At 70.3% G+C, this 56,887-nt stretch carries 50 protein-coding genes, 1 tRNA gene and 1 riboswitch (1 of these 52 cut by a window edge); of the genes, 29 read left to right on the forward strand and 22 right to left on the reverse strand.

Features of this window, described 5'->3' with window-relative positions; translation table 11 throughout:
- Positions 1 to 279 precede the first annotated feature (279 nt).
- A complete protein-coding gene (mfd, locus tag ACZ5CR_RS28105; protein ID WP_468862290.1) occupies positions 280 to 3,810 on the forward strand; it encodes a transcription-repair coupling factor in 3,531 nt (1,176 codons plus the stop codon).
- 70 nt (positions 3,811 to 3,880) lie between these two features.
- Here the strand turns inward: mfd and ACZ5CR_RS28110 are convergent, their stop codons facing one another.
- Both ACZ5CR_RS28110 and ACZ5CR_RS28115 read right to left on the reverse strand, forming a co-directional pair.
- Positions 3,881 to 4,309: an SgcJ/EcaC family oxidoreductase gene (locus ACZ5CR_RS28110; RefSeq protein ID WP_468862293.1), complete on the reverse strand. Its 429-nt coding sequence runs from the start codon at positions 4,307 to 4,309 to the stop codon at positions 3,881 to 3,883.
- A 33-nt stretch (positions 4,310 to 4,342) separates the two neighbouring features.
- Complete coding sequence (locus tag ACZ5CR_RS28115; RefSeq protein ID WP_468862295.1) at positions 4,343 to 4,798, reverse strand: nuclear transport factor 2 family protein; 456 nt, start codon at positions 4,796 to 4,798, stop codon at positions 4,343 to 4,345.
- 156 nt (positions 4,799 to 4,954) lie between these two features.
- On the opposite strand from ACZ5CR_RS28115, the gene ACZ5CR_RS28120 reads away from it, so the two are divergent.
- The 17 genes from ACZ5CR_RS28120 to ACZ5CR_RS28200 all read left to right on the forward strand — a co-directional run bounded on the left by ACZ5CR_RS28120 (position 4,955) and on the right by ACZ5CR_RS28200 (position 23,272).
- A complete protein-coding gene (locus ACZ5CR_RS28120; protein WP_468862297.1) occupies positions 4,955 to 5,644 on the forward strand; it encodes an MOSC domain-containing protein in 690 nt (229 codons plus the stop codon).
- Positions 5,641 to 6,369, forward strand: coding sequence for an HNH endonuclease family protein (locus ACZ5CR_RS28125; RefSeq protein ID WP_468862299.1), 729 nt, complete (start codon positions 5,641 to 5,643; stop codon positions 6,367 to 6,369). Before ACZ5CR_RS28120 ends, ACZ5CR_RS28125 begins: the two co-directional genes overlap by 4 nt.
- A gap of 118 nt (positions 6,370 to 6,487) precedes the next feature.
- Positions 6,488 to 7,231: an N-acetyltransferase gene (locus tag ACZ5CR_RS28130; protein WP_468862301.1), complete on the forward strand. Its 744-nt coding sequence runs from the start codon at positions 6,488 to 6,490 to the stop codon at positions 7,229 to 7,231.
- A gap of 371 nt (positions 7,232 to 7,602) precedes the next feature.
- Entirely contained in the window at positions 7,603 to 8,223 is a 621-nt protein-coding gene (locus ACZ5CR_RS28135) for a hypothetical protein (RefSeq protein WP_468862303.1), read from the forward strand.
- 2 nt (positions 8,224 to 8,225) lie between these two features.
- Positions 8,226 to 9,788 (forward strand): protein kinase domain-containing protein, encoded by a 1,563-nt coding sequence (locus ACZ5CR_RS28140; protein ID WP_468862306.1) that lies wholly within the window; start codon positions 8,226 to 8,228, stop codon positions 9,786 to 9,788.
- Positions 9,789 to 9,926: 138 nt separating this feature from the next.
- Positions 9,927 to 10,592 (forward strand): SurA N-terminal domain-containing protein, encoded by a 666-nt coding sequence (locus ACZ5CR_RS28145; RefSeq protein ID WP_468862307.1) that lies wholly within the window; start codon positions 9,927 to 9,929, stop codon positions 10,590 to 10,592.
- A gap of 69 nt (positions 10,593 to 10,661) precedes the next feature.
- Positions 10,662 to 11,648, forward strand: coding sequence for a nucleoside triphosphate pyrophosphohydrolase (locus ACZ5CR_RS28150; protein ID WP_468862309.1), 987 nt, complete (start codon positions 10,662 to 10,664; stop codon positions 11,646 to 11,648).
- Between the two features lie 109 nt (positions 11,649 to 11,757).
- Complete coding sequence (locus ACZ5CR_RS28155) at positions 11,758 to 13,098, forward strand: cytochrome P450 family protein (RefSeq protein WP_468862312.1); 1,341 nt, start codon at positions 11,758 to 11,760, stop codon at positions 13,096 to 13,098.
- A 136-nt stretch (positions 13,099 to 13,234) separates the two neighbouring features.
- Positions 13,235 to 14,269 carry a transglycosylase family protein gene (locus ACZ5CR_RS28160; protein ID WP_468862314.1) on the forward strand — a complete coding sequence of 345 codons (1,035 nt, stop codon included), beginning with the start codon at positions 13,235 to 13,237 and terminating at the stop codon, positions 14,267 to 14,269.
- A gap of 181 nt (positions 14,270 to 14,450) precedes the next feature.
- Positions 14,451 to 14,643: riboswitch (cyclic di-AMP (ydaO/yuaA leader) on the forward strand.
- Positions 14,644 to 14,646: 3 nt separating this feature from the next.
- Positions 14,647 to 15,366, forward strand: a complete 720-nt coding sequence (locus tag ACZ5CR_RS28165; protein WP_468862316.1) for a transglycosylase family protein — start codon at positions 14,647 to 14,649, stop codon at positions 15,364 to 15,366.
- A gap of 292 nt (positions 15,367 to 15,658) precedes the next feature.
- Entirely contained in the window at positions 15,659 to 16,939 is a 1,281-nt protein-coding gene (eno, locus tag ACZ5CR_RS28170; protein ID WP_468862317.1) for a phosphopyruvate hydratase, read from the forward strand.
- Between the two features lie 202 nt (positions 16,940 to 17,141).
- A complete protein-coding gene (locus tag ACZ5CR_RS28175) occupies positions 17,142 to 17,621 on the forward strand; it encodes an FtsB family cell division protein (RefSeq protein WP_468862319.1) in 480 nt (159 codons plus the stop codon).
- Positions 17,622 to 17,700: 79 nt separating this feature from the next.
- On the forward strand, positions 17,701 to 18,252 hold the full coding sequence (locus tag ACZ5CR_RS28180) for a DUF501 domain-containing protein (protein WP_468862321.1): 552 nt from the start codon (positions 17,701 to 17,703) through the stop codon (positions 18,250 to 18,252).
- Entirely contained in the window at positions 18,249 to 19,205 is a 957-nt protein-coding gene (locus ACZ5CR_RS28185; protein WP_468862323.1) for a Ppx/GppA phosphatase family protein, read from the forward strand. The genes ACZ5CR_RS28180 and ACZ5CR_RS28185 overlap by 4 nt, the downstream gene beginning before the upstream one ends.
- Positions 19,206 to 19,291: 86 nt before the next feature.
- The gene (locus ACZ5CR_RS28190) at positions 19,292 to 19,783 is read left to right on the forward strand and encodes a hypothetical protein (RefSeq protein ID WP_468862326.1); all 492 of its coding nucleotides are present in this window, start codon (positions 19,292 to 19,294) and stop codon (positions 19,781 to 19,783) included.
- 590 nt (positions 19,784 to 20,373) lie between these two features.
- Positions 20,374 to 21,774, forward strand: a complete 1,401-nt coding sequence (locus tag ACZ5CR_RS28195) for an NAD(P)/FAD-dependent oxidoreductase (RefSeq protein ID WP_468862328.1) — start codon at positions 20,374 to 20,376, stop codon at positions 21,772 to 21,774.
- A gap of 202 nt (positions 21,775 to 21,976) precedes the next feature.
- Complete coding sequence (locus ACZ5CR_RS28200) at positions 21,977 to 23,272, forward strand: class I SAM-dependent methyltransferase (protein WP_468862330.1); 1,296 nt, start codon at positions 21,977 to 21,979, stop codon at positions 23,270 to 23,272.
- An 82-nt stretch (positions 23,273 to 23,354) separates the two neighbouring features.
- On the opposite strand, the gene ACZ5CR_RS28205 is transcribed toward ACZ5CR_RS28200, so the two are convergent.
- Positions 23,355 to 25,886, reverse strand: coding sequence for an ABC transporter permease (locus tag ACZ5CR_RS28205; RefSeq protein ID WP_468862332.1), 2,532 nt, complete (start codon positions 25,884 to 25,886; stop codon positions 23,355 to 23,357).
- A gap of 112 nt (positions 25,887 to 25,998) precedes the next feature.
- On the reverse strand, positions 25,999 to 26,769 hold the full coding sequence (locus ACZ5CR_RS28210) for an ABC transporter ATP-binding protein (protein WP_468862334.1): 771 nt from the start codon (positions 26,767 to 26,769) through the stop codon (positions 25,999 to 26,001).
- 388 nt (positions 26,770 to 27,157) lie between these two features.
- On the opposite strand from ACZ5CR_RS28210, the gene ACZ5CR_RS28215 reads away from it, so the two are divergent.
- Positions 27,158 to 27,240: transfer RNA gene (locus tag ACZ5CR_RS28215), tRNA-Leu, on the forward strand.
- Between the two features lie 159 nt (positions 27,241 to 27,399).
- On the opposite strand, the gene ACZ5CR_RS28220 is transcribed toward ACZ5CR_RS28215, so the two are convergent.
- On the reverse strand, positions 27,400 to 29,052 hold the full coding sequence (locus ACZ5CR_RS28220; RefSeq protein ID WP_468862336.1) for an IclR family transcriptional regulator domain-containing protein: 1,653 nt from the start codon (positions 29,050 to 29,052) through the stop codon (positions 27,400 to 27,402).
- 174 nt (positions 29,053 to 29,226) lie between these two features.
- Here ACZ5CR_RS28220 and ACZ5CR_RS28225 point away from each other — a divergent pair, with 174 nt between their 5' ends.
- From ACZ5CR_RS28225 to ACZ5CR_RS28235, 3 genes are all read left to right on the forward strand, one after another.
- The gene (locus tag ACZ5CR_RS28225; protein WP_468862338.1) at positions 29,227 to 30,405 is read left to right on the forward strand and encodes a 4-hydroxybenzoate 3-monooxygenase; all 1,179 of its coding nucleotides are present in this window, start codon (positions 29,227 to 29,229) and stop codon (positions 30,403 to 30,405) included.
- 60 nt (positions 30,406 to 30,465) lie between these two features.
- Positions 30,466 to 31,863, forward strand: a complete 1,398-nt coding sequence (locus ACZ5CR_RS28230) for an MFS transporter (protein WP_468862339.1) — start codon at positions 30,466 to 30,468, stop codon at positions 31,861 to 31,863.
- A gap of 67 nt (positions 31,864 to 31,930) precedes the next feature.
- Positions 31,931 to 32,848 (forward strand): Bax inhibitor-1/YccA family protein, encoded by a 918-nt coding sequence (locus ACZ5CR_RS28235; RefSeq protein ID WP_468862342.1) that lies wholly within the window; start codon positions 31,931 to 31,933, stop codon positions 32,846 to 32,848.
- 86 nt (positions 32,849 to 32,934) lie between these two features.
- Here the strand turns inward: ACZ5CR_RS28235 and ACZ5CR_RS28240 are convergent, their stop codons facing one another.
- Positions 32,935 to 33,165, reverse strand: coding sequence for a DUF4287 domain-containing protein (locus tag ACZ5CR_RS28240; RefSeq protein ID WP_468862343.1), 231 nt, complete (start codon positions 33,163 to 33,165; stop codon positions 32,935 to 32,937).
- 102 nt (positions 33,166 to 33,267) lie between these two features.
- On the opposite strand from ACZ5CR_RS28240, the gene ACZ5CR_RS28245 reads away from it, so the two are divergent.
- On the forward strand, positions 33,268 to 33,579 hold the full coding sequence (locus tag ACZ5CR_RS28245) for a hypothetical protein (protein WP_468862346.1): 312 nt from the start codon (positions 33,268 to 33,270) through the stop codon (positions 33,577 to 33,579).
- Positions 33,580 to 33,643: 64 nt separating this feature from the next.
- Here ACZ5CR_RS28245 and ACZ5CR_RS28250 read toward each other — a convergent pair whose 3' ends face one another.
- The 3 genes from ACZ5CR_RS28250 to ACZ5CR_RS28260 all read right to left on the reverse strand — a co-directional run bounded on the left by ACZ5CR_RS28250 (position 33,644) and on the right by ACZ5CR_RS28260 (position 37,235).
- Positions 33,644 to 34,489: a hypothetical protein gene (locus tag ACZ5CR_RS28250; RefSeq protein ID WP_468862349.1), complete on the reverse strand. Its 846-nt coding sequence runs from the start codon at positions 34,487 to 34,489 to the stop codon at positions 33,644 to 33,646.
- Between the two features lie 242 nt (positions 34,490 to 34,731).
- Positions 34,732 to 35,952 (reverse strand): acetyl-CoA C-acetyltransferase, encoded by a 1,221-nt coding sequence (locus ACZ5CR_RS28255; protein WP_468862351.1) that lies wholly within the window; start codon positions 35,950 to 35,952, stop codon positions 34,732 to 34,734.
- A 275-nt stretch (positions 35,953 to 36,227) separates the two neighbouring features.
- Positions 36,228 to 37,235 (reverse strand): SGNH/GDSL hydrolase family protein, encoded by a 1,008-nt coding sequence (locus ACZ5CR_RS28260; protein ID WP_468862530.1) that lies wholly within the window; start codon positions 37,233 to 37,235, stop codon positions 36,228 to 36,230.
- Positions 37,236 to 37,405: 170 nt separating this feature from the next.
- On the opposite strand from ACZ5CR_RS28260, the gene ACZ5CR_RS28265 reads away from it, so the two are divergent.
- Complete coding sequence (locus ACZ5CR_RS28265) at positions 37,406 to 38,797, forward strand: cystathionine beta-synthase (RefSeq protein ID WP_468862353.1); 1,392 nt, start codon at positions 37,406 to 37,408, stop codon at positions 38,795 to 38,797.
- Positions 38,798 to 39,112: 315 nt separating this feature from the next.
- Here ACZ5CR_RS28265 and ACZ5CR_RS28270 read toward each other — a convergent pair whose 3' ends face one another.
- From ACZ5CR_RS28270 to ACZ5CR_RS28300, 7 genes are all read right to left on the reverse strand, one after another.
- On the reverse strand, positions 39,113 to 39,898 hold the full coding sequence (locus ACZ5CR_RS28270; protein WP_468862356.1) for a phosphodiesterase: 786 nt from the start codon (positions 39,896 to 39,898) through the stop codon (positions 39,113 to 39,115).
- 36 nt (positions 39,899 to 39,934) lie between these two features.
- Positions 39,935 to 40,357, reverse strand: coding sequence for a hypothetical protein (locus ACZ5CR_RS28275; protein ID WP_468862358.1), 423 nt, complete (start codon positions 40,355 to 40,357; stop codon positions 39,935 to 39,937).
- A gap of 56 nt (positions 40,358 to 40,413) precedes the next feature.
- A complete protein-coding gene (locus ACZ5CR_RS28280) occupies positions 40,414 to 41,850 on the reverse strand; it encodes a purine-cytosine permease family protein (RefSeq protein WP_468862360.1) in 1,437 nt (478 codons plus the stop codon).
- A gap of 88 nt (positions 41,851 to 41,938) precedes the next feature.
- Entirely contained in the window at positions 41,939 to 42,874 is a 936-nt protein-coding gene (locus ACZ5CR_RS28285) for an ABC transporter substrate-binding protein (RefSeq protein ID WP_468862363.1), read from the reverse strand.
- Positions 42,875 to 42,894: 20 nt separating this feature from the next.
- On the reverse strand, positions 42,895 to 43,566 hold the full coding sequence (locus tag ACZ5CR_RS28290) for an ABC transporter permease (protein WP_468862366.1): 672 nt from the start codon (positions 43,564 to 43,566) through the stop codon (positions 42,895 to 42,897).
- A 1-nt stretch (position 43,567) separates the two neighbouring features.
- The gene (locus tag ACZ5CR_RS28295; RefSeq protein WP_468862368.1) at positions 43,568 to 44,215 is read right to left on the reverse strand and encodes an ABC transporter permease; all 648 of its coding nucleotides are present in this window, start codon (positions 44,213 to 44,215) and stop codon (positions 43,568 to 43,570) included.
- Positions 44,212 to 45,309 (reverse strand): ABC transporter ATP-binding protein, encoded by a 1,098-nt coding sequence (locus tag ACZ5CR_RS28300; protein ID WP_468862371.1) that lies wholly within the window; start codon positions 45,307 to 45,309, stop codon positions 44,212 to 44,214. Before ACZ5CR_RS28300 ends, ACZ5CR_RS28295 begins: the two co-directional genes overlap by 4 nt.
- 151 nt (positions 45,310 to 45,460) lie before the next feature.
- Here ACZ5CR_RS28300 and ACZ5CR_RS28305 point away from each other — a divergent pair, with 151 nt between their 5' ends.
- Both ACZ5CR_RS28305 and ACZ5CR_RS28310 read left to right on the forward strand, forming a co-directional pair.
- Positions 45,461 to 47,032 (forward strand): aromatic amino acid ammonia-lyase, encoded by a 1,572-nt coding sequence (locus ACZ5CR_RS28305; RefSeq protein ID WP_468862374.1) that lies wholly within the window; start codon positions 45,461 to 45,463, stop codon positions 47,030 to 47,032.
- Positions 47,029 to 47,862 (forward strand): MurR/RpiR family transcriptional regulator, encoded by an 834-nt coding sequence (locus tag ACZ5CR_RS28310; RefSeq protein ID WP_468862376.1) that lies wholly within the window; start codon positions 47,029 to 47,031, stop codon positions 47,860 to 47,862. Before ACZ5CR_RS28305 ends, ACZ5CR_RS28310 begins: the two co-directional genes overlap by 4 nt.
- A 118-nt stretch (positions 47,863 to 47,980) precedes the next feature.
- Here ACZ5CR_RS28310 and ACZ5CR_RS28315 read toward each other — a convergent pair whose 3' ends face one another.
- From ACZ5CR_RS28315 to ACZ5CR_RS28340, 6 genes are all read right to left on the reverse strand, one after another.
- A complete protein-coding gene (locus tag ACZ5CR_RS28315; RefSeq protein ID WP_389904613.1) occupies positions 47,981 to 48,355 on the reverse strand; it encodes a hypothetical protein in 375 nt (124 codons plus the stop codon).
- A gap of 75 nt (positions 48,356 to 48,430) precedes the next feature.
- Complete coding sequence (locus tag ACZ5CR_RS28320; protein ID WP_468862378.1) at positions 48,431 to 48,823, reverse strand: roadblock/LC7 domain-containing protein; 393 nt, start codon at positions 48,821 to 48,823, stop codon at positions 48,431 to 48,433.
- Positions 48,824 to 48,908: 85 nt separating this feature from the next.
- Positions 48,909 to 49,679 carry a transcriptional regulator gene (locus ACZ5CR_RS28325; protein ID WP_468862532.1) on the reverse strand — a complete coding sequence of 257 codons (771 nt, stop codon included), beginning with the start codon at positions 49,677 to 49,679 and terminating at the stop codon, positions 48,909 to 48,911.
- Positions 49,680 to 49,684: 5 nt separating this feature from the next.
- On the reverse strand, positions 49,685 to 50,098 hold the full coding sequence (locus tag ACZ5CR_RS28330) for a hypothetical protein (RefSeq protein WP_468862380.1): 414 nt from the start codon (positions 50,096 to 50,098) through the stop codon (positions 49,685 to 49,687).
- Positions 50,099 to 50,411: 313 nt separating this feature from the next.
- Positions 50,412 to 51,779 carry an APC family permease gene (locus ACZ5CR_RS28335; protein ID WP_468862383.1) on the reverse strand — a complete coding sequence of 456 codons (1,368 nt, stop codon included), beginning with the start codon at positions 51,777 to 51,779 and terminating at the stop codon, positions 50,412 to 50,414.
- Positions 51,780 to 52,128: 349 nt separating this feature from the next.
- A complete protein-coding gene (locus ACZ5CR_RS28340; RefSeq protein ID WP_468862386.1) occupies positions 52,129 to 53,682 on the reverse strand; it encodes a type III PLP-dependent enzyme domain-containing protein in 1,554 nt (517 codons plus the stop codon).
- 146 nt (positions 53,683 to 53,828) lie between these two features.
- Between ACZ5CR_RS28340 and hutU the strand changes: the two genes are divergently transcribed.
- The 3 genes in view from hutU to ACZ5CR_RS28355 are tightly spaced (at most 17 nt apart) and all read left to right on the forward strand, a layout consistent with a single transcriptional unit that may run on beyond the window.
- Entirely contained in the window at positions 53,829 to 55,496 is a 1,668-nt protein-coding gene (gene hutU, locus ACZ5CR_RS28345; protein WP_468862388.1) for a urocanate hydratase, read from the forward strand.
- A gap of 17 nt (positions 55,497 to 55,513) precedes the next feature.
- Entirely contained in the window at positions 55,514 to 56,716 is a 1,203-nt protein-coding gene (locus ACZ5CR_RS28350) for an allantoate amidohydrolase (protein WP_468862535.1), read from the forward strand.
- Positions 56,713 to 56,887, forward strand: the beginning of a protein-coding gene (locus ACZ5CR_RS28355) for a formimidoylglutamate deiminase (RefSeq protein ID WP_468862389.1). Its footprint extends 1,193 nt past the window's final position; the window shows 175 of its 1,368 coding nt (coding positions 1–175); its start codon is at positions 56,713 to 56,715; its stop codon lies off the right edge, out of view. The genes ACZ5CR_RS28350 and ACZ5CR_RS28355 overlap by 4 nt, the downstream gene beginning before the upstream one ends.

Consider the following 56,887-nt stretch of genomic DNA (forward strand, 5'->3'; position numbering starts at 1 on the left):
CCCCCCCCCCCCCCCCCCCCCTCCCCCCCCCCCCCCCCCCCCCCCCCCCCCCCCCCCCCCCCCCCCCCCCCCCCCCCCCCGGGCCCGACCGGCATTTCAAGCCGTCCGGCGCCTGAGGACCGGGGTCCGGGGCGCGGCCCCAGGGGCGCCGCCGGAGGCGACGGCCAGCATCTGTCAGCGGGGAGTCGTACGCTGGAGACCCCCCGGCCCGTTCACGTTGCCGGGCGGTTCGCGTTGCCCCCGCGCGCCCTCGAACCTGGACGGAAAGCGAAAGCCCACATGAGCCTGCACGGTCTGCTCGACGCTGTCGTCAAGGACTCCGCACTCGCCGAAGCGGTCAAGGCCGCCACCGACGGCAACCGCACCCACGTGGACCTGGTCGGCCCGCCCGCCGCCCGTCCCTTCGCCATCGCGGCCCTCGCCCGTGAGACGGACCGCACCGTTCTGGCCGTGACGGCGACCGGCCGCGAGGCCGAGGACCTGGCCGCCGCCCTGCGCACGATCATCCCGCCGGACGGAGTCGTCGAGTACCCCTCCTGGGAGACCCTCCCGCACGAGCGCCTCTCGCCCCGTTCCGACACCGTCGGCCGCCGCCTCGCGATCCTGCGCCGCCTGGCGCACCCGAGGACCGACGACCCCGAGACCGGCCCGGTCAGCGTCATCGTCGCCCCCGTGCGCTCGGTCCTCCAGCCGCAGGTCAAGGGCCTGGGCGATTTGGAGCCCGTCGCCCTGCGCTCGGGCGAGACCACGGACCTGAACGACACCGTGGAAGCCCTCGCGGCAGCCGCGTACTCCCGGGTGGAGCTGGTCGAGAAGCGCGGCGAGTTCGCCGTGCGCGGCGGCATCCTCGACGTCTTCCCGCCGACCGAGGAGCACCCTCTGCGCGTCGAGTTCTGGGGCGACGACGTCGAGGAGATCCGCTACTTCAAGGTCGCCGACCAGCGCTCCCTGGAAGTCGCCGAGCACGGCCTGTGGGCCCCGCCCTGCCGCGAGCTGCTCCTCACGGACGACGTACGCGAAAGGGCCGCCGCACTCGCCGAGGCCCACCCCGAGCTGGGCGAGCTGCTCGGCAAGATCGCCGAGGGCATCGCGGTCGAGGGCATGGAGTCCCTCGCGCCGGTCCTGGTCGACGACATGGAGCTGCTCCTCGACGTCCTGCCGGAGCACAGCATGGCCGTGGTCTGCGACCCCGAGCGCGTGCGCACCCGCGCGGCCGACCTGGTGGCGACCTCGCAGGAGTTCCTCCAGGCCAGCTGGGCCGCCACGGCGGGCGGCGGAGAGGCCCCCATCGACGTGGGCGCGGCCTCCCTCTGGGGCATCGCGGACGTCCGCGACCACGCGAGCGACCTCGGCATGATGTGGTGGTCCGTCTCCCCGTTCGCCGCCGACGAGGACCTTGACGACGACACCCTCAAGCTCGGCATGCACGCCACCGAGACCTACCGGGGCGACACCGCGAAGGCGCTGGCCGACACCAAGGGCTGGCTCGCCGACGGCTGGCGCACCGTCTATGTGACGGAGGGCCACGGCCCCGCCGCCCGCACCGTCGAGGTCCTCGGCGGCGAGGGCATCGCGGCCCGCCTGGACGCGGAGCTCGCCGAGCTCACGCCCTTGCTCGTGCACGTCACCTGCGGCTCGATCGACTATGGCTTCATCGATCCCGCCCTCAAGCTCGCGGTCCTCACCGAGACCGACCTCTCCGGGCAGAAGGCGGCGGGCAAGGACGGCCAGCGGATGCCGGCCCGCCGCCGCAAGACGATCGACCCGCTGACCCTGGAGGCCGGCGACTACATCGTCCACGAGCAGCACGGAGTCGGCCGCTACATCGAGATGGTGCAGCGCACCGTCCAGGGCGCCACCCGCGAGTACCTGGTCGTCGAGTACGCCCCCGCCAAGCGCGGCCAGCCGGGCGACCGCCTCTACATCCCCACCGACCAGCTCGAACAGATCACCAAGTACGTCGGTGGCGAGGCCCCCACCCTGCACCGCCTGGGCGGCGCCGACTGGACGAAGACGAAGGCGCGCGCGAAGAAGGCGGTCAAGGAGATCGCCGCCGACCTCATCAAGCTCTACAGCGCCCGCATGGCGGCCCCCGGCCACGCCTTCGCGCCCGACAGCCCCTGGCAGCGCGAGCTGGAGGACGCCTTCCCTTACGTGGAGACGCCCGACCAGCTCACCACCATCGCCGAGGTCAAGGACGACATGGAGAAGACGGTCCCGATGGACCGCCTGATCTGCGGCGACGTCGGCTACGGCAAGACGGAGATCGCCGTCCGCGCCGCCTTCAAGGCGGTCCAGGACGGCAAGCAGGTGGCGGTCCTCGTGCCGACGACGCTCCTGGTGCAGCAGCACTTCGGTACGTTCTCCGAGCGGTACTCCCAATTCCCCGTGAAGGTGCGGGCGTTGAGCCGCTTCCAGACGGAGACGGAGTCCAAGGCGACCCTGGAGGGCCTGCGCGACGGCTCGGTCGACATCGTGATCGGCACGCACCGCCTCTTCTCCTCCGAGACGAAGTTCAAGGACCTGGGCCTGGTCATCGTCGACGAGGAGCAGCGCTTCGGCGTCGAGCACAAGGAGCAGCTGAAGAAGCTCCGCGCCAATGTCGACGTCCTGACCATGTCGGCGACCCCCATTCCCCGTACGCTCGAAATGGCCGTGACCGGCATCCGCGAGATGTCCACGATCACCACGCCCCCCGAGGAGCGCCACCCGGTCCTGACCTTCGTCGGTCCCTACGAGGAGAAGCAGATCGGCGCGGCCATCCGCCGCGAACTCCTTCGCGAGGGCCAGGTCTTCTACATCCACAACCGCGTCGAGTCCATCGACCGCGCGGCGGCCCGCCTCAGGGACATCGTCCCCGAGGCCCGCATCGCCACCGCGCACGGCCAGATGTCCGAACAGGCCCTGGAACAAGTGGTGGTGGACTTCTGGGAGAAGAAGTTCGACGTCCTCGTCTCGACGACGATCGTCGAGTCGGGCATCGACATCTCCAACGCCAACACGCTGATCGTCGAGCGCGGCGACAACTTCGGCCTCTCGCAGCTCCACCAGCTGCGCGGGCGCGTGGGCCGAGGCCGCGACCGCGGTTACGCCTACTTCCTCTACCCGCCGGAGAAGCCCCTCACGGAGACCGCCCACGAGCGCCTCGCCACGATCGCCCAGCACACGGAGATGGGCGCGGGCATGTACGTGGCGATGAAGGACCTGGAGATCCGCGGCGCGGGCAACCTCCTGGGCGGCGAGCAGTCAGGACACATCGCGGGCGTCGGCTTCGACCTCTACGTACGCATGGTGGGCGAGGCGGTGGCCGACTACCGCGCGCAGATGGACGGCAGTGTGGAGGAGGAGCCGCCGCTTGAGGTCAAGATCGAGCTGCCGGTCGACGCGCACGTCCCGCACGACTACGCGCCCGGCGAGCGCCTGCGCCTCGCGGCCTACCGCTCGATCGCGTCGGCGAGCAGCGAAGAGGACGTCAAGGCGGTACGGGAGGAACTCACCGACCGCTACGGCAAGTTGCCGGAGCCCGTGGAGAACCTGCTCCTGGTGGCGGGCCTGCGGATGCTGGCCCGCGCGTGCGAGGTCGGCGAGATCGTGCTGCAGGGCAACAACATCCGGTTCGCCCCGGTGGAGCTGCGGGAGTCGCAGGAGCTGAGGCTCAAGCGTCTCTACCCGGGCACGGTCATCAAGGCCAACGCCCACCAGCTCCTGGTCCCCCGCCCCAAGACCGCGAAGGTCGGCGGAAAGCCGCTGGTCGGGCGGGAACTGCTCGGCTGGGTCGGCGAGTTCCTGACGACGATCGTGGGGTCGTAGCCGGTTCTCCCGAGGAGACATGCCGGTCAGCACCCCCGTCGCTGACCGGCATGCCTGTGCCCCTAGGGCCCTAGCCGACGTGCACTTCGGTGTTCTGGCCCACGTGCAGCAGCCATCTCCCGTCGTCCTGCCGGGTCATGACGTAGAGCGGAGCGCCCTCGGTGTCCCCGTCGGCCGAGTGGTAGACCTGGCGCACCTTGACGGCCATCACGTCGGGCCCCAGGTACTGCGTGTGCACCACTTCGTAGGTGACGTCGCCGTCCCAGCTGGAGGCGGGCAGCACGGCGCGGGTGAACTCGGCGATCGCGTCGAAGCCGATGAGGACCTTGCCGTGGGCGGTCGTCCACAGTGCGTCGGGGTGGAACAGCGCGAGGAAGCCCTCCGCGTCCTTGGCGCGCTGGGTGCGCTCGACGGTGGCGACGGCCTGCTCGATGGCCTTGATGTCTGCGGTGCCTGCGATGTCTGCGGTACCTGCGATGACTGCGTTCTCGGTGTCCATGCGGCCACTGTGGTTCCTCAAGTCAACTTGAGGTCAAGGCTTGCAGGCCTCGGCGATCGACAGGCTGTCCTCGTAGAGGTGGTGGCGGGTGATGCGGCCGTCCTCGACGGTCAGCCGCAGCGCGAAGGGCCCCTCGAAGGACTTGCCGGTGGCGCGGACGGTCCCGGCGACGCGCCCGGTGAGCACGGCGTCGTGGCCGTCCACGAGGAAGGCGTCGAGAGTGGCGCCGGCGTCCTCGGGGACGGTGTACTCGGCCAACTCGCCCGCCTGGGCCGCGCATTCGGCGGCGGTGGAGCGGGGCCGGATCCAGGGCACGACGGGGTTCTCGGCGAGCAGCCAGTCGACCTTGTCGGCGAAGAGAGCGGTCAGGCGCTCGGTGTCGCCCGCCAGGCGGGCGGAGAGGAAGTCCTGGACGGTGGCGCGGGTGGCGTCGGAGATGGCTGCGGCTGTGGTGGTCGCGGTGGCGGTGGCGGGGCTCGTGGAGTTCATGTCCACGATGCTGCCGCGGGCGGCGGGGAGCGTCGATTACGCCGGAGGTAATGGGCGGCCGACCGGGTGGGGGGCGATATGGTCTAAACCGGTCACTCGCTACGGTGGTGGCCGGGCGTGTGGGCCAGGCATGTGGGTCAGGGGAGGGGAAGTGCCGTGGGGGCAGGGACCGTTGTGGGGCTCAGCTGTTTTCCGGTGAAGTCGATGCTGGGGGAGGACCGCGAGCGGCTCGTCGTCGACGGGCGGGGCGTGGCCGGTGACCGGCTGTGGGCCCTGCGGTACGAGGACGGGAAACTGGGGAGCGGGAAGAACAGCCGCCGATTCCGGCGGACGCCGGGGATGCTGGAGTACGACGCGAAGTACGAGGGCGACGTCCCCGTCGTCACCACGCCGGACGGCGAGACACTGCGCCCCGGCGATCCCCGTATCGGCGAACTCTTCGGCGCGGGCATCGAGCTGGTGCGCGAGGGCGAGGCGAGCCATCAGGACGCGGGCGCCGTCTCCCTCGTCGGCACCGCGTCACTGGCCGCCCTCGGCGAACTGCTGGGCGACTTTGACCCCGCCGACGTGCGCCGCCTGCGCAAGAACATCGTGCTCGGCACCGACGAGCCATGGATCGAGGAGGACTGGGTCGGCCGGGAGATCGCCTTCGACGGCGGCCTGCGCCTGCGTGTCACCATGCGCATCGAACGCTGCGTCATGACCACACTGGCCCAGCGGGAACTCCCCGCCGACCACCGCGTCCTGAAGACGCTCACCGCGTCGCGCGGCATGTGCATCGGGGTGTACGCGGACGTCGTGACGCCAGGAACACTCGAAATCGGAGCAAAGGTGACCGTCAAGTGACCCGTAGTACCACCGCGGTTCGTACCACGCTGCTGCTCGCACTCCTCGTCACAGGATCCGTCACCGGATGCTCGCCCGAGGAGAAGGACAGCGGCTCTTCCGGGCCCGACGCCAAGGCGGGCCCCGCGCTCGCCGCCGTCGACACGCTCACCGTGAAGGGCCGCGCGCCCAAGACCGGTTATGACCGCGACCGGTTCGGCAGCCCCTGGGCCGACACGGACTCCAACGGCTGCGGCACCCGCGACGACATACTCAAGCGCGACCTGGACGACGTGAAGTACCGAGACGGCGGGGACTGCGAAGTGGTCTCCGGGGCGCTGGCGCCCGACCCTTACACCGGCAAGGACGTCACGTTCGTGCGCGGTCGCAGCCAGGTCGACATCGACCATCTCGTCGCCCTCTCGGACGCCTGGCAGAAGGGCGCGGGCACGTGGGAGCCGAGCAAGCGCATAGCGTTCGCCAACGACCCGCTCAACCTCCTCGCGGTCGACGCGGGCCCCAACCGCGGCAAGGGCGACGGCGACACGGCCACGTGGCTGCCGCCGGACAAGGGCTACCGGTGCGCCTACGTGGCCCGGCAGGTCGCGGTGAAGAAGAAGTACGGGGTGTGGGTGACGGGCGCCGAGCAGGACGCCATGAAGAAGGTCCTTTCGAGCTGCCCGCGGGAGAAGCTGCCGACCGGGGGCACTGCGACGGCGGCGCCGGGACGGTTCCACGCGCGCTGAGGCGTCCTCGTACGTACCTCGTGCGTGCCTTGTCCGTACCTCGTCCATACCTCGTCCGTACCTCGTTCGTACAGAAAAGGGCTTAACAGGCGTGCCCGTGCCCGCTAGCGTCCCGGGCATGGACCTGAAGATCACGACGCTGTCCGAGCGACCCGAACTCGCGGGGCCGCTCATGGCGATGGACGACACCTGGCCGGAGTTCATCGGGAACGATCCCATCGCGTGGTCGATGATCGGGCGGATCGTCAAGGAGCTTCCCGAGTACGTCCTTGTCGCCACGGACGAGCGGGGCGCGGTCGCGGCCAAGGCGTTCAGCGTGCCGTTCGCGCTGCACGCCGAGGGGCGTGGGGAGCTGCCGGACGGCGGCTGGGACCAGGTCATGCTGTGGGCGTTCTCCGACCTGCGGCACGACAGGAAACCCGACACGGTGAGCGCGATCGAGATCACCGTGGCGAAGGACTACCTCGGGCAGGGCGTCTCCGGGCGGATGCTCGCCGCGATGCGCGAGACCGCTCGCGCGCGTGGCTTCGCGGAAGTCGTCGCACCGGTGCGCCCGAACGCCAAACACCTCGAACCGGCCGCGCGGATCGACACGTACGCCCAGCGCAAGCGGGACGACGGTCTTCCCGCCGACCCGTGGCTGCGGGTGCACGTGCGGGCGGGCGGCACCATCGCGAAGGTGGCACACGCGTCGATGACCGTGTCCGGGTCGACCGCGCAGTGGCGGGCGTGGACGGGACTTCCGTTCGACACGGCGGGCCCTGTCGAGGTGCCGGGCGCCCTGGTGCCGGTGCTCTGCGAGCCGGAGCGCGGGTACGCGGTGTACGTGGAGCCGAACGTGTGGGTGCGGCACGTGCTGTGACCACTGCGCCGCACCGCGCCCGACTCCGGTCGGTCGGTGCGCGACCCGCGACCCGCGACCCGCGTGACGGGCTGACGGGCTGCCGGACTGACGCGCTGCCCGACTGACGGAGACTGCCGGACTGCCGGACTGACGGACGGCACGCTTCCGCCGGAGTGACGCGACCCCCTCGCGGCGGGGGCCGCGATCAGGACGTGACCAGTACGGCAACGGTTCGGTACAACCCGGGACCGCTTCTCCTTATCGGCCTATACGCTCGAATCAGCATCCGTTCGTATTTCGACTTTCGGCCGTGCGTTCCCCGGGTTCCTCCGAGTTGCCCCGAGTTGCCCCGGGGGAAAGCGCGGCCACATCAGGTACCAGGAGCAGCCATGCACGGCCACGGCTACGCGCCGCAGCAACCGCCGCCGACCTCGGGCGGCACCCACACGACGCTGCGCGTGATGTTCGTGATCCTCGCCGTCATGTCGTGCGGCCTGCTCGCCTGGGCGATGATGCTGCGGCTCGCGCTCGTGACGCGCAAGCCCTCCGACTGGGGACTGTTCGGGCTCGTGTCCGCGCTCGACGTGACGGCTCTGGTGCTCGTCGCTGTCGACCCCGGCGAGGACGAGTTCCAGGGGCCCGGCAGCGCGGGCATGGTGGTCCTGCTCACGACGATGCTCGCCGCCGTCATCTACTACCTCTTCGCGGACATACGGCACTTCAACCGGTACGGACAGCCGCAGTACACGGGCTACGCCGGACCGCGGCCCGCCTACGGCTATCCGCAGCAGGGCCCCGCCGCCACCCCGGCCCACCTCCAGCCCACGCAGCCGCAGCACCACAAGCCGCCGACCCAGCAACCGCCGCTCCAGCAACCGCCGCTCCAGCAGCCACCGGCCCAGCACACGCCGCCCCCGCCCACGCGCCCCGCACCGGCCCGCATCCACCAAGTACAGGCCGAGCTCGACGAGCTCAGTGACTACCTGCGCAAGCAGGAAGGCGGAAACTGAACGTGTCACCGGGGACGCCACTGGGGGCGGGCGGCCGTGTCATCGCAGGGCGTTACGAACTCTCCGCGCTCATCGGCCAGGGCGGCATGGGCCAGGTCTGGACGGCGTACGACCAACGCCTCGACCGCCGCGTCGCGGTCAAACTCCTGCGCCCCGACCGGGTCGCGGGCGCCGAGGCCGACGAACTGCGCCGCCGCTTCGTGCGCGAGTGCCGCGTCACCGCGCAGGTCGACCACCCCGGCCTCGTCACCGTCCACGACGCGGGCACGGAGGACGAGGACCTCTACCTCGTCATGCAGTACGTGGACGGGGCCGACCTCGGTGACCACCTGGCCGAGCACCACCCCTACCCGTGGCAGTGGGCCGTCGCGATCGCCGCGCAACTGTGCGCCGTGCTCTGCGCGGTGCACGCCGTACCGATCGTGCACCGCGACCTCAAACCGCGGAACGTGATGGTCAAGCAGGACGGCACGGTCGCCATCCTGGACCTGGGCATCGCCTCGGTCATGGACACCGACACCACCCGCCTCACCCACACCGGTTCGCCCATCGGCAGCCCCGCGTACATGGCGCCCGAGCAGGCGATGGGCGGCGCGGTCGGCCCGTACACCGACCTGTACGCCCTCGGCGTCCTGCTGCACGAACTCCTCAGCGGAGACGTGCCGTTCTCCGGCTCCACCGCGCTCGGCGTCCTCCACCGCCACCTCTACGAACCGCCGGTCCCGGTCCGCCGCCTGCGCCCCGAAGTACCCGAGGCCCTCGAAGCCCTCGTGCTCCGGCTCCTCGCCAAGGACCCCCAGCACCGGCACGGCAGCGCCCAGGAGGTCTACGAGGAACTGGCGCCGCTGCTGCCCGCGCGCGGCATCCCGACCGGCGGCCCGCTGGACCCCACCCGCCCCTTCGTGCGCCCGCACGCCCCCTGGCCGGACCGGGCGGCGACACCCGCGCCGGCCCCCGACATCCAGCCGGACCGACCCGACCAGCGCCAGAGCCAGGGCAGCCACACCGATGTGGTGCGCGCGGTCGACGAGGTCAAGCGCCTCCTCGGCGAAGGCCGCATCACCCAGGCCGTGGACATCCTCGGCTCGATCCTGCCCGCGGCCGCCGCCAAGCACGGCGAGCACTCCACGGTGGTCCGCTCCCTGCGCAAGCAGTACGCGGCGACGCTGATGGACGACGGCCAGTACCGCCGCGCCCTGCCCGAACTGCGCCGCCTCGCCGACGAGCGCGCCGCGGAGTCGGGCCAGGCCGACCCGCACTCGCTCCAGTTCCGCTTCGAGGCCGCGCAGTGCCTGGAACAACTCGGCGAACCAGCGGCAGCACTCGCGGAGTACAGGGCCCTCCTGCCGTACTACGAGAACCGCTACGCCTCCGACGACCGCGAACGCCCGCTCGAAATCCGCCGCCACATCGGCCACTTGCTCCTTGCCCTGGGCGATCGCGCGGCGGCGCACGACACCCTGGGGCGGCTGCTCCTGGACGCCGAGCGGATGCACGGGATCGGACATCCGTTCCCGGCGGAGATCCGGCGTACGTTGCAGTGGCTAGGACAAGTGCGCGGGTAGTGACGGCTCGGCGCGAGGGTGCCCCAACTCTTCGAGAATCGTTGGTCGAATAGGTGGCCGAGGGACCGGCCACTGCCTAACATCGATCACCGCAAGACTTTGTGCACCGCCGCACAATCTCTCGACCGGGAGGCTCACTTGCACCGCCGCCGTCGTACCGCGCTCGTTCTCTCCGCCGCAGCCGTCGCCGCGGCTCCCCTCCTCACCGCCTGCGGCAGCGAGGCCCATCCGGGCGCCGCGGCCGTCGTGGGCGACGACCGGATCACGGTCGCGCAGCTGGAGAGCCGGGTGAACGAGGTGCGCGCCGCGCAGCGCGCCGCGATCCCGGACGAGCAGCAGTACGAGCAGGCCATCGCCAAGACCGGCGGCCTCACCCGCAGCACGCTGCACACGATGGTCCTGGACAAGGTGCTGCACCAGGCGGCGGCCGACGCGGGCGTCGCCGTCTCACGCCGCGAGATCCAGACGATGGAAGCGGGCCTGCGACAGCAGGCGGGCAGCAAGAAGGCCCTCGAACAGGGCTGGCTCCAGCAGTACAGCGTCGCCCCGTCCCGCCTCACCGAGAGCTTCCGTACGGAGATCGAGGCCCAGAAGCTCGCGAAGGTCATCGGCGCGGACATGAACGCCCCGGAGGGCCAGGCGGCCTTCTGGAAGGAGCTCTCCAAGGCCTCCAAGAAGCTGGACGTGGACCTGAACCCGCGGTACGGCACGTGGGACGTCGAGAAGAGCAAGCGCGCGGACGCCAAGACGCCGTGGGTGCGTGAGGTGTCCGGGAACGGCGAGGCACAGCCCAAGCAGGCGTAGAGGCACAGCCCGAGCAGGCGTGACAGCCTCGGGAACGGCGCTGTCGGCGCCGTGGGTTACGTTCGACGGGTGACGAACGAAACCACGCCCCCGGCCGACGCCCCCGGCCGCGTCATCCTCCTCACCACCAGCCACCGGGTGGCCCCCGGCCTCCTCTCCTGGCCCGCGTGGCAGGCCCTGCACGCGGCCGACGAGGTCCTGTGCGCCGACGCCACGCACCCTCAGCTGCCGTATCTGCGTGAGGCGGGCGTGGCGGTGGACCAGGCGGCGCCCACGGCCCAGGAACTGGTGGCGGCGTGCGCGGGCGACCGCACGGTCCTGATCGTCGCCACGGCCGAGGGCGACCGCGCCCTGACGGACGGCCTGGCGAGGCTCGCGGGCTCCGGCCGCCTCTCGATGCCGGACCTGGAACTGCTCCCGGCGTCGTACGACCTGCCGGGCGCCCGCCTCCTCGACCTGGTCCAGGTCATGGACCGGATCCGGGTCGAGTGCCCGTGGTCGTCCCAGCAGACGCACAAGGGCCTGGCGAAGTACGCGATCGAGGAGGCGTACGAACTGGTCGAGGCGATCGAGGAGGGCGACAGGGAGGAACTGCGCGAGGAGCTCGGCGACGTCCTGCTCCAGGTGGTCTTCCATTCCCGTATCGCCGAGGAGGACGAGGAGTCCCCGTTCTCCGTGGACGACGTGGCGGGCACGATCGTCGACAAGCTGATCCACCGCCACCCGCACGTATTCGGCGACGACTCGGCGGAGACCCCCGAGGACGTGAAGGCGCACTGGCTCCGCACGAAGGCACAGGAGAAGCAGCGCTCATCGGTCACGGAGGGCGTCCCCCTGGGCCAGCCGGGCCTGGCACTGGCATCGAAGCTGGCCGCACGGGCACGGACGGCGGGCCTGGAGGTACGGGCCCCCTCGGGCGACGGCGTCGGCTACGAACTCCTGGCACTCGCCCTACGGGCCGAGGCACAGGGCGTGGACCCGGAGGCGGCGCTGCGGGTCGCCGCGCGGGCTTATCGGGACGCGGTGCTTGTGGCGGAGGCGGATTCCGGCCGCTGATCAGCCTGTCCGGCGTTTGAGGACGAACACGGCGGAGCCGGTGATGACGGTACGCAAGGCGCCGGGCCAGAGGAAGGAAGCCTCCCGTACGCCGGATAGCGTCGACCCCATGCAAGACCAGCCGCCCGTCCCCGCAGCCTGCCCCGCAGGGGCCCCCGCGTCCGAGGCCCAGGGGCCAGACCCCGCCCAGGGGCCAGAACTCTTCACCTGGGAGTTCGCCACCGACCCCTATCCCGCCTACGCCTGGCTGCGCGAGCACGCCCCCGTGCACAAGACCCGGCTCCCCAGTGGCGTGGAGGCCTGGCTCGTCACGCGGTACGACGATGCCAAGCAGGCGCTCGCCGATCCGCGGCTCAGCAAGAATCCGGCCCATCACGGTGAGCCCGCGCACGCGAAGAGCAAGACCGGGATCCCGGGCGAGCGCAGTGCGAACCTCATGACGCATCTGCTCAACATCGACCCGCCGGACCACACCCGCCTCCGCCGCCTCGTCTCCAAGGCCTTCACGCCCCGCCGCATCGCCGAATTCGCGCCACGCGTGCAGGAGTTGACGGACCGTCTCATCGACCAGTTCGTCGAGAAGGGGGAGGCCGACCTCATTCACGACTTCGCCTTCCCGCTCCCCATCTACGCCATCTGCGACCTGCTGGGCGTGCCCCGCGAGGACCAGGACGACTTCCGTGACTGGGCGGGGATGATGATCCGCCACGGGGGAGGCCCCAGGGGCGGGGTCGCCCGCTCCGTGAAGAAGATGCGCGGCTACCTCGCCGAGCTGATCCACCGCAAGCGCCTCGAACCCGGCGACGACCTCATCTCGGGGCTCATCCGCGCCTCCGACCACGGCGAGCACCTCACGGAGAACGAGGCCGCCGCAATGGCCTTTATCTTGCTTTTCGCCGGTTTTGAGACGACCGTGAACCTCATCGGCAACGGCGCCTATGCCCTCCTCACCCACCCCGAACAGCGCGAGCGGCTCCAGGGCTCCCTCAGGGGCGGCGACACCGGTCTCCTGGACACCGGGCTCGAGGAGCTCCTGCGCTTCGACGGGCCCGTCGAACTCGCCACCTGGCGGTTCGCCACCGAGCGGCTGACCGTGGGAGGGGAGGACATTGCCGTCGGCGACCCCGTCCTCGTCGTCCTCGCCGCCGCCGACCGTGACCCGGAACGCTTCGACCGGCCGGACACGCTCGACCTCTCCCGCCGCGACAACCAACACCTCGGCTACGGCCATGGCATTCATTACTGTCTCGGCGCACCGCTCGCCCGGCTCGAAGGGCGGACCGCCCTCGCGACGCTTCTGCGGCGCCTCCCTGACCTGCGACTCGCGGCGGAACCTGACGATTTGAGATGGCGTGGCGGGCTCATCATGCGTGGACTCCGCACGCTGCCCGTGGAGTTCGCGCCCGCACAGCAGAGCAAATATCAGGCATCTGAAACGCCGTCCAGCTGACATGCCGTCAAGACTGTGACTTTCACGTGATCTCCGCTGCATCGACTTGTGACAAGCGTTCGACTCCCGCTACGTTCACCGACGACTCGGCATCCCGTGCCGCTGTCGTCGCTCCAGTCACGCGAAAGGCAACCGCATGCTCTCCGGCAATGGTCGTCACCGACGCCCCCGCCAGGCCCCGGCCCTGATCGTCGCGGCAGGAGTCGCAGGATCGGCCATCGCCATCCCGCTGCTCGGTGCCACCAGCGCGAGCGCGGCGGACGCCGCCACGTGGGACAAGCTCGCGGAGTGCGAGAGCGGCGGATCCTGGAGCGCGGACGCGGACAACGGGTACTACGGCGGGCTCCAGTTGTCGCAGCGGGTCTGGGAGGACCACGGCGGCCTCGACTTCGCGCCGAGCGCCGATCAGGCCAGCCGCTCGCAGCAGATATCCGTGGCCGAGAAGGTTCTCGACGACCAGGGGACCAAGGCCTGGCCGAGCTGCGCGCCGGTCGCCGGGCTCACTCAGGACGGCGCCGCCGCCGACGTCGACCCGGGCGCTCCGATCACGACGACGCCTTCCGACGAGTCGACGGAGTCGGCCGACCCCGGCGACTCGGATGACTCGGACGACTCGGATGAGCCGGGCGCGTCGCCGAGCGAGTCGGCCGACCCCTCGGACAGTGCCACGTCTTCGGACAAGTCCTCGGGCGAGTCCTCCAAGAAGCCTTCCGGTGAGTCTGGCAAGACCGATAAGGCCGATAAGACCGACAAGTCCGGCTCCGGCGACGAGGCGCGAGACAAGAATCACGACGAGTCGGGTGATTCGGGCGAGTCGGGTGATTCCGATGGCTCGGGCAAGTCCGGGCAGAGCGATGAGACTTCGCCGACCGCCACCCCCACCACCGGCGAGGGTGAAGGCCGCCACCGCGGCGACAGCGCGGACGGCAAGCAGCCCGGCGACGACTCCCGCGAGGGTTCGGGTCGGCACGCCTCCCGTGGCGACGAGCGTCAGCGGAACGGCTCGGACGGGACGTACACGGTCCGCTCCGGGGACAACCTCTGGGCCATCGCCGACGACCTCGACGTGAAGGGCGGGTGGACCGAGCTGTACGCGGAGAACGAGAAGGCCGTCGGCTCCGACCCCGACCTCATCCTTCCCGGTCAGAGCCTCGATTTGGGCGAAAAGTAGGGGAAGTTGGCGACTCGCTTTGCGCCTGATGTCTGGATTGGTGCAAGTGAGAGATGGGTCTCAGAAGCCCTGATCGTCTTTGGAAATCGACCGATCCCATGCCTACGGTCGTGACCGCTCGCCACAGCGGGCCCCGCCGGTCGGTACGCCGAGTCCTGCCAACGGCCGTTCGGGAACAGTCGTCGCGCAAGCGCCGTAGGCAGGAGCGGGGGAACCAAGGTTTCCGCCGGGCCCGGCCGTTCAGCATCGCGAGAGCGATGCGGAGGAACGGACGGGAACGGCTAGGGGTTAAGTCGCGCTCAAGGAAGCGCGGCCGGGCAACTTCATCGGCCCGAACCCGACAGCTCACCTCGCAGGCGTCGGTGAGGGGATCACTCATGCTGTTTTCCAGCAAGGGCAAGCACCGCCGCCCGTCCAAGGCCACCCGTGTCGCCACGCTCGCGGGCGTCACCGGTGTCGCGGTCGCAGCCCCGCTGATGGCGGCCGGCTCGGCCTCCGCGGCGACGAACTCCGAGTGGGACGCCGTCGCCCAGTGCGAGTCCGGCGGCAACTGGTCGATCAACACCGGCAACGGCTACACGGGCGGCCTGCAGTTCTCGTCGTCCACCTGGGCCGCGTACGGCGGTACGAAGTACGCGTCCAGCGCCGACCAGGCCTCCAAGGCCCAGCAGATAGAGATCGGCGAGAAGGTCCTCGCGGGCCAGGGCAAGGGCGCCTGGCCGAGCTGCGGCGTCGGCCTCTCGGGTGCCTCCAACGAGGGTGGCGGTGCGCAGGAGAGCGCCCCGCAGCAGACCCAGGAGCAGCCCAAGAACGAGCCCAGCGCCCAGACCGAGCAGCCGCAGCAGGCCGCTCCGAAGGCCGAGGCGCCGAAGACCGAGGCTCCGAAGACCGAGTCCAAGAAGACCGTCCAGACCCCGACCGGTAAGACGGTCAAGAAGGGTGACGGGGAGTACAAGGTCAAGAAGGGTGACACCCTCTCCAAGATCGCCGAGGCGAAGGACGTCAAGGGCGGCTGGCACAAGGTGTACAAGCTCAACGGCGACATCATCGACAACGCCGACATGATCTTCCCGGGTCAGCAGCTGCACCTCAGCTAGTTCTGGCGGGGCGCCTGCGGGGCTTGTCTTCCTCCGCGGGCGCTTCGTGCTCGCTTCGCGCAGTTCCCCGCGCCCCTTCGGGCGCTGCTCTCCCCGCCCCGGTGCGCGTATCCCCCGTACGCACCGGGGCGGGTTTCGTTGCCCTCCCTGCTTTGTTCCGTTCGGAAACATTTTGCTCTCGGTTTGTCCACCGGGCGGTCGCTCGGCTCGCTCTTGCCCGGGAGCCGGTTAGGCTCATGTCCGCGAGGCCAACGCCCCGCGTACCCGCGTCACATCCCAGAAGGAGATGCTCGTGCCGTCCATCGACGTCGTCGTAGCCCGGGAAATCCTGGACTCCCGAGGCAACCCCACGGTTGAGGTCGAGGTCGGCCTCGACGACGGCAGCACGGGTCGTGCCGCCGTTCCGTCCGGTGCGTCCACCGGTGCTTTCGAGGCCATCGAACTCCGTGACGGTGACCCCAACCGTTACCACGGCAAGGGCGTGGAGAAGGCCGTCCTCGCCGTCATCGAGCAGATCGGCCCGGAGCTCGTCGGGTACGACGCGACCGAGCAGCGCCTGATCGACCAGGCGATGTTCGACCTCGACGCCACCGACAACAAGGGCTCGCTCGGCGCCAACGCCATCCTCGGCGTCTCGCTCGCCGTCGCGCACGCCGCGTCGGAGGCCTCCGACCTGCCGCTCTTCCGCTACCTCGGCGGCCCGAACGCGCACCTGCTGCCCGTTCCGATGATGAACATCCTGAACGGCGGGTCGCACGCCGACTCGAACGTCGACATCCAGGAGTTCATGATCGCGCCGATCGGCGCCGAGTCGTTCTCCGAGGCCCTGCGCTGGGGCACCGAGGTCTACCACACGCTGAAGAAGGTCCTGAAGGACAAGGGCCTCGCCACCGGCCTGGGCGACGAGGGCGGCTTCGCCCCGAACCTGGACTCCAACCGCGCCGCGCTCGACCTCATCCTCGAGGCCATCAAGCAGGCCGGTTACGTCCCCGGTGAGCAGATCGCGCTCGCGCTCGACGTCGCCGCGTCCGAGTTCTACAAGGACGGCTCGTACGAGTTCGAGGGCAAGTCCCGCTCGGCCGCCGAGATGACCGAGTACTACGAGGAGCTCGTCGCCTCGTACCCGCTCGTCTCCATCGAGGACCCGCTGTTCGAGGACGACTGGGCCGGCTGGAACGTCATCACCGAGAAGCTCGGCGAGAAGGTCCAGCTCGTGGGCGACGACCTGTTCGTCACCAACCCGGAGCGCCTGGCCCGTGGCATCGAGGAGAAGTCGGCCAACGCCCTCCTGGTGAAGGTCAACCAGATCGGCTCGCTGACCGAGACTCTCGACGCCGTCGAGATGGCCCAGCGCAGCGGCTTCAAGTGCATGATGTCGCACCGCTCCGGCGAGACCGAGGACGTCACCATCGCCGACCTGGCCGTCGCCACCAACTGCGGCCAGATCAAGACCGGCGCCCCGGCCCGCTCCGAGCGCGTCGCCAAGTACAACCAGCTGCTCCGCATCGAGGAGATCCTGGACGACGCCGCGGTCTACGCGGGCCGTTCGGCGTTCCCCCGCTTCAAGGGCTGAACCGGCAGACCGGCTGAACTGGCGGGGTCGGCTGAACCCGCCGACTCCGCCGGACCCGCCGGGCTCCGGCTCCGCTGAGTAGTTACGTACGTCCCCGTACTCGGTCCCGTACCGTGTGCGGGGACGTGCTTTGCATCCAAGGGAAAAATCAGGGAGCAAAGGCGGAGCGAAGCGCAGCGTACGTATCGGGGAGGCGGCACACATGGCCGTGAAGGACCGCGACCGGTTCTCCACCGCGACCAGGCTGCGGCTGCTCGGCGAGCAGACCGCGGAGCGTGTCTACCGCTCCCAGACGAAGCGTCAGGCGCGCCGCTCCCGGCTCACGGGACGCGCCGCGCTCCTCGCGCTCGTCCTCTGCTCGCTGGTCGTCGCGCTCGCCTACCCGATAAGGCAGTACGTGTCGCAGCGCGCGGAGATCTCCGATCAGCGCCGCGAGCAGGCCGAGCACCGCGAGAACGTCGAGAAGCTGAAGGACGAGAAGGCCCGCTGGCGGGACGACGCGTACGCGGAGCAGCGTGTCCGGGAGCGGCTGCACTATGTGATGCCGGGCGAGACCGGCTACACGGTGATCGGCCCCGGGGCGGCGAAGGCGCAGCGCACCGACCAGGGGGCGGCCGCCAGGCCCTGGTACTCGAACGTCTGGGACGGCGTCGACAAGGCCGACCGCCCCGACGACGACTGACACGACTGACTTTTCCCGCCACGACCTCTCGTACTTCCTCACCCACTACCTCTCGTAGCGAACCGATCGAAAGACAGGCATGGAAACGCCCCCGCCGACCACCCCGCGCACCGAGCCCACCGACGCCGACGTCGAGGCCTTCAAGCAGCAGCTCGGCCGTCCGCCGCGCGGCCTGCGGGCCATCGCCCACCGCTGCCCCTGCGGGCAGCCGGACGTCGTCGAGACGGCGCCGCGCCTGCCGGACGGGACGCCGTTCCCGACGACGTACTACCTGACGTGCCCGCGGGCCGCTTCCGCGATCGGCACCCTTGAGGCCAACGGCGTCATGAAGGAGATGTCGGAGCGGCTGAAGACGGACCCCGAGCTGGCGGCCGCGTACCGCGCGGCGCACGAGGACTACATCGCGCGCCGTGACGCCATCGAGGTCCTGGAGGGCTTCCCGAGCGCGGGCGGCATGCCCGACCGCGTGAAGTGCCTGCACGTCCTGGTCGGCCACTCGCTGGCCGCGGGCCCCGGGGTGAACCCCCTGGGCGACGAGGCGATCGCGATGCTCCCGGAGTGGTGGCGCAAGGGCGCGTGCGTGAGCCTCGCCGAGGCGGAGAGCGAGCCCGTGGCGGGAGAGCGCGCATGACCCGCGTGGCAGCCATCGACTGCGGCACGAACTCGATCCGCCTCCTGGTGGCGGACGCCGACCCCGCGACCGGCGAGCTGGTCGACCTGGACCGACGGATGACGATCGTCCGCCTGGGCCAGGGCGTCGACAAGACGGGCCGCCTCGCCCCCGAGGCACTCGACCGCACCTTCGCGGCCTGCCGCGAGTACGCCGATGTCATCAAGGAGCACGGCGCCGAGCGCCTGCGCTTCGTGGCGACCTCCGCGTCCCGCGACGCCGAGAACCGCGACGACTTCGTACGCGGGGTCGTGGACATCCTCGGCGTCGAGCCGGAGGTCATCACCGGTGACCAGGAGGCCGAGTTCTCCTTCACGGGTGCGACGAAGGAGCTGACGGGCAGCGACCACCTCGCCAAGCCCTACCTCGTCGTGGACATCGGCGGCGGCTCCACGGAGTTCGTCGTCGGCGCCGACGGGGTCGGCGCCGCCCGCTCGGTCGACGTCGGCTGCGTACGCCTCACGGAGCGGCACATCCGCACGGACCCGCCCGCGCCCGCCGAACTCGACGCGGTCCGCGCGGACATCGAGGCCGCGCTCGACCTGGCGGAGCGGACGGTACCGATCGGCGACGCCCGCACCCTGGTCGGCCTCGCGGGTTCGGTGACCACGGTGGCCGCGATCGCGCTCGGCCTCGACGCGTACGACTCCGAGGCGATCCACCACTCCCGTGTCTCCTACGAGCAGGTCGCCGAGATCGTCGACCGCCTGACCCGCTCCACGCACGACGAGCGCGCGGCGATCCCGGTGATGCACCCGGGGCGGGTGGACGTCATCGCGGCGGGCGCGCTGGTACTCCTGTCGATCATGGACCGGACCGGGGCCAGGGAGGTCGTCGTCAGCGAGCACGACATCCTCGACGGCATTGCCTACAAAGTGGCAGAAGAGGTCCAGGAAGAGAAAGACAAGGCCTGATCTGCGGTGACGCAGTTGCCTTGGACGCGATCCGGCCCCAGCACCTCCTTCGGAGGCGCTGGGGCCGCTGTTACAGGACGAGCCGAATGGACCAAGCAGTGGCGGCCCTGTGCGGGGCGGGCATCGGAGTCGTGGGGACGGTGGGAGCGGCCTGGCTGACGTACGCGGCCACTCGGCGGCAAGCCCAGGATCAAGGGCGGATCGAGCACGCACGCCAGGTCAGAGCTGAGCGGCGGGAGTCGTATCTCGCTTTTATGGAGTTGATGGAGCCCCTGGAACACCTGCCCTCTGAGCCTGCGTCGTCGCTTGCGGCTGAGGAGTTCGAACGGCTGGCGTCTCAGGTGGAGCCGGTACCGCTGAGGGGGGAGTCGCTGTTGGTGCGGATCCGGCTCTACGGGCCTGACGCGATCGCCGATGCGGCGACATCCCTGCTGAGCGCGGTCTATCGCATGGTCCATCTCTTCGTGGGGCGGTCGGAGGAGCAGCAGGAGATTGATCTGGCTTTCGAATCCTTTCTCGACGCGCGAGGGGATTTCGTCGCTCTGGCCCGCGAGGTCATGGCGAAACCGCCGAGCTGATCGTGCTGCCGAGCGGGTGGTGTCACCGTGCGCGGTGGAGTGGGCGACGTGCCGCAGCGCGTCGGTGCTGTCCACGACAGTTCAGCGCAACGTGACGTGATCCTGGGTCGGCCGGACCGGCGCGGCCTTGTCCCGGCGCGTCCGGAGGGCGTCTCGACGGCATCGTCCGGTCGATCGCCTGAGCGCGTCATGTAGCGTCTGAGCGGCTGGTGGAGGCTGGTGGAGGGGTCGGAAGGCCCGTCGGCGACTGGCTGTCGGGAAAGTTCGTGAAGTTCTTCACAAGGAAATCGGCTCGGTTGGCCGATGTTCAGGGGTCCCGGACCCCTAAAAGTGACCTCTGAGGGCCGTGCGACCCATGACAGTGAAGGTTCGCCAGTGTGTCCGGAGTGTGAACCGGGTGAGTGGTCCACTGGGCTCGGAAGGCGAGAGCGGCAGCTCACAAGGGGTGCACAACGTCTCGGGTAATCCCGTGGTTCCCCTGGGGCGCTATGGCCTGTGTCACGTGGGCGGCGAATTGTAGCAGAGGGTCTACCCATGCTTGTGAAGGGGCGCACGAGCGACCCCCCTCGGGCAGGTGGATACTCGATGGCATGAGCACCACGGAGCGTCCCAGGATCCTCGTAGTAGGCGGTGGGTACGTAGGCCTGTACGCAGCTCGGCGCATCCTCAAGAAGATGCGCTACGGAGAGGCGACCGTCACGGTCGTCGACCCCCGGTCGTACATGACCTACCAGCCCTTCCTCCCCGAAGCCGCAGCCGGCAGCATTTCGCCTCGGCACGTCGTCGTCCCGCTGCGACGCGTGCTGCCCAAGGCGGAAGTTCTGACCGGGCGGGTCACCACCATCGATCAGGACCGCAAGGTCGCGACGATCGCCCCCCTCGTGGGCGAGGCGTACGAGCTGCCTTTCGACTACCTGGTCATCGCGATGGGCGCGGTCTCCCGCACCTTCCCGATCCCCGGCCTCGCCGAGCAGGGCATCGGCATGAAGGGCATCGAGGAGGCCATCGGCCTGCGCAACCACGTCCTCGAGCAGCTGGACAAGGCTGACTCCACGACGGACGAAGAGGTCCGGCGCAAGGCGCTGACCTTCGTCTTCGTCGGCGGTGGCTTCGCGGGTGCGGAGACCATCGGTGAGGTCGAGGACATGGCCCGCGACGCGGCCAAGTACTACAACAACGTGAAGCGCGAGGACATGCGCTTCGTGCTCGTCGACGTCGCGGACAAGATCCTCCCCGAGGTCGGCCCGAAGCTCGGCCAGTACGGCAAGGAGCACCTTGAGGGCCGCGGTGTCGAGGTCTACCTCAAGACCGGCATGGACTCCTGCGTGGACGGCCACGTGGTGCTGAACAACGGCCTCGAGGTCGACTCCAGCACCATCGTGTGGACCGCCGGTGTGAAGCCGAACCCGGCGCTCGCCCGCTTCGGTCTGCCGCTCGGCCCCCGTGGCCACGTGGACACCCAGACGACCCTCCAGGTCCAGGGCACCGACTACATCTGGGCCGCGGGCGACAACGCCCAGGTGCCGGACATGGTCGGCCGCAAGGCGGGCAACGAGAACGCCTGGTGCCCGCCGAACGCCCAGCACGCGCTGCGTCAGTCCAAGGTCCTCGGCGACAACGTGATCTCCGGCATGCGGGGCTTCCCGCAGAAGGAGTACAGCCACGCCAACAAGGGTGCGGTCGCCGGTCTCGGCCTGCACAAGGGCGTCGCGATGATCGTCATGGGCAAGATGAAGATCAAGCTCAAGGGCCGTCTGGCCTGGTACATGCACCGCGCGTACCACGGCATGGCGATGCCGACGTTCAACCGCAAGATCCGTGTCTTCGCCGACTGGACGCTCGCGGTCTTCCTCAAGCGCGAGGTCGTCTCGCTCGGCGCCATGGAGACGCCGCGCGAGGAGTTCTACGAGGCCGCCAAGCCCGCGCCCAAGCCCGCCGCCAAGGCTGAGCCGCCGGTCGCTCCCGTCGAGGAGAAGGCCAAGGCCTCCTGACCTCGGGTCACTGATCAGCCCCGAAGGGGCCGCCCGCCATCCGTGGTGCGGGCGGCCCCTTCGGGTTTTTCCGGCCTGCATGCATGGCGGTTACACGTATTTTGCCGATCCGTGACGCGGCAACGGGACTGCGCAAGCGCCCGGTTGGTGTTTACGTGGTGTTGAACCTATCCGGGATTTCCGTGTCACGGAGGTGTGCACCATGCCCGATGCCGCACTGCGGCTGAAGAACCTTGCCGAACAATTGCTGGGAGCCCCGCTCCCCGTACGCATTCGTGCCTGGGACGGTTCCGAAGCAGGCCCGCCGGGTGCCCCCACCCTCGTCGTCCGCAATCGCCGTGCCCTGCGCCGGCTGATGTGGAAGCCGGGTGAGCTGGGTCTCGCCCGCGCCTGGGTGGCCGGGGACCTGGACGTCGAGGGTGATCTGTACGCGGCGCTCGACCAGCTCGCCGAGTTCATCTGGGAGCGGGACGAGGACGCGAAGAACCTCAGGGAGTCCCTGCGCGACCCGAAGTTCCGCGCCGCGGCCCGCTCCCTGATCGGCCTCGCCGCGCCCTTCCTGCCGCCGCCCCCGCCGCAGGAGGAGATGCGCAGGCGGGGCAGGCTCCATCTGCACACCAAGGGCAGCGACCGGCAGGCCATCAGCCACCACTACGACGTGGGCAACGACTTCTACGAGCTGGTGCTCGGCCCCTCGATGGTCTACTCGTGCGCCTACTGGGAGTCAGAGGACTCCACCCTGGAGGACGCCCAGCGCGACAAGCTGGAGCTCATCGCCCGCAAGCTCGCCCTGAAGCCCGGCATGCGGCTGCTCGACGTCGGCTGCGGCTGGGGCTCCATGGCCATCCACGCGGCGCGCGAGCACGGCGTCACCGTCGTCGGCGTCACGCTCTCCCAGGAGCAGGCCGCGTACGCCAGGAAGCGCATCGCGGAGGAGGGCCTGACCGACCGGGTCGAGATCCGCGTCCAGGACTACCGTGACGTGCGTGACGGCCCGTACGACGCCATCTCCTCCATCGGCATGGCCGAACATGTCGGCGCCGAGCAGTACTTGGAGTACGCACACGCCCTGCACGACCTTCTCAAGCCGGGCGGCAGGCTCCTCAACCACCAGATCGCCCGTCGGCCACAGACCGACGAGTCGACGTACACGGTGGACGACTTCATCGACGCCTATGTCTTCCCCGGTGGCGAGCTCGCTCCCGTCGGGTCGACCGTCGGGCTCCTGGAGCGCGCCGGGTTCGAGGTGCGCGACGTGGAGGCGATCCGCGAGCACTACGCCCTCACGCTGCGCAGCTGGGTCGCCAACCTGGAGGCCCGCTGGAAGGAGGGCCAGCGGCTCACGTCGCCGGGCCGGGCCCGCATCTGGCGCCTCTACATGGCGGCGTCCGCGCTCGCCTTCGAGCGCAACCGCATCGGCGTCAACCAGGTCCTCGCGGTGAAGACCCCGGAGGTCGGCACCTCCGGATTGCCGCTGCGGGCGCGCACCTGGCGGTAGGCGGCAGGCCGTACGCGAAAGGGCCCCGGACGGTGATCTGGTGATCGTCCGGGGCCCTTTCACGTACGCGTACCGCCAAGTGCTACTCGGCCTTGATCGCCATCAGCGGGTTGAGGCGCGCCGCGCTGCGGGCCGGCCACATCGCCGCGAGGACACCGACCAGGCCCGCGATCGCGAGGAAGATCACGATGCGGCCGACGGGGATCTCCATGGTGTAGTTCGCCACCGCGTCGGCGATGCTGCCGCCCACGGCCCAGCCCATGAAGAGGCCGAGCCCGATGCCGAGCACCGCGCCGAACAGGGAGATGATGACCGCCTCCAGGCGCACCATCTGCTTGACCTTCGCCCGGTCGAGGCCGATGGCCCGCATCATGCCGATCTCGTGCTTCCGCTCGAAGACCGACATGGCCAGGGTGTTGATGACACCGAGCACCGCGATCAGGATGGCCATCCCGAGGAGGCCGTAGAGCATGTTCAGGACCATGTTGATCGCGCCCCCGAACTCGTTGCTGACCGCGTCCTTGTCCTGGATCTTCAGCGCCGGGTTGTCGCCGAGGGCCTTGACGATGGTGTTCTCGGCCTGGTCGGACGTACCGGCCTTCATCTTCACCAGGACCTGCTCGTCGGTGATCTTGGACAGGTGCGGGTTCACGACGGCGAGCGGCGTGAACAGACCGCTGATCATCTCGTTCTGCTGGTAGACACCGGCGACCTTCAGCTTCGCCGTCTTCTCGTCGTCGAACTTCACCGGGACGGTGTCGCCCGTCTTGATGCCCTGCTTGTCCGCGGTCTCCTTGTCGACCAGGGTGGAGTCGCCCTTGAGGTCCGCGAGCGAGCCGCTGGTGAAGTCGAGGCTCGCGACCTTGCCGAAGGCCTTCTCGTCGACGCCGGACACCTGGGTGTACGAGCCGTCCACCTCGCCGTAGGCCGTGCGCAGCGGGCTGCTCGCCTCGACGTCCGGGAGCTTGGCCAGCTTCTCGCCGACCTCGGGGGCCAGCGGCTGGTAGTTCGCCATGGAGACCGTGTAGTCGGCCTTCAGGGAGCCCGCGGCCATCTTGTCGATGGCGCTGCTCATGGAGGTCGCGATCACCGTCATCGCGGTGATCAGGGTCAGGCCGATCATCAGGGCCGAGGCCGTGGAGGCCGTGCGGCGCGGGTTGCGGACCGCGTTGAGGCGGGACAGCTTGCCCGTGACGCCGAACGGCTTCAGGAGCGGGGTCGACGCGGCGATGAACGGGCGCGACAGGAGCGGCGTGAGGACGATGACGCCGACGAGGATCACGGCGGCACCGGCGGCCATCACGTAGTTGTCGTCCATGAAGAGCAGGACCGTGCCGAGGGCGACGATGATCGAGCCGATGGTGTTGCGGACGACGAGACCGCGCGTCGTCGGCGTCGCGTGGACGCTGTTCATCGCGGCGACCGGCGGGATCTTCGCGGCGCGGCGGCCCGGCAGCCAGGCGGCCAGCATGGTCACGAACACGCCGATGATCAGGGCGACGACGATCGTCATCGGGGCGATGACGATCGGCCCGTCGGGCAGCGAGGCGCCCGCGGCGTTCATCACGGACTCAAGCCCCACGGCCACGCCGATGCCGAGCGCGAAGCCGGTCACGGCGGCCACCAGGCCCACGATGAACGCCTCGATGAGCACGGAGCGCGTCACCTGGCGGCGCGAGGCGCCGACCGCGCGCATCAGGGCCAGTTCCTTGGTGCGCTGGGCGACCAGCATGGTGAAGGTGTTGGCGATGATGAAGATGCCGACGAACAGCGCGATACCGGCGAAGATCAGCAGGATCTGGCTCATCGAGCTGGTCTCCCGCTCGATCATCGCGGCCTGGTCGTCGGAGAGTTCGCCGCCGGTGACGGCCTGCGTCTCCTTGGGCAGGATCTTCTCGACCGAGCTCTTCAGGGCGGCCTCGGAGGTGCCCGCGGCGGCCTTCACGTCGATCTCGTCGTACTCGCTCTTGCCCAGGACCGTGCGCGCGGTGTCGTTGTCGAACACCACCAGGCTGCCGCCCGCGAGGACGCTGCCGTCCTCGGTGTCGAAGATGCCGCTGATCTTCGCGTTCTTCACCGGGCCGTCGGTGGAGTAGCGGACGGTGTCGCCGACCTTGTAGCCGGTGCGCTCGGCGGTCCTTGAGTCCAGGGCGAGGTCACCGGCGGACTTGGGTGCCGCGCCCTTGGTGAAGTCGTAGCGCGGGTCCTTGCCGTCCTTGCCGGGGTAGTAGTTGGCGCCGGTGGTTCCCCACTCGCCGCCGACGAGCTTGCCGTCCTTGTCGGCGACCGCGGTGAAGCCCATGACCCCGCCGATCGCGGAGTCGGCGCCGGGCAGGCCCTGGGTCTTCTTCAGGAGGGCGTCGGTCAGGCGGGGCGGCTTCTTGGCCTCTTCCTCGTCACTCGATCCGTAGAAGGAGGAGGAGCCGCCTTCGGGCTGTACGGCGACCGAGACGTGGTCGAAGCTCTTCGCCGACTTGTTCTTGTAGGCGTTGCCGAAGGTGTCGGTGAAGACCAGGGTGCCGGAGACGAAGGCGACGCCGAGCATGACGGCGAGCACGGTCATGAGCAGCCTGGCCTTGTGCGCGAGCACGTTGCGCAGGGCGGTACGGAACATGGGTGTGAGTCCTGGTGGGGGAGAGAGGGGAGAGCCCCGAAGGGGCGCGGGGAACTGCGCGATCAGCCACGGCGTGTCCGCGGGCACGTACCCGCCGACGCCGCTCGGAGCGCTAGCTCGTACGGCCCTTGGCGTCGAAGTCCTTCATCCGGTCGAGGACACCCTCGGCGGTCGGGGCGTGCATCTCGTCGACGATGCGCCCGTCGGCCAGGAAGATCACGCGATCCGCGTACGCCGCTGCCGTCGGGTCGTGGGTGACCATGACGACGGTCTGGCCGAGCTCGCGTACGGAGTTGCGCAGGAAGCCGAGGACCTCGGCGCCCGAGCGCGAGTCCAGGTTTCCGGTCGGCTCGTCGCCGAAGATGATGTCGGGCTGCGAGGCGAGCGCACGGGCCACGGCGACGCGCTGCTGCTGGCCGCCGGAGAGCTCGGTGGGCCGGTGGGAGAGGCGCCCGGCCAGGCCGACCATGGAGATGACCTGCTCGAGCCAGGCCTTGTCGGGCTTACGGCCCGCGATGTCCATCGGCAGCGTGATGTTCTCCAGGGCCGTCAGCGTCGGGAGGAGGTTGAAGGCCTGGAAGATGAAGCCGATCTTGTCCCGACGGAGCTTGGTGAGCTGCTTGTCCTTGAGGGTGGACAGCTCGGTCTCGCCGATCCGTACGGAGCCGCCGCTGAAGCTGTCGAGCCCCGCGACGCAGTGCATCAGGGTCGACTTGCCGGAGCCCGACGGGCCCATGATCGCGGTGAACTCGCCCTGCCGGAAGTCGACGGAGACATGGTCCAGGGCGACCACCTGGGTCTCGCCCTGTCCGTACACCTTGGAGAGGTCCGTGGCGCGCGCGGCCACTGCGGTGGTGCGGGCGGCGAAGTGGGTGGTGGTCACGGGGCGGTGCTCCTGTCGGGACGACGAGTGGGGACTGATTCCATCGTCCTTGCGGATCCGCGCCGTGTAGTCAGCCGCTGTTCCGGTTCCGATGGCCCTCTTGAGTCGGACCCGTGGGCCCGGAGTCATACCTGGGGATGACTCCGACCCCGGAGACGTGTACCACCCGTCTGGGCGCACGCGGACGCCGCGGGGGCGTCTAAATTCCGTCAATCCGTCCCGGAGGCCGTACAGGGGTGGAAGGGCCTGCGGCATGTACCGATGGGCCATACCGGTGGCTGATGCACCCTCAGACGTCAATAAAATAAGACAACATCGGGCTGTTGTTCCGCTGTTCGGGGGACGCCTCCCGATAGGGTCGAATCACTTGATGCGGAGCCCATGGCCTGCCCGGATGGTGGAATGCAGACACGGCGAGCTTAAACCTCGCTGCCCCTAGCGGGCGTGCCGGTTCAAGTCCGGCTCCGGGCACATCCGCCATCGCTCGCGGCACAGCCGCGGTCGCGGCGCCTACGTTCCTCGGCGTGCCTGCCTGATGGCACGTCAGTCCACGCTTCCCGCAATGGTTTTGGTCCGGCGGGGTTCAACGTTTTGGCCCGGCGGGGTCCAACGGTTCTGGCCCGGCGGGGTTCAGGGCAGCCGCACCGCCTGGAAGCGGGCCGCGGTGTGCAGGTCGGCCTCGATCGCCGCCGCCGTCCCGCGCAGCGCGGGCAGCAGGGCGTCGCGGGTCTCGGCCAGCGGGCCCGTGCCCGCGTGCCGGGCGATGTTGAGGGCGGCGACCACCCGCCCCGACGCGTCCCTGACGGGCACCGCCACCGAGCGCAGCCCCTCTTCCAGCTCCTGGTCGGCGGTGGCGTAGCCGTCGGCGGCCGCGCGCTCCAGGATTCGCGCGAGCTCGCCCGGGTCCGTCACGGTCCGCCGGGTGAGGGCGCGCGGCGGAGCCTGCCGCAGCAGACGCTCCCGCTCCTGTTCCGCGAGCCCGGCGAGGAGGACCCGGCCCATGGCGGTGGCGTACGCGGGGAAGCGGGTGCCGAGGGTGATGCGGACGCTCATCACGCGGACGGTGGCCGCCCGTGCCACGTAGAGGATGTCCGCGCCGTCCAGGACCGTCACCGAAGCCGACTGGTGCACCCGCTCGGTCAGCTCCCGCACGTGCGGCTCGGCGATCTCGGCGAAGGTGAGCCGGGACAGCGCGGCGTGGCCGAGCTCAAGGACGCGCGGCAGCGGGCGGTACAGGCGCCCGTCGTGGGCCGCGTACCCCGCGAGTTCCAGGGTGTGCAGGCAGCGCCGTGCGGTGGCCCTCGACAGGCCCGTGGCCGCGGCGAGCGCGGTCAGCGGCAGACCGCCGCCGCGGGCGTCGCCGAGCGCGCGCAGGACGGCGAGGCCCCGCGCCAGCGACTGAAGGAAGCCGGAGCCGAGCTCGGCCTTGGCGGCCGCCGGGTCGGTCGCGGTCTCGGTCTCGAACGCGTGGCCGGGCGTGGGTGCGTCGTCGGCGGGCGGCTCCGGGGCCCCGGCCGCCAGGCTCTCCAGCTCCTCGGCCTCCGCGCGCAGCCGCGGCAGCATCGCGTCCGCGAGGCCCTGTGCCGTGTGCCTGCTGGTGTGGCTCACCGCGGAGAGGGCGTAGCGCGTCCTGCCCCCGGTGTCGCGTACGGGGACCGCCACCGCGATCAGGCCGGGCTCGATCAGCTGGTCGTCAAGGGCCCAGCCCGTCTCCCGGGAGCGGGCCACCCGGGCGGCGAGGTCCGGGACGTCCGCGGGCGCGGGCCCCGGAGGCAGCGCGGGGAAGGCGCTCTCCGCCGGTCCCGAGGCCACACGTGCCCGCCAGGCGGCCCACCGCTCCGCGTCCCAGGCGTCCGCGAACAGCGCGCCCGGGGCGCAGCGTTCGGGCGGCAGCAGGTCCCCGATGCGGAAGGCCACCGACATCGCGCGGCGCCGCGCGGCCTGCGTGACGAAGCGGACGCCGTCGCCGTCCGGCACCGCGAGGGACACCGACTCGTCGAGGTCGTCCGCGAGCCGGGCCGTGCGCGCCGCGACCTCGCCGCTCAGCCCGCTCGCCGCGAGATAGGCGTTGCCGAGCTCCATCAGGCGGGGCGTGAGGCGCAGTTCCTGGCCGTGCTCGCGTACGTATCCGAGGTGGACCAGGGTCGCCACGACCCGGTCCACCGTCGAGCGGGCCAGGCCGGTGGCGCGGACGAGGTCGCCCGCCCTGACCTGGTCGCCGACCGCGAGGGCGCGCAGCACCGCGAGGCCGCGCTCCAGGGGGCGTACGGACTCTTCAGGCATGGCGCCGCTCCTCGCACGGGTGGAAAGCGGGTGCCTCGAAAGTGGATGCCCCGCAACCGTTGACAGTCGCTGGGTCCGGTCGGAGACTCCCGTCAGCACATTATGAACGAAAGTTCACCAGGCGAACAAGCGGCCGGTGGGTGGTCGTCGTTCGGGAGCGAAGGGGATCCATCGATGCGCACCACCGTCGGAATCATCGGGGCCGGACCGGCGGGGCTGCTCCTCGCCCGCCTGCTGCACAACGCCGGTATCGATTCCGTCGTCCTGGAGACCCGGGACCGCGCCTACGTGGAGCAGCGCCAGCGCGCCGGGATCCTGGAGCAGGGCACCGTCGACGTCCTGCGCGAGGCGGGCGCCGCCGCGCGCATGGACCGTATGGGCATCCCGCACGACGGCATCGAACTGCGCTTCGACCGCCGCAGGCACCGCGTCGACTTCCCCGCCCTGACCGGCGGCCGGTCCGTGATGGTCTACGCCCAGACCGAGGTCTGCAAGGACCTCATAGCCCTCCAGCTCGCCGCGGGCGGCCCGCTGCTCTTCGAGGCCGAGGCGCTCGCCGTCGAGGGCGCGGAGACGCAGAGCCCGCGCGTCCGCTTCCGCCACCAGGGCCGCGAGGACGTCCTGGAGTGCGACTACGTGGTGGGCTGCGACGGCTCCTGGGGCGTGGCCCGCGAGGCCGTGCCCGCCGATGTCTCGCGGGTCTTCGAGCGGACGTACCCCTTCGGCTGGCTCGGCATCCTCGCCGACGTACCGCCCTCGCACGACGAGTTGGTCTACGCCCGCCACGAACGGGGCTTCGCACTCCTCTCCATGAGGTCGCCGACCGTCACGCGCGCCTACCTCCAGGTCCCCGCGGACACGGACGCCGCCGACTGGGGCGACGAGGAGATCTGGGACGAGCTCGACCGCCGCCTGGAGACCGACGACCCCGCCTGGACGCTGAAGCGCGGACCCATCACCTCCAAGTCCGTCACCCCCATGCGCAGTCACGTCCACGAGCCCATGCGGCACGGACGCGTCTTCCTCGCCGGGGACGCCGCCCACATCGTCCCGCCCACCGGCGCCAAGGGTCTCAACCTCGCCGTCGGCGACGTCGTCACCTTCGCCCGCGCGCTCGTCGAACTCCGCGAGACGGGCTCCGACGCCCGCCTCGACGCGTACTCCGCGACCTGCCTGCGCCGCGTCTGGCAGGCCGAGCGCTTCTCGTACGCGATGACCACGATGCTGCACCGCGCCCCCGGGGCCACCGGCTTCGACGACCGCATCCAGCTCGCTCAGCTGGACCGCGTCGCCACCGTGCGCTCGGCCGAGACGGACCTCGCCGAGAGCTACACCGGATTCCCGCTCGACTAGCCCAGCGCCCCCGTCCCCCGCCTGCGTCCCCACCAGGTCCCACAACGAAGTGAGAGCCCCGTGACCGCTCCCCAAAGCGCCGCGCCCCAGCGGACCTTCAGATCAGTGGCCCCCGTCATCGCCCTGTGCTGGCTCGTCGTCTTCTTCGACGGCATGGACGTCAACATCTACGGCGCCGTGATGCCGCACCTCATCGACGACGAGGGCTTCGGCTTCTCCGCGTCGACCGCGGGCACCATCGGCTCCTGGACCACCTTCGGCATGCTCATCGGCGCCCTCGGCTGCGGCACGCTCACCGACTGGATCGGGCGCAAGCCGATGGTGACGGGGAGCGTCGCGCTGTTCTCGCTCGGCTCCGCGGTCTGCGCGCTCGCGCCGACCGCCGCCGTCTTCGGCGGCGGGCGTTTCATCGCCGGGCTCGGGCTCGGCGGTCTGATGCCGATCAGCCTCGCGATCGTCGCCGAGTTCGCGCCGCCGCGCAGGGCCGCGCTCGCCACCGGCCTGATGATGACCTCGTACCACGCGGGCGGCATGGCGGCCACGGGCCTCGGGCTCGCTCTCGGGCCCGACCACGGCTGGCGCGTCGTCTTCTGGGCCGGCGTGATCCCCGCCGTCGTCGCCATCCCCCTCGTACTGAAGTGGCTGCCCGAATCGCCCGGCGTGCTGCTCGGCAAGGGCCGCACGAGCGAGGCGCAGGCCGTCGCCGCCCGCTTCTCGCTGCCGTCACCGACGCTCGCCGAAGCCCCCGAGGCGGGTGCCAAGGGCCGCTTCGCCGCCGTCGCCTCGCTCTTCAGCCCCGGTCAGCGGCTCGCGACCCCGCTCCTGTGGATCGCGTCCTTCGCCGGGCTTCTCCTCGTCTACGGGGTCTCCACCTGGCTCCCCGAGCTGATGCGCGCCTCCGGCTACTCGCTCTCCTCCTCTGTGACCTTCCTCATGGTGATCAACGCGGGCGGGATCGTCGGCATGCTCGTCGCGGGGCGGGCCGCCGACAAGTTCGGCGCCGTGCGAATCTCCGCGATCTGGTTCCTGCTCACCGCCTGCGGCGCCTTCCTGCTCAAGGCCGAGCTGCCGCTGGGTGTCGCGTACGTGATCGTCTTCGTCACCGGCATCTGGCTCTTCTCGGCGCAGGTGATGGTCTACGCCTCCGCCCCTTCCGTCTACACGCCCGCCCAGCGCGCCACGGGCCTCGGCTGGATCACCGGCGTCGGGCGCACCGGCGCGGTCGTCGGACCGTGGCTGGGAGGCGCCGTGGTCTCCGGCGGCAACGCGTCGCTCGGATTCACCACGTTCGCCGTGGCCGCCGTGCTCGGAGCCGTCGCGATCTCGCTGGTGCCACTCGTCCGGCGCAGCCGCCGTACCCCCGCCGACGAGGGTGTATCCGCCCTCTCACCGGGAACAGAGAGCACCGGGCCGAGCGTTCTTGGTCACAAGGAGGGAAAGATCCTCCCCAAGCACTAGGGTCTTCCTTTTGCCTACGCATTACTCTTGAGCCCAAAGCCACACACGGTGGCCATGGAGGAGTGAGATGAGGAGCAGTAACCCGGTCTTCTCGCGACGGGGGTTCAGCCGCGACAACGGCTACGCGGGCTTCGGCACGCAGCAGCCGCAGGCCGGGGGACCCGCGGGCGGGACACAGACCCAACAGGGCAATCCGTACGCGAGCGCGGGCCAGCAGGCCCCCGCCAATCCGTACGCGACCAACCCGTACGCCCAGCAGGACCTGCAGCACGGCGCCCCCCAGGCACCCGTAACCACCGCCGGCCGCATGACGATGGACGACGTCGTCCTGCGTACGGCCACCACGCTCGGCACGCTCCTCGTCACGGCGGCGCTCGCCTGGGCGCTGCTGCCGGTGGACGACGCCAACATCGGCAAGTCGTACGGCATCGCGATCGGCGCAGGCCTCGTCGCGATGGTGCTCGGCCTCGTGCAGGCCTTCAAGCGCAAGGCATCGCCCGCGCTGATCCTGGCGTACGCCGCCCTGGAGGGTGTCTTCCTCGGCGTCGTCTCCAGCGTCGTCGACAACCGCATCGCGGACGGCGCGGCCATGCAGGCCGTGATCGGCACGATGGCGGTCTTCGCCGGTGTCCTGATCGCCTACAAGGCGGGCTGGATTCGCGTCAACCGTCGCTTCTACGGCTTCGTGATGGCCGCGGCGATGGGCTTCCTGCTGCTCACGGCCGTGAACCTGCTGTTCATGGTCTTCGGCGGCGGTGACGGTCTCGGCTTCCGCAGCGGCGGCCTCGGCATCATCTTCGGCATCGTCGGCATTCTGCTCGGCGCGTGCTTCCTTGCCCTGGACTTCAAGCAGGTCGAGGACGGCATCGCGTACGGCGCTCCGAAGGAAGAGGCCTGGCTCGCGGCGTTCGGTCTGACGATGACGCTGGTCTGGATCTACATGGAGTTCCTGCGTCTGATCGCCATCTTGCAGGGCAACGACTGACGCGGCTGATCAACACGAAGGGCCCCACGGAACAGCTGTTCCGTGGGGCCCTTCGCCGTGTGAGGTGAGTCGAGGGGGACAGGGAGTCAGAGCAGCTTGCGCGCGGCCCGCTGCAAGTCGTACTCGTGAATGATTGCCTTGGCGTGCCCGTACGCCAGGTTGTGCTCCGCACGAAGCCAGCTGACCTTCTCCTCGAAGCGGAAGAGAGAAGGGCCTTCGTCGACGGCGCGAAGCCAGTCGGAGATCTCACGACCGGTGCAGTGGGGGATACGGGCGATCAGATTGCGGTGGGTCTCCTCGGAGAAGACTTGGGACATCGGCGCCTCCGGACGCGTCGCGATGTGTTCCGTCCTTCACGCCACCGTGCCTCAGCGTTGAGACGTTGGCAACAGTCCCGTCCAGGCGCATAAGGTCACCGGGTGCTTGATACGACGCCTTTGACGGACGCAGTGGACCAATTCGCCGACCGGTTGCGGGCAGCCCCGCAGAGTCGCCTGCAGCGGGGGGCGGCGACCGAGGCGCTCGCTCTGGCCAGGGAACTGGCGGCGTGGGCGCAGCGGATCGAGGTGCCGCAGGAGGAGCCGAGACAGATGCCGGACGAGGGGATGTTCGCGGCGGCCGATCAGATCACGGTCGCGGGGCGGGATTTGGCCCTTGTGCTCGATGATGCGGGACAGCTCGCCGAGGCACTGACGCTCGTGGAGAAGGCGCAGAAGCGCGCCGGTGTGTGACGGGGCGTGAGAGGGGTGCGACCGGGGTGTGGTCCGACCCCGGCGGGCGCCGGGGTCGCTCCGGTCAGACCGAGGCGATGACGCGGTCGGCCAGGATGTAGACGTTCTCGGTGCCGCACTCGAAGGTCAGGGCGTAGGCGCCGGAGACTCCGGATCCGCCGAGCAGGACCGGGGCGTGCCCGTCGCGCAGGGCGTCGGCGAGCAGTTCCGCGGTCTCGCGGTGGCCCGGGGTCATGCAGAGCGTCGTGCCGTCCGTGAAGACGTAGACGTCCAGGGTGCCGAGCGGTCCGGGGCGGACGTCGGCGAGTGCCGTACGGGAGTCGGCCAGTTCCTCGAGACAGGCGACGGTGCGCTCGTGGTCGCCGTTGACGGGGGACTGGACCGGGACGAAGTCCGGGTGCGAGGGGTGGCGGCGGCGGGCCGCGGCCAGCTCCGGGGAGTCTCCCCCAAGGACTTCGTCCAGGGAGGTGCCCCCTGCGAACTCGTCGGCAGGTTCGGCGTACGGCTCGATGACCGGCTCCAGGCTCTCCGACTCCAGGCCCGAGAAGTCCGCCTGGCGGGGCAGGAACAGCTCGTCGGCCATGTCCGAGAGGCCCGGCAGGCCACTGAGGAGCGAGGGCGCGTCCGAGGCGTCACGGGCTTCCTGGGCGGCCCAGAAGGCGCGCGCCTCGGCCAGCTCGCGCTCCCGTTCCTCGGCGAGGGCCTCGGCGACGGCCGTGCGTATCTCGTCGGTGTCCGCGGTGCGGGCCGCGGGCACGTTGGCGTGTGCGTTCGCCGAGTGGCTCTGGGCCAGCTCGGCGCGCAGGGCGGTGATCTCTGCGAGCTGCTTCCGCAGGCCGTGTACGGCGTGCAGGGCGGCGGCACCCACGGCCGTGGCAGCGGCTGTGGAGAGCAGCAAGGCAATAGGCATGGCGCTCACTGACGTACTCCCGGTTTCAAGTCGACCCCCGACTTCCTACATCAGCTTGAAGCCTGCACGATCCACCTGTCAGTGCATTACGTCACGAATTGGACAGGTCTTTCGGCCCGGTGTTTATCCACAGATGGGCTCTGAGCTGGGGATATGCATCTCCCCCAGGAGATAGGTCACATCCTGGGGGAGATTGAGTCACGAATCAATGGAGACGTGAGGGATGCGCGGGGCCCGGAGCGTCAGCTGAGGCGCTCGATGACCATCGCCATGCCCTGTCCGCCGCCGACGCACATCGTCTCCAGGCCGAACTGCTTGTCGTGGAACTGGAGGCTGTTGATGAGCGTGCCGGTGATGCGGGCGCCGGTCATGCCGAAGGGGTGGCCGACGGCGATGGCGCCGCCGTTGACGTTCAGCTTGTCGATCGGGATGTTCAGGTCGCGGTAGGAGGGGATGACCTGGGCGGCGAAGGCCTCGTTGATCTCGAAGAGGTCGATGTCGTCGACGGTGAGACCGGCGCGGGACAGGGCCTGCTTCGACGCCTCGACCGGGCCGAGGCCCATGATCTCGGGGGAGAGGCCGGTGACGCCGGTGGAGACGATGCGGGCCAGCGGGGTCAGGCCGAGCTCGCGGGCCTTGGTGTCGCTCATGATCACGAGGGCGGCGGCGCCGTCGTTGAGCGGGCAGCAGTTGGCGGCGGTGACGAGGCCGTCGGGGCGGAAGACGGGCTTGAGGCCGCCGACGCCTTCGAGGGTGACGCCGGCGCGGGGGCCGTCGTCCTTGCTGACGACGGTGCCGTCGGGGGTCGTCACCGGGGTGATCTCGCGCTCCCAGAACCCGTTCTTCAGGGCTTCCTCGGCGAGGTTCTGGGACCTGACGCCGAACTCGTCCATGTCCTGACGGGTGACGCCCTTGGCGCGGGCCAGGTTCTCGGCGGTCTGCCCCATCGCGATGTACGCGTCCGGGATCAGACCGTCCTCGCGGGGGTCGTGCCAGCTGGAGCCCTCGGTCTTGCTCACGGCCTCGGTGCGGGCCTCGGCGTCGGCGAAGAGGGGGTTGTGGGTGTCGGGGAGTCCGTCACTCGACCCCTTGACGCTGCGGGACACCATCTCCACACCGGCGGAGATGAAGACGTCGCCCTCCCCGGCCTTGATGGCGTGCAGGGCCATGCGGGAGGTCTGCAGGGAGGAGGAGCAGTACCGGGTGATGGTGCAGCCCGGCAGGTGGTCCATGCCCATCTGTACGGCGACGATGCGGCCGAGGTTGTGCCCCTGCTCGCCGCCGGGCAGTCCACAGCCGAGCATCAGGTCGTCGATGAGCTTCGGGTCGAGCTCGGGGACCTTGGCGAGGGCGGCCTCGATGATCGTGGCGGTCAGGTCGTCCGGCCGCAGATCCTTCAGGGAGCCCTTGAAGGCGCGGCCGATCGGGGTGCGGGCGGCGGAGACGATCACGGCTTCGGGCATGCGGGGCTCCAGAGGTTGCTTCGCGAAAGGCGGACCGCTTCGGAAGTTACCCGTACGTACCGAGAAGGTCACCGGTGCGGGACTGTGATGCGGACCGCATTTTCCTAAGCGCTTGCTCAGGGCGGCGGGGGTGGTCTGGGCGGTCTATCCCTCCCTCCCCACCTGACCATCGCCGGGCAATCGGGTGGGTGGGCGGGAAAGAACCCGTCGCGAAGCGACGGCCTTGAGGGCGTCGGACCCGCGGACGAGCCCGACGCCCCGCCCCGCAGGGGGGGCTACCTCGGCAGCGGCGAGGGATCCGGTGCGTGGTGGATGCGCCGCCGCCGGCGGCGCTTGAGGAGGGCCCAGGGACCGCGCGGACCCGTGGGCATCGCGGCCGCGACCTCCGTGCCGCCCTCCGACGCGGCCTGCGCCGCGGCCCGTGCCACCGGCAGGAACCCCTCGCGCCGCGACACGTCGGGGCGCTCCTCCTCCGGCCAGAGCCCAAGGGCCGCGCACAGCGTCGGAAGCACCGCCATCGCAGCGGTCGCGTACCCCTCCGCGGAGGGGTGGTAGTTGTCGGGACCGAACAGCTCCCGCGGGTTCGCGAGGAACTCCGGGCCGAGCAGATCCCCGAGCGACACCGTCCGCCCGCCCTGCTCGACCACGCCGATCGTCTGCGCGGCGGCCAGCTGCCGTGACACGCGCCGCGCCATCCACCGCAGCGGCTGATAGACGTTCTCGACCGTCCCCAGATCGGGACAGGTCCCCACCACCACCTCCGCCCCGGCCGTACGCAGCCTGCGCACCGCCGCCGACAGGTAGCGCACGGAACGCGTCGCGGGCATCCGGTGCGTCACGTCGTTCGCGCCGATCATCACGACGCAGACGTCGGGCGCCCAGGACGAGAGCTCGGAAAGGAGCAGCGTCACCTGGCGGTCAAGGTCGTCCGACTGGGCGCCCGGCAGTGCCACGTTCCGCAGCTCCACCGGCCGCTCGGCCACCGCGGCCAGCCCCGCCGCCAGGAGCGAGGCCGGGGTCTGCCGGGCCCGGTGCACGCCCTGCCCCGCGGCGGTCGAATCGCCGAGCATCGCGAACCGCAAGGGCTCCGCGCCCTCGGGCCGATCCGCGAACCCCCATCCGTACCGTCCGTCCGCCCGCGGTGGAGCCGGATGCTCCCCGCTGTTTCCCACGGTCCGCTTCGCCAGTTGCACCTCGGCGAGCACCACGCCCACGGCCGCCGCCCCGAGCAGCCCGATGCCTCCGCCGCCGTACGCCGCGCCCGCAGCGATCCGCCGCGCCACCCTCGCCCTCGACATGCCCTGCAGCCACCTCCTCGTAGCCAATCCGCCCTACATCAACTAATTGCCCCGTAAGGACGGTCGGCCAATCGCAAGCGGAGGTGAACGACTGAACGAGACCCTTACGCTGACGACACCCATTCGTCGCACTACATCGCAGCCCGGAGACAACGGTGCAATTTCACGACTCGATGATCAGCCTCGTCGGCAACACCCCGCTGGTGAGGCTCAACAACGTGACCACGGGCATTCAGGCGACCGTCCTTGCCAAGGTCGAGTACTTCAATCCCGGCGGTTCCGTGAAGGACCGCATCGCGCTGCGCATGATCGAGGCGGCCGAGCAGAGCGGGGAGCTCAAGCCCGGCGGCACGATCGTCGAGCCGACGTCCGGCAACACCGGGGTCGGCCTCGCCATCGTGGCCCAGCAGAAGGGCTACAAGTGCATCTTCGTCTGCCCCGACAAGGTGTCGCTCGACAAGATCAATGTGCTGCGCGCGTACGGCGCGGACGTGGTCGTCTGCCCCACGGCCGTCGACCCCGATCACCCGGACTCGTACTACAACGTCTCGGACCGCCTCGTGCGCGAGACCCCCGGCGCCTGGAAGCCCGACCAGTACAGCAACCCGAACAACCCGCTCTCCCACTACCACTCCACCGGCCCCGAACTGTGGGAGCAGACGGAGGGGAGGATCACCCATTTCGTGACGGGCATCGGCACCGGAGGCACCATCTCCGGGACGGGCGGATATCTGAAGGAGATCTCCAAGGGCGGGGTCACGGTCGTCGGCGCCGACCCCGAGGGGTCCGTGTACTCCGGCGGCTCCGGGCGGCCCTATCTCGTCGAGGGCGTCGGTGAGGACTTCTGGCCGACGGCGTACGACCGGAACGTGACCGACGAGATCATCGCGGTGTCCGACAAGGACTCCTTCCAGATGACGCGGCGCCTCGCCAAGGAGGAGGGGCTGCTCGTCGGCGGTTCCTGCGGCATGGCGGTCGTGGCGGCGCTGCGGGTCGCGGAACGGCTCGGTCCCGACGACGTCGTGGTCGTACTCCTGCCCGACTCCGGGCGCGGCTACATGAGCAAGATCTTCAGCGACGAGTGGATGAACGACTACGGATTCCTGGAGCAGGCGGGCGACCAGCCTCGCGTGGGCGACGTACTGAGCCGCAAGGAAGGCGGCCGACTGCCCTCACTCGTCCACATGCACCCGGAGGAGACGGTCGGCGAGGCCATCGACGTACTGCGGGAGTACGGCGTCTCGCAGATGCCCATCGTCAAGCCGGGCGCGGGCCACCCGGACGTGATGGCGGCCGAGGTCATCGGCTCCGTCGTCGAACGCGAGCTGCTCGACGCCCTGTTCGCGCAGCGCGCCTCGCTCTCCGACCCGCTGGAGAAGCACATGTCGGACCCGCTGCCGCAGGTCGGCTCCGGCGAACCCGTCGCCGACCTGATGACGGTGCTCGGCAGGGCGGACGCGGCGATCGTCCTGGTCGAGGGCAAACCGACGGGCGTGGTGAGCCGCCAGGACCTGCTTGCCTTCCTCGCCGCGCAGCAGGGCCAGTAGGCGGCAGGGCCGGTAGCCGCAGGAACCCGTGGCCAAGGGGGTGTGCCGTGAGCCGTGGTTCGAACTTCGCGGAAGTGGTACGAGCACGTCACGTCCGCGCAGCACACGCTTAACACGGCTCCGGCACATTGGTTGTTGTCGGCGTACAGGAACTCCGGAGCGGCTCCCGGACCTCTGAACGCCTGGACGCGGACCCGGTCCTGACCCGGCCCGCGTCCCTCGCGGGGACCGCCGTCGTCCCGCCCCCTGGTCACCCGGGGGTGCGGCGGTCCCCGCGCATGAACTTCGTACGACCCTCAGAACCCCTGGCGCCCCTCAGAACCCCTGAATCCGCGCCGCCGCATGGCTCACCGGCACCGTGTGCGTGACCCAGCCCGTGGCCGTCCGCTGATGGAGCTGGAAGGCGGTCGGTTCGGGTACGTAGCCCATGGCGCCCTCCGTGCTCATCGTCAGGGAGCTCTGGAGGTACGTCGACGGGGCGGTCGAGAGGGTCGTGCCCGCGTAGGCGCCGGTGATCGGGCGGTGGACGTGGCCCGCGAGCACGCGGGTGACCTGGGGATGGCGGGGCAGGAGCCGCGCCAGGGCGTCGCCGTCCGTGAGACGCATGCCGTCCAGGAACGGTATGCCGATGTCCGCCGGGGGGTGGTGCACGCAGACCAGGGCGGGGATGTCGGGGCGCGCCGTCAGCCGGGCGTCCAGCCACGTGAGTTGGTCTTCGCCGAGGCGGCCGTGTCCGGCGCCCGGCACGTTCGAGTCCAGGGCGATCAGCGTCAGGTCCGCGTACTCGACGGCGTAGTGCGTGGAGTGGGTGCCGCCGAGGTGCGCCGTGCCGCCGAACGCCTTGGCCAGGGCCACCGGGTCGTCGTGGTTGCCGGTCGTCAGGTGCAGGGGCAGCGGGAAACCCGCGACGAGTTCGCGCAGCTGCTCGTACTCGGCGGGACTGCCGTGTTCCGTCAGGTCGCCGGTGATCACCACGCAGGTGGGCCGGGGCTCCAGGGCGAGGACGCGGGTGAGTGCGTGGCGCAGGCCGGCCGCAGGGGCGGCGGCCAGGGCGCCGGTGGTGAGGTGCGGGTCACTGAGGTGCGCGACGGATGTGGTCATCAGGGCAGGATCCCCGCGGAGTCGCGGACTCAGGCCTCAGTCGTCCCACTCCGACTTCCGGCCGCGGTCCTTGCCGCGCCCGAAGTTCATGCCCCGCATCGCATGCACCGCGTTCACGCCGACGATGCCGCCCCAGGTGACGAAGAGGCCGGGCAGGTCCGCGTTGACCACGCCGATCGCCGAGAGCGGGATCGCGAGGATCAGCGAGACGATGCCGAAGCCGAAGCGCTCGCCCCAGGAGTCCACGGGGTTGGTGGGCGCGCGGGAGCCGCGGGCGACGACCATCTGCTGCTCGGCCATGTGCCGGCGCATCCGCCGGTCGATGGTGCCGTCCAGGCGCTGCTCGACCTTCTCGAGGAACGAGTCGACCAGCACGGACTCATACTCTTCGCCCAGCTCTCTGCGCGCGTGCAGAGAGGCGTCGAGTTCCTTCTTCAGTTCGGCGTCACGGGCTTCCATGGTTCTGTACGGTACGCAGCCGTCGCGGGCCTGACAGTGGGGCTATCCCCCCTTTCTCAGCGGGGCTCAGCCCCGGCCCCGGCCTTCAGCGCAGGCTCCGTGCTCTCGGCGCTCCGCGTGCTCTCCGTGGGGATGTGCGACGTGTCGCGGCGGGCCAGCAGCCAGTACAGGGCCGCCGGGACCACCAGACCCACGATCCAGGAGATGTCCGCGCCGCCCAGCGGCTCCACCAGCGGGCCCGTGTAGAAGTGCGTCGCCAGGAACGGGAGCTGGGTCAGGACACCCACTCCGTAGACCGTGAGCGCGTCCCAGCGCCAGGCTCCGTAGCGGCCGTCGGGGTCCGAGAGCGCCGGGATGTCGTAGCGCTCCTTGGAGATCAGGTAGTAGTCGACCAGGTTGATCGCCGACCACGGCGTGAAGAACGTCAGGAGGAAGAGCAGGAAGTCCTTGAAGGACGTGAGGAAGCTGTCCTTGCCGAGCAGCGCCACCACCGTGCCCGCCACCATGATCAGGGCGATGTACGCCGCCCTGCCGCGCGGCGAGAGCGTCTTCTGGCCCCGGAATCCGCTGATGCTCGTCACCATCGACATGAAGCCGCCGTAGGTGTTGAGCACGTTGATGGTCAGCTTGCCCAGCGCGATCACGAAGTACAGGAGCGACGCGATCAGGCCCGTACCGCCCAGGCCCACCACGTATCCGACCTGGTTGTCGAGGAACGCGTCCCCCGCGCTCGCCGCCACGAGCACACCGAACGTCATCGACCACTGCGAGCCGAGCGCCGAACCGGACAGGGTCCACCAGAACGTGGCCCGCCCCGATGTCGTACGCGGCAGATAGCGCGAGTAGTCCGCGACGTACGGACCGAAGGCGAGCTGCCACGACGCCGAGAGCGAGATCGCGAGCAGGAACATCGGCAGGTCGAAGTGCGCGTCGCCCAGGAGGGCCGAGAGGTCGACGCGGTCCAGGAGGCGGATGCCCAGGTAGATGAAGGCGAGGGCGCAGATCACGCTCGCCACCCGGCCGAGGACGTGGATCACGCGGTAGCCGACCGCCGCCACCACCGCGGTGATCACCGCGAAGACGATGATGCCGGTGGTGTCGTTCGTGTGCGTCAGCCGTGCCGTCGCCTGCCCGGCCAGGACGCTGCCGCTCGCGAAGAAGCCGACGTACATGAGGATGACCAGGAGCAGCGGTACGACGGCGCCGCGCACCCCGAACTGCGCCCGGGACTGGATCATCTGCGGCAGACCGAGCTTCGGCCCCTGCGCCGAGTGCAGGGCCATCACCGCGCCCCCGAGCAGATTGCCGAGCAGCAGGCCGATCAGCGACCAGACCACGTCGCCGCCGAAGACGACGGCGAGCGCGCCGGTGACGACGGCGGTGATCTGGAGGTTGGCGCCGAGCCAGAGGGTGAACTGGCTGAACGCGGTGCCGTGCCGTTCGTCGTCGGGGACGACGTCGATGGAGCGCCGCTCCACGAGACTGTCTGCCATGATCCGCTGAACTCCCTGCTGCTGCTGTACGAGCTGCCTCTTGACGGTTCTTGGTGGCCTTGGTGGTTCTTGGTGGTTCCTGGCCGGGCTACTTCTTGCTGATCCCGTGCCGCGCCGCCCAGTCGTTCGCGACGTCCTCGGGGTCCTTCTTGTCCTTGTCCACCAGGCGGTTGAGCTCGGTGAGGTCCTTGGTCGTCAGGGCGTTGCCCAGGCGGCCGAGCGCCTTGCGGACCGTCGAGTCGGCCTTGCGGTCGGCGACGAGCGGGACGACGTGCTGGCCGGGGATCAGGTTCTTGGGGTCGCTGAGCACGACCCACTTCTCGGCGACGATGTCGGTGTCGGTGGTGAAGAGGTTCGCCACGTCGACGTCGCCCTTCTTCAGGGCGCCCTTCACCAACGGCCCGGAGGAGTCGAGGGACTTGAACTCCTTGAACTCGACTCCATAGACGTCCTTGAGGCCCACCGAGCCCACCGTGCGCTTCTTGACCTCGGGAGCGGCGCCGATGACGAGCTTGCCGTTGTGCTTCGCGAGGTCCGCCAGGGACTTGAGGCCGTACTCGTCGGCGGTCTCCCGGGTGACGACGAAGGCGTCGGAGTCCTCGGCCTTGCCGTACGGGAGGATCTGCAGGCCGCGCGGCAGGACCATCGCCAGGGCGTTCTGCATCTCACCCTCCTCGGTGGCCTTCGCCTTCGCGTCGAGGTAGTGCAGGAGCGCGCCCTGATACTCGGGCAGGAGGTCGATGTCGCCGCCCTTGAGGGCCGGGATCAGGATCTCGCGGGTGCCGAGGTTGGGGCGGACGGACGTCTTCACGCCCTCCGCTTCGAGCGCGGCGGCGTAGAGGTAGCCGAGCACCTGGTTCTCGGTGAAGTTGGCGGTGCCGATGGTGACGCCGTTCTTGCTGGAGCCACCGCCCGAGCCGCCGGAGCCGTCCCCGTTGAGGGATGTGATGCCGCCGCTGCAGGAGGCGAGCGCGGGGACGGACGCGGCGGCGAAGAGTCCGCCGAGGACGTTTCTGCGGTTCATGGGGGCCATCTGGCTTGCTCCTAGGCCGACTTGGCGGGGCGGTGGCGGAAGAGGGCACGCTGTAGTGCGGAGAGCGCGAGATCGAGTACGACGGCGACGACGGCCACGAGCACGGCACCGCCGAGCACCTGTACGAGGTCACGCTGGGCGAGCCCGTCGAAGACGTACCGGCCGAGCCCGCCGAAGGAGACGTACGCGGCGATGGTGGCGGTCGCGACGACCTGGATGAGCGCGAGCCGCAGGCCGGTCATGATCAGGGGGAGCGCGAGCGGCAGTTCGACCTGGAAGAGGACCTGGTGCCAGCGCATGCCCTGGCCGCGCGCGGCGTCCCGCACCTCCGGGTCGACCGCGGTCATCCCGGCGTACGTGTTGGTGACGATGGACGGCACGGCGAGGGCGACGAGCGCGATGTAGATGGGCCACATGGAGAGCCCGCTCGCCAGGAAGACGAGGACGACGAGGCCGACCGTGGGCAGCGCGCGTCCGAAGCTGGAGAGGTTGATCGCGACGAAGGCGCCGCGCCCGGTGTGCCCGATGAGCAGACCGACCGGCAGCGCGATGGCGGCGGCGATGAGGGTCGCGAGCAGCGAGTACTGGAGGTGTTCGATGAGGCGGTGCCCGATGCCGTCGGACCCGGCCCACTGCTCGCCGCTGACCAGCCAGGCGCCGAGGTCCTTGAAGAGTTCGTACATGTCACGCGCTCCTCTTGCGGCGGGTCCAGGGGGTCAGGACGTACTGGAGGGTGACGAGCAGCGCGTCCGCGACGAGCGCGAGGAGCAGGGTCAGGACGACGCCGACGATGACGGGGGTGGGGAAGTTGCGCTGGAACCCGTCCGTGAAGAGCTGTCCGAGACCGCCGTCGCCGATGTACGTCGCCACGGAGACGAGGGAGATCGCCATGACCGTCGCGATCCGCACGCCCGCCATGATCACCGGCAGGGCGAGGGGGAGTTCGACGGTGAGGAGGGTGCGCAGGGGCCGGGTGCCCATGGCCTTCGCGGCTTCCTTCGTCTTGGCGGGGACGGAGTCCAGGCCCTCGACGGTGTTCCGCAGGAGCACGACGAGCGTGTAGATCGTCAGGCCGATGACGGTGGTGGTGCGGGTGAGCCCGCTGACCGGCAGGAGCAGCACGAAGACGGCGATGGACGGGATGGTGAACAGGACGTTCGACAGGCCGAGGAGCAGCCCGCGCAGGGGGCGCACGCGGTGGGCGACGACGGCCAGGGGGAGCGAGATGAGCAGGCCGAGGAGCACGGCGGTGAGGGCGGCCTGGAGGTGGGACAGGGTGAGGCTGGTGAGATCGTCGGTGTGGTCGGCTATCCACGACCAGTCGACGCTCACGCGCCGGCCTTGCTGACGTCCACGGCGTCCACCGTGCTCGCGTCCGCGTCCGCGTCCACCGTGCTCGCGTCGCTGTGTACCCGCCCCGCGTGCTCGTGGATGTCGTCGCGGGACGTGACGCCGGTCAGGATGCCCTCGGCGTCGACGCGGGCGACCAGGCCGCTGGGGGCGGCTATGGACTCGTTCAGGGCCGACAGGAGCGAGTCCGTGTCCCGCAGGGGGCGTACGGGGACGTCCGCGGCCTGCGCGTCCTTGTGCCGCCAGGCCAGTGGGGCGCCCGCGGCGTCGAGCCGCAGGGTCCAGGCGCCGCCCTCGGGAGCCGGGGCCTTGGGGACCTCGGCCAGCGTCGTCAGGGAGAGCAGCTTCAGGCCGCGCTCGGCGCCCAGGAAGTCCGCGACGAAGTCGTCCGCGGGGCGGGCCAGGAGCTCGGCGGGGCTCGCGCACTGCACGAGGTGGCCGCCGGTGCGGAAGACGGCTATGCGGTCGCCGAGCCGTACGGCCTCGTCGATGTCGTGCGTGACGAAGACGATGGTCTTGTTCAACTCCCGCTGGAGGCGCAGGAGTTCGTCCTGGAGCTGGGTGCGGACCACGGGGTCGACCGCGCCGAACGGCTCGTCCATGAGGAGTACCGGCGGGTCGGCGGCGAGCGCGCGGGCCACACCGACGCGCTGCTGCTGGCCGCCGGAGAGCTGGTGCGGGTAGCGCTTCCCGGCGTCGGCGGCGAGGCCGACCGTCTCCAGGAGCTCCGCCGCCCGCGCCCGCGCCTTCTTGCGGCCCCAGCCGAGCAGCAGCGGGACGGTCGCGATGTTGTCCAGGACCGTGCGGTGCGGGAAGAGCCCGGACTGCTGGATCACGTAACCGATCGAACGGCGCAGCTCGGCCGCGTCCTGCTCCAGGACGTCCTTGCCGTTGACCCTGATCGTCCCGGAGGTCGGATCGACCATCCGGTTGATCATGCGGAGCGTCGTCGTCTTGCCGCAACCGGAAGATCCGACGAGGACGGTCACGCCCCCTTCCGGCATCTCAAGGGTGAGGTCGTGCACCGCGGTTGTGCCGTTCGGGAAGCGCTTGTGGACCGTATCGAATTGGATCATGAGGAGTCCCTTGCCCGGCTGTATATCTTCATGCAGAGTTCTTTGTGACTGAATAGATTGTCAATAGTTAGTCGCAGCCCAGGTGTAAATCGCTGGTTACAAGTGGTCGCAGGGCAAGACGAAGCGCCCGGTTGAGGAGGAATTGCGAGTGATGTCGTCTCGTATCGCGGACAGGGCGACCGGCAGGGCGACCGACGACAGCGGCTCGGTCGTCGTCCTGGACGGCCGCGGACTGATGGTCGCAGATGTCGTACGTATGGCCGAATCTACCGCTAAGCCAGTTCCCGGAACGGACGGCATGAAGCGCGTGGAGAGCTCGTGGAACGCCGCCCGTGAGATCGCCTCCTGGGGTCGCGTCTACGGCCGCTCCACCGGCGTGGGCGCCAACCGGAACGAGTCCGTGCCGACCGAGGCGGCCGCCGACCACGGCCTGCGCCTGCTGCGCAGCCACGCCGGAGCGATCGGCGACGAGCTTCCGGCGCGGCAGGTGCGCGCGATGCTCGCGGTCCGCGCCAACCAGCTGCTCGCGGGCGGCGCGGGCCTGCGCCCGACCGTCGTCACGGCGCTCTGCGAGGCGCTGACGACGGGCGCGTACCCCAAGGTCAACGAATTCGGCTCGGTCGGCACGGGCGACATCGCCGCCCTCGCCCAGATGGGCCTCGCGCTCGCGGGCGAACACCCCTGGCAAGGAACGGGCGCCGCCCCCGACCCGCAGCCCCTCGACAACAACGACGCCCTCGCCCTGATCAGCAGCAACGCCCTCACCCTCGGCCAGTCCGCGCTCGCCCTGCACGAACTGCGCGGCCTCGTCGCGGCCACGCAGCTGGTGGCGGCACTGACCCTGATGGCCGTCGACGGTTCGTACGAGGCGTACGCGCTGCCCGTCCACGAGGCGCGGCGGCACGCGGGCTCGTACGCCGTCGCGGAACGGATGCGGCAGATCCTCGGCGCGCCCGACCGCCCCACGCCACCGCTCGGCCGCATCCAGGACCCCTACGGCCTGCGCTGCCTGCCGCAGATCCACGGCCCCGCGCACGACGCGGCCGACGCGCTCGAAGACGTCCTCACGGTCGAGATCAACGCGGCGGCGGAGAACCCGCTGATCTCGGCGGACGACATGGCGGCGTACCACCACGGCGGCTTCTATCTGGCCCAACTCGCCCTCTCCCTGGACCACTTCAGGCTGGCGGTGACACAGGCGGCGCGTCTGTCGACATCCCGCCTCTCCACGCTGAACGAACCGGGCTTCACCCGCCTGCGCCCCTTCCTCGCGGACGGCGAACCGGCGTCGTCGGGCGTGATGATCCTGGAGTACGCGGCCGGGGCGGCCCTCGGCGACCTGCGGGCCTTCTCCGCACCGGCCTCGCTCGGCCACGCGGTGCTCTCCCGGGGCGTCGAGGAACAGGCCAGCTTCGCCTCGCTCGCGGCGCGCCAGACGCTGCGGGCGTGTGCGGCGTACCGCCTGGTCGTGGGATGCGAACTCGTCGCGGCCGTACGCGTGTTGAGGCAGCGGGACATGCGCCTCGATCCGGACCTGCCCGTCGGGCGGGCCTTCGACCTCGCGGACTCGGTGCTCGACCCGGAGCTCGCCGACCGGCCGTTGACGGATGATGTGACAGTGGCGGCCGGGCTGCTCGACCGGTTCACCGAGCTGTGGCTGGACCTCGGGTCCGGGAACGGGACGGGCTTCGACAGCCAGGGTGTTGTGAGGGGAACGGTATGAGTGACAGTCCCGCGGCGCGGCTTCAGGTGCTCTTCGAGGGCCACCGCCTCACGCCCACACAGCGGCGCATCGCGCACTGCATGGTGCGGCGTGCGGCGGACGTCCCCTTCCTCTCCAGCGTCGAACTGGCCGAGCTGGCCGGGGTGAGTCAGCCCTCGGTGACCCGGTTCGCCGTGGCCCTCGGCTTCGACGGCTACCCCGCGCTGCGCAGGCACCTGCGGGAGCTCGCGCCCGCGGAGGCGGCGGGCGAGGCCTCCCTCAACGAGTACCAACAGGCGGTCGAGGCGGAGATCGAGAACCTCCGGCACCTGGCGGAGGTGCTCGCCGACCCCTCACCGGTGGAGCGCGCCGGGCAACTCCTCGCCTCCTCCCGGCCGCTCCCGGTCCTGGGCCTGCGGGCCGCCGCGTCACAGGCGTACGGCTTCTCGTACTTCGCGGCGAAGGTCCACCCCGACGTACGCCTCCTCCACGAGGGCGGCACGATGCTGGCCGACCGGATCGACGCGGCGGTGCGCGCGGGGGCGTCGGCGCTCATGTGCTTCGCGCTGCCCCGGCATCCGCGGGAGGTGGTGGACGCGCTCGCCTACGCGCAGGCGGCGGGTCTCTCGGTGGTGACGGTGGCCGACTCGGCGTTCGCCCCCGTGGCGGCCCACTCGGACCTGCTCCTCCCGGCGGCGGTCGGCACGGGCCTCGCCTTCGACACGGCGTGCGCGCCGATGCTGCTCGGCCGGGTGCTCCTTGAGGCCATGTGCGACGGACTTCCGGACGCGCAGGCGCGGTTGGAGGAGTTCGACGCGGGGGCCGCGGCGCGGGGACTGTTCGTGGAGTAGGGGTCCCGCCGGAAGAGTAGGAGTTCCGCCGGAAAAGTAGGAGTCCCTCCGGAAAGTGGTGGGGGAAGCACGGCGGGGCGGACCCGAAGGTCCGGCCCGCCGCGTGTGCCGCTCAGGCTCAGACGTCGAGGTTCGCCTCGATGCGCTTGAGCTGGTGGCGGGCCATGGCCAGGTTGGCCCGGTCCTTGTCGAGGGCCACGTAGAGGAAGAGGCCGTTGTTGTTGCGGCCCTTGATCAGCCGGATCAGGTGGTACTGGGTGCTGAGCGAGATCAGGATGTCCTCGATCTCGTCCTTGAGGTCCAGTAGCTCCATCGTGCGCAGCTTGGCGCGCACCACGTCCGTGTTGCCGGCCGCGGCGACGGACAGGTCCAGGTCCTTGCCGCCGCCGATCGTGCCCAGCGCCATGCCGCTGGTGTAGTCGACGAGGGCGGCGCCGATGACCCCCTCGATCGAGGTGGTCGTCTCCTTGAGTGATGTCTCTGTGTTGGCCATGAATTTCGCACTTCCTTTCCGTCTGCCGGGTGTCCGTGGTGAGGAGGACGATGAGGGTGTGGTGGGGGACATGGGTCAGGTTTCCTCCGCTCGTTCGACGGCGGCGTCGACCAGCTCTCCGATGAGCGCGCTGGAACGGCGGCCCTCCAGATGGAGCCGGCCCACGTTGACGCGGGGCTCGGCGAGCAGCGTGAGCACGGCGGACGAACCAGCCGTGTACGTCGCCACGTAGCCGTCCTCGCCGCGGATGAGGAGTTCTCGGAAGCGGCCCTGGTGCGTGGCGTCGGACAGCCGCAGGGCGACTCCGAGCGCCGCCGCGGTCAGCGCGCAGACGCCCTCCGCCTCGACGTCCGTCGCGTCCTGCGCGAGCAGGAGTCCGTCGACGCTGGCCGTCAGTGCGCCCCTGAGCTGAGGAATCCTGGTCCGCAGCCGTTTCAGTTCGACCAGTACGTCGGCTTCGGCAGCCATCAGCTCTCTCCTCCCGGCGCGCTTCCAGGGCGCGAAGAACTTCATGAGGTCGGGGGCCGGGTCCGGCGCCGCGGCGTACGGAGATTCACAGACTCGCCTCCAGCGCGTCGAGGACCCGGCGCAGCAGGGCGACGTCCGGCTCGGGGTGGTCGTCGGGGAGCGGGGCGGGGAGCGTCGCCAGGGCCGGTTCGGCCGTCCGCGGGGGTTCCACGAGCCCGGCCGCGGCGAGCCGCCTGACCTCGATCAGGGTGTGGAACAACGGGCGGCCGAGCGCCCAGGCGATGGCCGTCGGCGTGCGGACGCCGTCGGCGAGCCGCAGCAGGGAGATCTGGCGTCCGGTGAGCTTGTGGCCCGGCGCGGGCGGGCGCGGCACGACGGGGGAGGTGTCCAGTTCCGGGCAGGGCCAGACGCTGTCGAGAAGGGCTCGGCGCCGCCGGGTCTCGCGTTCCAGGGTCTCGGCCGTCACCGGGCGCACCCGGCCGAGCCAGTGCGCGACGCCGTAGCGGAAACGGGTGGGTCCGCTCGCCGGGCCGAGGACGAAGAACGCGGCGTCGAACAGGGCGCCGATGTGGCACACCTCCAGCTCGCCGGCGGTTATCCGGCCGCTGTCTATCAGGTGCCGCCCCACCTCGTGCCGGGTCCCGGCCAGGGAGAGGGCCTCCTGCCAGCCCTGCGCGGGCAGCGCCCCGCCGGCCGTGAGCAGGACGTCGATGCCCGGCGCCGCGGGGCTCTCCGCGTGCACGACGCGGCCGTCGACGAGGTAGAGGGTGCCCTGGTCGCGCAGCAGGGCTCCGGTCGCCCGCTCACCGGCCAGGCGCATCAGCATGGGCGACGTGGTGGACGCGGTGATACGCATGGCGTTCACACCAGCACCAGGCGCTCGGAGAGATCCCGCAGCCGTATGCGCGCGAGGGCGAGGTTGCCGGTGTGCCGGTCGAGCCAGAGGTAGAGGAACACGCTGCTGTCGAAGGTCGTCTCGACGAAGCGGATCAGATGGAATCCGGTCCTCGTGGTGAGCATGAGGTCCTCGACGGGCAGTTCCTCGCGGTCCGTGTCCCGCGCCGCGTCCAGCGCGTCGTCCTTCGGGGCGAACGCCTGGTACTCGGCCGCCGATCGCGCCACCTCCGCGGTCTCCACGGCGGTGGACTCGTGGTCGCCGCCCGGAGGATCGCCGACCGAACCGAGGGCGAGCCCGCTGGTCCAGTCGACGATCGCTGCTCCGCGCGCACCGGGCAGTGTCATGGCTTCGAGCAGACACTCATCGATTCCGGGCACGCGGCTCCCCTTCCCCAGGGTTGAACCGGGTGGCCCCTACCACCCGACCGGGGACTCATCGCCGCCCGGTGTGAGGAAGGTACGCAGAAGTCGTGGAGTTTCCAGGCAAGTAGGCACTTTCCAGGGGAACATGCCCGACCTCGACGGGATCCGCGCGACGAGCGGTCAGGGAGGGCCCGAGCCTGACCGAAAGTATCGGCCTAGCGATCGGGTCGCCTCCGGGCCATCCCTGGGACGCCCGTGTCAGTTCCCCGGTCTCAGTCTTCCGATCTCAGCTCTCCCGTGTCAGTCCTCCGGCCTCAGCCCTCCCGTGTCAGCCCTCGCCGCGAGCCTTGAGTACCACCTTGTTCACGGCCCAGAGGACGACGCCTATGGCGAGCAGCACCCCGGCCCGGATGTAGACCTCCGCCGGACGGTCCGCGAGGGGGCTCGCCAGGATCAGGGCCGTGACGGCGCCGAGCACCGGAAGGGCCGTCGGCGCGCGGAAGTGCTTGTGCTCGACGGGGTCGCGGCGCAGGACGAGGACCGCCACGTTGACCACCGCGAACACGCACAGGAGCAGGAACGCGGTCGTGTCGCCGAGCCCCTCGATCTCGCCCGTCGACACCAGGCCGATCGCGAGCAGCGACACGAAGACGATGCCGACCACGGGTGTGCGGCGGCGCGAGAGGACGCGGCCCATCGCGCGCGGCAGGATGCGTTCGTTGGCCATGCCGTAACAGAGCCGCGAGGCCATCATGATGTTGATCAGGGCCGAGTTGGTGACCGCGAACAGGGCGATGAGCGCGAAGAGTTTGTGCGGGAAGTCGATGCCGCCCGCCTTCACGACCTCAAGGAGCGGTCCGCTCGATCCTTCGAGCACCTTGTAGTCGACGAGCAGCGACGACACCAGCGCCACCAGGACGTAGATCGTGCCCGTCACCGCGACGCCGATGAAGATGGCCCGCGGGAACGTGCGTGCGGGATCCTTCGTCTCCTCGGCCATGTTCACCGAGTCCTCGAAGCCGACGAACGCGAAGAAGCCGAGCGCGGTCGCGCCGAGGATGCCCGTCATCAGGGCGTATCCCGTGCCGCCACTGCCCTCGAAGTCCGTCAGACGGGAGGGTTCGCCGTCCCCGCTCAGGACCGCGTAGGCGCCGATCGCCAGGATGATGGCAAGGCCCGTCACCTCGACGAGCGTGAGGACCACGTTCGCCTTCACCGACTCCGAGACGCCCCGCAGATTCAGCGCCGCGAGCGCGACGATGAAGAGGATCGCGATCAGCGTCGGCGGCAGCGCGTCGTTCGTCAGCTCCCCGAGGTAGTCGCCGCTGAAGGCGCGGGCCGCCGCGCTCGCCGACGACAGGCCCGAGCACATCACCATGAAGGCGATGATGAAGGTGAAGAACGGGACCTTGAACGCCTTCTGCGTATAGAGCGCGGCGCCCGCCGCCTTCGGATACTTGCCGACCAGCTCGACGTACGACGCCGCCGTCAGGAGCGCCACGACGAAGCCGATCGCGAACGGCAGCCACAGCGCGCCGCCGACCTTTCCCGCGACCTTGCCGGTGGTGGCGTAGATGCCGGTGCCGAGGATGTCGCCGATCACGAAGAGGATCAGGAGCTTGGGGCCGATCGCGCGGTGCAGCGCGGGTTCTTCGGCGGGCGGTGGTGCTTCGGTGGTCGCCTTGGATGTCGTCACACGATCATCTCCCCCGAGGGCGTGCCTGGGCGTCTGAGTGCCTGGGCGTCTGAGTGCCTGAGAGCTTGAGTGCCTGGAGGGAGGATCTGCCCCGTAAATGCGGCAGGGATGCGGGAGTTGAGGAACCTCGGAGGAACTTCAGGGGCGCTCCGGAGGTATCTGAGGGGCACCTGGGGGGCACCTCGGGGGGCGCCCCCGAGGCGACCCCGAGGAACCTCAGAGGTCCCGAGGAACCTCAGAGGTCCCGAGGAACCTCAGAGGTCCCGAGGAACCTCAGAGGTCCCGAGGAACCTCAGAGGTCCCGAGGAACCCAAGAGGCCCTGACGAACCCAAAAAATCCTGACGAACCTCAGAGGCCCCGCAGCGCGTCCCGCCCCCCGCCGCCCGACTCGGCGACGATCTCCTCCAAGGTCTGCGGCTCCCGCACGGTGGCGAAGGTGACCCGCTCACCCGCTGTCGCGAAGCCGTAGATCCCGGGCCGGGCGAGGCTGTTGTACGAGTAGTGGTGGGCGAAGTAGTACGCGCCCGTGTCGAGCACCGCCGCGTAGTCGCCCTGTTCGAGCAGCGGAAGCGGACGGTTCTCCGCGAGCAGGTCGCCCGCGAAGCAGGCGGGGCCCGCGATGTCCTGCCCGACGTTCGGCCCGCTCTTGGCGCGGCCCTTCGCGTCGAACGCGGCGATCCGCAGCGGCCAGGACGCGGGCGCGTACACCGTGCGCGCCGCCACCTGGACGCCCGCGTGCGTCACCGCGATGGGCCGGGTGCCCGCCGTCTTGGCGTACTCGACGCGGGCCAGGATCGTGCCGTGCTTGGCGAGCAGCGAGCGGCCGAACTCGGTGACGATGCCGTACCGCCCGTCGAGCAGCCCCGGCACGCGGGACTTCAGGCGGCGCGCGTACTGCGCGTGCGTCGGGGTCTCCTCGTCCGAGCCGAAGTTGACGGGCAGGCCACCGCCGATGTCGATGGTGTCGATCTGCTGCCGCCCGGCCCGTCCGTTGATCTCCTCGGCCAGTTCATACGTCGCCGAGACTCCCCGCACCATCATTTCGAGCGGCATGCCCTGCGACCCGGAGTGGGCGTGCAGGCGGGTCAGCCAGGGCCGGTCGAGATACGCCTGGACGACCCACTCGCGGGCCCCCTCGTCGAGCAGCGCGATCCCGAACTTGGAGGTCGCCGTCGCGGTGGACAGGGCGCCGATGGAGCCGCCGCCGATCTGCGGGTTCACGCGCAGGCCGATGGGGGAGCGGGAGGGCGCCGACCGGGTCATGGCGTCGATGCGGGCGAGCTCCTGCGGATTGTCCGCGTTCACCGCGATGCCCAGGGCGAGGGCCTCGCGCAGCTCGGCCGGGGTCTTCGCGGGCGAGTCCAGGACGGTGTGCGTGGGCGGCACACCGGCGGCCCGCGCCAGGGCGAGCTCGCCGGGGCTCGCCACCTCGGCGCCGATGCCCGCGTCACGAAGGAGGCGCAGGACCGGGACCAGGGGCGACGCCTTCACCGCGAAGGCGTGCAGGACGGGAGTGCCGGGCGGCGTGACCGCTTCGAAGGCGGCGCGCAGACGGGCGGCGGCCGAGCGGATGCCGGTGACGTCCAGGAGGCCGACGATGGGCGACGCGGGGTCGACGAGGCCCTGCTCGACGGCGGCGCGGATGGCCTGGTCACGGCGCGATGCGGAATCCGCGGCCGAGTGCGCCGGGAGCTGCGGGTCTTGGGACTGCGGGTCTTGGGGGTGCGATGCCAGGGGTTGCGGGGCCGGAGGTTGCGGTGCCGGGGGCCGCGCTGCGGGATCCGCCGTCGTGAGGCGTTGCGTGGGGGCTTCCGGGTGGCTGCCCGGGGCTCCGCCCGGACCTCTTCCCGCGTCTGCGTTCGCCTCGGATGCGCGTGCGGTCTCCGCTCCCTGATCGCTCATACGTTCCAGACAATCATCCGTGACGCGGTCCCGCTGCACTGTCAACGTATTGACTAGTTCTATTCAACATCGCAGGATGTGAATAACAAGCTCACAGCAGTCCATCACGAGCTCGCACGCAGAGCTTCACGCGAGGAGGCATCGCCATGTCAGGACCCCGCCCCGTACGCGCACCGCGCGGCAGTGAACTGAGCGCCCTGGGATGGCAGCAGGAAGCCGCCCTGCGCATGCTGCAGAACAACCTCGACCCCGAGGTCGCCGAGCACCCCGACAAGCTCGTCGTCTACGGCGGCACGGGCAAGGCCGCCCGCGACTGGCGCTCCTTCGACGCGATGGTGCGTACGCTCAAGACCCTCAAGCAGGACGAGACGATGCTCGTCCAGTCCGGCCGCCCGGTCGGCGTCATGCAGACCCATGAGTGGGCTCCTCGCGTCCTGATCGCCAACTCGAACCTCGTGGGCGACTGGGCGAACTGGGAGGAGTTCCGGCGCCTTGAGGCCCTCGGTCTCACGATGTACGGCCAGATGACCGCCGGTTCGTGGATCTACATCGGCACGCAGGGCATCCTCCAGGGCACGTACGAGACGTTCGCCGCCGTCGCCGCGAAGAAGTTCAACGGGACCCTGGCGGGCACGATCACCCTCACCGCCGGACTCGGCGGCATGGGCGGCGCCCAGCCCCTGGCCGTGACGATGAACGACGGCGTCGCGATCTGTATCGACGTCGACCCGCGCGCGATCGAGCGCCGCATCGAGCACAAGTACCTGGACGTGAAGGCCGACTCCCTGGAACACGCGCTCCAGCTGGCCGTCGAGGCACGCGACGCCCGCCGCCCCCTCTCCATCGGCCTGCTCGGCAACGCCGCGGAGCTGCTCCCGCGCATGCTCGCCGAGAGCGCGCCCATCGACATCGTCACGGACCAGACATCGGCCCACGACCCGCTCGCGTACCTCCCCGTCGGCGTCGACTTCGACGACATGGCGGCGTACGCGGCGAAGGACCCGGCGGGCTTCACCACCCGCGCGCGTGAGTCGATGGCCACGCACGTCGAGGCGATGGTCGGTTTCATGGACGCCGGTGCGGAGGTCTTCGACTACGGGAACTCGATCCGCGGCGAGGCCCAACTGGCGGGCTACGACCGGGCGTTCGCGTTCCCGGGCTTCGTCCCCGCCTACATCCGCCCCCTCTTCTGCGAGGGCAAGGGCCCGTTCCGCTGGGCGGCCCTCTCGGGCGAGGCATCGGACATCCACAAGACGGACAAGGCGCTCCTGGACCTCTTCCCGGAGAACGAGTCCCTGCACCGCTGGATCAAGATGGCGGGCGAGCGGGTCCACTTCCAGGGCCTGCCCGCGCGCATCTGCTGGCTCGGCCAGGGCGAGCGCGACAAGGCGGGCGACATGTTCAACGACATGGTCGGCAACGGCACCCTCGCCGCCCCCCTCGCCATCGGCCGCGACCACCTCGACTGCGGTTCCGTCGCCTCCCCCTACCGCGAGACGGAAGCGATGCTCGACGGCTCCGACGCGATCGCCGACTGGCCGCTCCTGAACGCCATGGTGAACGTCGCCTCCGGCGCGTCCTGGGTCTCCATCCACCACGGCGGCGGCGTCGGCATGGGCCGCTCGATCCACGCGGGCCAGGTCTCGGTGGCCGACGGCACGAAGCTGGCGGGCGAGAAGATCCGCCGCGTCCTGACCAACGACCCCGGCATGGGCGTCATCCGGCACGTGGACGCGGGCTACGACATCGCGGAGTCGGTGGCGGACGAGAAGGGCGTACGGATCCCGATGCGCGAGGAGGACGGCACCGCGTGAGCGACACCTTCCACGCCATGTGGCGCTCGCTGCGGCCCATCGGCCGCAGCGACGCCTCGGGCGGCTACCGCCGCTACGCCTGGACCGGCGCCGACGCCGAGTGCCGCCTGTGGTTCCAGGCGCAGGCGGAGGCGCGACGCCTCGACTACGAGGTCGACCGCAACGGCAACCAGTGGGCCTGGCTCGGCGATCCGGCCCAGGGTGACGCGGTCGTCACCGGCTCGCACCTGGACTCCGTCCCGGACGGCGGTGCCTTCGACGGCCCGCTGGGAGTCGTCTCCTCCTTCGCGGCGCTCGACGAACTCCGCGCACGTAAGGTGTCGTTCCGCCGTCCCCTCGCCATCACCAACTTCGGCGACGAGGAGGGCGCCCGCTTCGGTCTGGCGTGCGTGGGCTCGCGTCTGACCGCCGGGCAGCTCACGCGCGAGAAGGCGTACGAGCTGCACGACGCGTCCGGGATCACGCTCCCGCAGGCGATGGAGACGGCCGGGTACGACCCGGCGAAGATCGGCCCCGACCCCGAACGCCTGGCCCGCATCGGCGCGTTCGTGGAGCTGCACGTCGAGCAGGGCCGCGCCCTCGACCTCACCGGCGACCCGGTCGGCATCGCGTCCGCCATCTGGCCGCACGGCCGCTGGCGCTTCGACTTCAAGGGCGAGGCCAACCACGCGGGCACCACCCGCCTGGTGGACCGCCGCGACCCGATGCTGTCGTACGCGGAGACGGTCCTGGCGGCTCGCAGGGAAGCCGAACTGGCGGGCGCGGTAGCCACCTTCGGCAAGATCGCCGTGGAGCCGAACGGCGTCAACGCGATCCCGTCCCTGGTCAGGGGCTGGCTGGACTCGCGCGCGGCGGACCAGTCGACGCTGGACACGGTCGTGACGGGGATCGAGAAGGCGGCCCGCGAGTACGCGGACCGGCACGGCATCGACCTGGATGTCGTACGGGAGTCCTTCACGCCGGTGGTCGAGTTCGAGCACGCCCTTCGGGACGAGCTGGGCGCGATCCTCGGCGCCACCGCCGGCAAGAGCCTCCCCGTCCTCGGCACGGGCGCCGGACACGACGCGGGTATTTTGTCCGGGTCGATCCCCACCGCCATGCTGTTCGTACGGAACCCCACGGGTATCTCGCACTCCCCGGCCGAGTTCGCCGCCGAGGACGACTGCGTGACCGGGGTGACCGCACTGGCCGACGTACTGGAAGGGCTGGCGTGCAGGTGACGACGGATACGGCGAAGACGACCACGTACTGGCTGGAACACGCCTGGCTCGACACGAATGTCGAGCCGGGTGTGGCGGTGGAGGTGACGGGCGACCGGATCACGGCCGTCCGCAAGGGCGTCGAGGCGCCCCCGCCCGGCGCGACGGTACTGCGGGGCCTGACGGTCCCAG

The organism is Streptomyces sp. NPDC031274, assembly GCF_055570235.1.

Coding starts and splice junctions, on each gene's coding strand:
- mfd (WP_468862290.1), top strand. CDS start 280: ATGAGCCTGCACGGTCTGCTCGACGCTGTCGTCAAGGACTCCGCACTC.
- ACZ5CR_RS28110 (WP_468862293.1), bottom strand. CDS start 4,309: ATGGACACCGAGAACGCAGTCATCGCAGGTACCGCAGACATCGCAGGC.
- ACZ5CR_RS28115 (WP_468862295.1), bottom strand. CDS start 4,798: ATGAACTCCACGAGCCCCGCCACCGCCACCGCGACCACCACAGCCGCA.
- ACZ5CR_RS28130 (WP_468862301.1), top strand. CDS start 6,488: ATGGACCTGAAGATCACGACGCTGTCCGAGCGACCCGAACTCGCGGGG.
- ACZ5CR_RS28135 (WP_468862303.1), top strand. CDS start 7,603: ATGCACGGCCACGGCTACGCGCCGCAGCAACCGCCGCCGACCTCGGGC.
- ACZ5CR_RS28155 (WP_468862312.1), top strand. CDS start 11,758: ATGCAAGACCAGCCGCCCGTCCCCGCAGCCTGCCCCGCAGGGGCCCCC.
- ACZ5CR_RS28160 (WP_468862314.1), top strand. CDS start 13,235: ATGCTCTCCGGCAATGGTCGTCACCGACGCCCCCGCCAGGCCCCGGCC.
- ACZ5CR_RS28165 (WP_468862316.1), top strand. CDS start 14,647: ATGCTGTTTTCCAGCAAGGGCAAGCACCGCCGCCCGTCCAAGGCCACC.
- ACZ5CR_RS28175 (WP_468862319.1), top strand. CDS start 17,142: ATGGCCGTGAAGGACCGCGACCGGTTCTCCACCGCGACCAGGCTGCGG.
- ACZ5CR_RS28180 (WP_468862321.1), top strand. CDS start 17,701: ATGGAAACGCCCCCGCCGACCACCCCGCGCACCGAGCCCACCGACGCC.
- ACZ5CR_RS28185 (WP_468862323.1), top strand. CDS start 18,249: ATGACCCGCGTGGCAGCCATCGACTGCGGCACGAACTCGATCCGCCTC.
- ACZ5CR_RS28190 (WP_468862326.1), top strand. CDS start 19,292: ATGGACCAAGCAGTGGCGGCCCTGTGCGGGGCGGGCATCGGAGTCGTG.
- ACZ5CR_RS28195 (WP_468862328.1), top strand. CDS start 20,374: ATGAGCACCACGGAGCGTCCCAGGATCCTCGTAGTAGGCGGTGGGTAC.
- ACZ5CR_RS28200 (WP_468862330.1), top strand. CDS start 21,977: ATGCCCGATGCCGCACTGCGGCTGAAGAACCTTGCCGAACAATTGCTG.
- ACZ5CR_RS28205 (WP_468862332.1), bottom strand. CDS start 25,886: ATGTTCCGTACCGCCCTGCGCAACGTGCTCGCGCACAAGGCCAGGCTG.
- ACZ5CR_RS28220 (WP_468862336.1), bottom strand. CDS start 29,052: ATGCCTGAAGAGTCCGTACGCCCCCTGGAGCGCGGCCTCGCGGTGCTG.
- ACZ5CR_RS28225 (WP_468862338.1), top strand. CDS start 29,227: ATGCGCACCACCGTCGGAATCATCGGGGCCGGACCGGCGGGGCTGCTC.
- ACZ5CR_RS28235 (WP_468862342.1), top strand. CDS start 31,931: ATGAGGAGCAGTAACCCGGTCTTCTCGCGACGGGGGTTCAGCCGCGAC.
- ACZ5CR_RS28240 (WP_468862343.1), bottom strand. CDS start 33,165: ATGTCCCAAGTCTTCTCCGAGGAGACCCACCGCAATCTGATCGCCCGT.
- ACZ5CR_RS28250 (WP_468862349.1), bottom strand. CDS start 34,489: ATGCCTATTGCCTTGCTGCTCTCCACAGCCGCTGCCACGGCCGTGGGT.
- ACZ5CR_RS28255 (WP_468862351.1), bottom strand. CDS start 35,952: ATGCCCGAAGCCGTGATCGTCTCCGCCGCCCGCACCCCGATCGGCCGC.
- ACZ5CR_RS28270 (WP_468862356.1), bottom strand. CDS start 39,898: ATGACCACATCCGTCGCGCACCTCAGTGACCCGCACCTCACCACCGGC.
- ACZ5CR_RS28275 (WP_468862358.1), bottom strand. CDS start 40,357: ATGGAAGCCCGTGACGCCGAACTGAAGAAGGAACTCGACGCCTCTCTG.
- ACZ5CR_RS28280 (WP_468862360.1), bottom strand. CDS start 41,850: ATGGCAGACAGTCTCGTGGAGCGGCGCTCCATCGACGTCGTCCCCGAC.
- ACZ5CR_RS28285 (WP_468862363.1), bottom strand. CDS start 42,874: ATGAACCGCAGAAACGTCCTCGGCGGACTCTTCGCCGCCGCGTCCGTC.
- ACZ5CR_RS28290 (WP_468862366.1), bottom strand. CDS start 43,566: ATGTACGAACTCTTCAAGGACCTCGGCGCCTGGCTGGTCAGCGGCGAG.
- ACZ5CR_RS28300 (WP_468862371.1), bottom strand. CDS start 45,309: ATGATCCAATTCGATACGGTCCACAAGCGCTTCCCGAACGGCACAACC.
- ACZ5CR_RS28305 (WP_468862374.1), top strand. CDS start 45,461: ATGTCGTCTCGTATCGCGGACAGGGCGACCGGCAGGGCGACCGACGAC.
- ACZ5CR_RS28310 (WP_468862376.1), top strand. CDS start 47,029: ATGAGTGACAGTCCCGCGGCGCGGCTTCAGGTGCTCTTCGAGGGCCAC.
- ACZ5CR_RS28315 (WP_389904613.1), bottom strand. CDS start 48,355: ATGGCCAACACAGAGACATCACTCAAGGAGACGACCACCTCGATCGAG.
- ACZ5CR_RS28320 (WP_468862378.1), bottom strand. CDS start 48,823: ATGGCTGCCGAAGCCGACGTACTGGTCGAACTGAAACGGCTGCGGACC.
- ACZ5CR_RS28325 (WP_468862532.1), bottom strand. CDS start 49,679: ATGCGTATCACCGCGTCCACCACGTCGCCCATGCTGATGCGCCTGGCC.
- ACZ5CR_RS28340 (WP_468862386.1), bottom strand. CDS start 53,682: ATGAGCGATCAGGGAGCGGAGACCGCACGCGCATCCGAGGCGAACGCA.
- hutU (WP_468862388.1), top strand. CDS start 53,829: ATGTCAGGACCCCGCCCCGTACGCGCACCGCGCGGCAGTGAACTGAGC.
- ACZ5CR_RS28350 (WP_468862535.1), top strand. CDS start 55,514: ATGTGGCGCTCGCTGCGGCCCATCGGCCGCAGCGACGCCTCGGGCGGC.